This window comes from Kitasatospora sp. NPDC005856 (assembly GCF_040629945.1).
Taxonomy (GTDB): domain Bacteria; phylum Actinomycetota; class Actinomycetes; order Streptomycetales; family Streptomycetaceae; genus Kitasatospora.
Genome location: NZ_JBEXWT010000078.1, coordinates 1 through 42,736, shown reverse-complemented (window position 1 = coordinate 42,736; position 42,736 = coordinate 1). Strand labels below are relative to the sequence as shown.

Here is a 42,736-nt window from a genome sequence, read left to right as displayed (position 1 = left end):
GTCGGCGGGCCCGCCCGGGCCCTCACCGCCGACCGGCCCGGCCCCGGTGGGGGCGGCGGTGCGCTCCGTGACGCCCGGCTCGGATGCGGCCGCCGGCTCGGCCTCCCGGGCCTCACCGACGGGCGCTTCCGGCTCCTGCTCCGGTCGGGGCTCCGGGGCGGCGGGCTCGGCGGGTCCGGTGGCCGGGGCCCGGCCCTGGGCCGGATCGGGGCCGACCTCCTGTTCGACCGGCCGTTCCGGCTGGAGGTCGCGGCTGCCGCGGTCCTCGGCCTCCACGGCGGGGGCAGCCTGCGGCGCCGCGCCCTCGGGCTGGGCCGGCTCGGGTGGCGCGGCCGGCTCCTCGTCGGTCTCCGGCCGGCTCTCCCGCTCCTCCTGGACCTGCTCGGCCTTGGTCGCCGGCGGCTCGGGGAACGCCGGTGCCTCGGCGTTCGCGGGGGGCGCACCGTCCGCCGACAGCGGGATCCGGTCGACGGTCGGGACGGCGGACACGTCGAGGTCCGAGGAGGGCAGGAAGTCTCCGGGCCCCAGCTCCTGTTCGGCGGCGGCCGGCTGCGGCGGCCGCTCCTGGTCCGCGCCGGGAGCGTCCCGGACCTCGGACTCGGCGCCGGGCTCCATGCCCAACGGCCGTTCCTCGTCCCGGGTTTCGTCCTGCGGGTGGTCGCCCTCCAACAGCCCGTGCCGGGCGAGCGGGCTGTCCGGGGCCTGTGCTATCGCGTCCAGGCGCTCGGGTTGAACCGGTGCGGGCTGCGGCGGCGGTACGGCGGCCGGCTCCTGCGGCCTGGTACCGGCGGACGGCTGGGCGGCGGCCTCCGGCGGCCCGGCTTCGGGCGCGCCGGTGACGGCGACGGCCGTCGGGGGGACGGCCTCGTCCTCCGCGGCGGGCGCCTCGGGGGACGCCGCGCCCGCCTCCGCGACGGCGGCGGTGGGCTCGGGCTGCCCGGCAGGCTGCGCGACGTCCTGCGGAGCCTGGCCGGCCTCGCCCTCCGCGGGCGGTGCCTGCTCCTCCTGCTGTCGGCCGTCCTGCTGCTCTGGGCGTTCCTCCTCGCCCTCCTGCTCGTCCCGGCCCTTGCGGTGCTTGCGCCGCCGCTTCGGACCGTCCGGCCGGTCAGCCTCCTGATCAGGAGCCCGGTCCGGGTGCCGGGCCTGCTCGGAGCCCGGGGCGTCGGCCTGCTCCCGCTCGTCGTCGGCCTGCTCGGCGGCCCCGGTGACCGGCTCGGGCGTCAGCGGGCTGTCCAGGTCGGCCGGGCGGTGCTCGGCGTCCTCGACCAGCTCGAGCACCCGGGTGTAGTCCGAGGACGGCAGTCGGACCTCCAGCCGTTCCAGCACGGAGGCCTGCAACTCGGGGGCGAACCGCGCGAGTTGCTGGCGGACCCGGCCGGCGGAGTCGGTCGGGTCGCCGCGCAGCGAGCGCAGGATGCCGGCCGCCAGCCGGTCGACCAGGGTGGCCGGGTCGAGCCGTTCGGTGCGGAACCGGTCGGCGTCGACAGTCGCGTAGCGCAGCCACCCCGGCGTGGCACTCGGCGTCGCCGCCGTCGGCCGGTCGTCGCGCGCGCCGTGCTCCGCCTCCCGTTCGATCGCGTCCTGCGGCAGGCTGACCGCGCCAAGGTCGCGGCCGGCCCGCAGCGCGCCGAGCGGGTTCGGGGCCTGGACGGTGTGCAGCAGCTCGTGGGCGAGCAGCCGCCGGCCGTCCTCGGCGGCGGGCCGGTACTTGCCCTCGCCGAAGAAGAGGTCCGGGCCGACGGCGACGGCGTCCGCGCCGATCAGCTCGGTCAGCGCGGCGGAGTCCCGGTCGGTGTGCACCCGGACCCGGCTGAGGTCGTGCCCGAGCCGCGCCTCCAGTTCCCGCCGCACGCCCGGGTCGAGCGGCTGGCCGGCACCGGAGACGATCTCCTTCGGCTCGGGCGTACGGGCCTTCGGCGCCCGGGTCCTGCGTCGGGCCGCGTCCTGCTTGGTGTCCGGTGCGGAGTCCTTGGTCGCGACGGTGGGTCGAGTCATGTCCGCCCCCGTCCCGGCGGCCGGCCACCGCCGGACAGCCCGGCGTGCACGGCGCGGGCGAGCGCCTCGCCAAGCCGCTGCGGTGAGGTGCCGGCCGGTAGCGGCGGCAGCCCGGAGAGCACGTCCAGCGTGCGGTCGCCGCCGGTCGCGAGCGGCACGCCGCGCGCCTCGACCAGGCGGGTCAGTTCGCTCCGGAACGCCGCCGTCAGCCGGTCGTGGTCGATCCGCGCGAAGCCGTCGAGGACCAGCTCGCCGATCTCCACCTCGATCCGTCCACCACTCCCACGCCCGGGCTCGACCCTTCCGGCGCTCCCCGGCCCGGCGCTCCGCCGAGCCCCCTCGGTCAGATCCATCCGCCGACCTCCGAGGGCGTCAGCGAGCGCTCCAGCTTCAGGTACTCGGTGCGCGCGGCGGCCAGCAGGTGCCGCATCTGCATCGGGCAGTCCTCGTCGGCGGCCAGGAAGGCGGCGGACAGCGCGATGTTGCGGATGGATCCGCCGGCCACCGTGAGCTGGGCGAGCCGCTCCGGGTCGAGGCCCTGGCTGGGGGTCTCCTTGGGGATGACCCGGCGCCAGATCTCGGCGCGCTCCGGTATCCCGGGGAACGGGAAGTCGACCACGAACCTGATCCGCCGCATGAACGCCGGGTCCAGCGCCTTCTTCATGTTGGTGGTGAGCACGGCCAGGCCCCGGTAGGCCTCCATCCGCATCAACAGGTAGCTGACCTCCAGATTGGCGTAGCGGTCGTGGCTGTCCTTGATCTCGCTGCGTTTGCCGAACAGCGCGTCGGCCTCGTCGAACAGCAGCAGCGCGCCGCCGCGTTCGGCCGCGTCGAAGACCCGTCGGAGGTTCTTCTCGGTCTCGCCGATGTACTTGCTGACGACCTGGGAGAGGTCGATGACGAACAGGTCCACGCCGAGCTGCCCGGCGACGACCTCGGCGGCCAGGGTCTTCCCGGTGCCCGACCCTCCGGCGAAGAGCGCGGTGACGCCGAGGCCGCGGCGCAGCACCGACTCGAAGCCCCACTCCTGGTAGACCGTGCCGCGCCGGCGGACGTGGGCGACGATCTCGCGCAGGATCGCGCGCTGGCGCTCCTCCAGCACCAGGTCCTCCCAGCCGGCCCGCGGCTCGACCCGCCGGCCCAGCTCCTCCAGGGACATCCGGGCCTCCGCCAGTCCGGCGTGCCAGGCCAGCGGGCCGATGTCCCGGCCGTCCTCGGCCGACCGCCGGGCCGTCGCCGCGGCCGACCGGATCACATGGCCGGGCAGCGAGAACTGTGCGGCCAGCGCGCGGAGTTCGCCCTCGGTGAGCCCCGGCGCACCGTCCAGTTCCGCGGCCCAGATCGCCAGCTGCTCCTCGGGGCCGAGCGGGGGTACGGTCAGCCGGGCCCGGTCCGAGGCACCCGCCGCCGGGGGCTCGTCGCCGGAGACGACCAGCGGCACCGCCAGGCCCGCGAGGAAGGCCTCCGTGCCGTTCGGGGACTGCGGGCGCTCCCGGCCCGGCTCGCCGCCCTCCACCAGCAGCGCGGCGGGTATCAGGATCGCCTCCCGCTGCCACAGCCGGGCGAGCTGCTCGCGCTCGGCGGGCTCGGTGGGCAGGTCCTCGCGGTGCGCGGCGTAGAGGCCGAGCCCGGTGCGGTGGGCCGCCGCCGCCGCGATCTCCCAGCGGGTGCGGCGGTCGGCGCCGGTCAGTTCGGCGTGCGGCGGGCCGACCAGCCCGGCCGCCGTCCACTCCCGGGCCAGATCGGTCGCGCACCGCTCGTGGGGCTCGGGCAACTCGCCGGTCGGCCCGACCCGGGTGAGCAGGCCGTGCAGCCGCACGTCCAGGTACGGCACGCCGACCAGGAAGTGCAGCACCCGCTCGTCGATCCGCAGCCGGGAGGCGGTGAGCGCGGTCTCGTCGTCCAGCTCGACCAGGCGGAAGCGGCGCAGCGGGCCGACCGGGGTGAGGGCGCTCCAGTGCGGCTGGTCCAGGGCGGCGAGCGCGAGCGAGAAGGTCGGGTAGGCGCGCCCGGGGTCGCCGCCCGCCGCGGCGCAGCGGGCGGCGGCGGTGGGGTCGATCACGGGGGCGGCGGCCAGCACGAGGACGTCGCGCTCGAACGGGGTGAGCCCGAAGGAGGCGGTGAGCGCGTCCAGGGCGGTGCTGGGCTGCCGCCGCCCGCCCCGGCGGCCGGCGGGCTGGTCGGACGGCGTGGGTTCACCCCGGTCGCGGCCGGCCGCGTGCGCGTCGACCCGGTCGAGCACGGTGGCGACCGCGGCCGACAGCGCCTGCCGGTGCGGCTCGTCCGCCGGGCCGTCGCGGCCCTGCCGCCGACGCGTGCTCATCCTGGTCCCCCGTCCTGCGGTCAGTGCGTCAGGTCCACGACGGGACCGCTGAACGTCCCGTCGCTCGACACCGTCAACTCGCTGGGCACGCCGTCGACCTGGACCCTGGCCAGGTACGCCGTCGGGCGCACGCCGACCACCGGTGCCCGGACCTCGTACGGGTCGGTACGCGGCTGCGACGGTGCGGGCGCACGGAACTGGTGGCTCGCCCCGCGCCGCCCGGCGGGGGGGTGCAACTCGTCCAGCAGCAGCAGGACCTGCTGGTCGTCCCGGAGCGGCACGTCCAGCCGGAGGTCCAGCCGGGCCGAGACCCCGGACGGCCCGTCGCCGCGGTCCGTCGTGCCGATCGGCCCGACGATCCGCGGCTGCCGGGCGAAGGTCTGCGCGTTGGACTCCAGCGCGAGGTGGTCGGCGGCGGGCCGGCCGTCCAGCGCCAGTCCGTGCAGCACCTGCACCTGGTACACGCCGGGCGGCAGGTCCTCCGGGACGGCCACCACCAGGCGGTCGTCCCGGACGCCGCCCGGATCGACCGGCACCCGCCGCTCGCCCAGCCGGGCCACGACGAGGTCCGCGCGCAGGCCGGTGCCCTCCAGCACCAGCTCCCGGTCCTTGGTCACCGGTCCTTCCCCGGGAGCGCCGGAGGACCCGGCCGGCCGGGAGAGCACCCGCTCCACGACCGGCCCGCGGGACGGCACGGCCCGCACGGTCCGGCGCAGCACCGGCTTGCCGGCCACCGGGTCGACCCTGCCCTCCACGAAGACGGCGGCGGCCTGGTAGGTCACGGACAGCGCGTACGGCGTCTGGAGCAGAGTGCTCCAGAGCTTGGAGAGCTCCTCCAGGTCCATCGTGGTGGGCGTGAAGCGCACCCGCTGCGGCGAGGCGGCCAGGTCCGCCCCCACCAGGTAGGGCTGGGCGGCCGCCTCCTCGATCAACTGCCGGGACAGCACCGGCTGTTCGGTCAGCGCCCGGACCACGCAGCCGAGCAGCCGCTGGCCGACCAGCTGGGACTCCTCGCCGTAGCAGCTGATCAGGTAGTGCAGGTCCAGGGCGGCGGCCGGCCGGGTCAGCACGGTGCCGTCCGTCGCGCGGGTGGGCGCGTCGCGGTTGCGCAGCGATGCGTTGGGCGTGACCTGGTAGAGGAAGACGGTGATGGTCGGGTCCGCAGGCGGCTCGGTCGGCGGCTTGCGGGCGCCGACCTCGACCGCGAACGGGATGTCGGGCGAGAGCGCTCGGGTGATGAGCAGCCGCAACGCCTCGCTCACGGTGGCGATCGCGAGGTGGTTACTCACGGGTTCACCCCCTCGGTCGTGTGCCCCACCCGCCCACTCATGAGGTCTCCCGGTCGAGGTACTTGTCCAGGCCGAGGGCCGGGCCCGGGCGGGCGGCCGCCGGCTTGGTCGGTCCGGCCGGGGTGCGCTGGGCGGCCGTGACCTCGACCCGCCCGATCTGGACCCGCACCACCCGCTCGACCGGGCGCTGCCGGCCTCGGGTCCCGGTCCCGTGCGCCTGGCCCGGAGCAGCCGCCACGGCGGCCCGCCGTACGGACGCCGGCGCGGCGGCCGGCCGGACCGGTGCGGGCGGCGCCACCGTCGGCAGCTCGGGGGCGGCCGCCCGGTGCAGTGCGGCGACGGGCGGCGGTACGGCTGCGGGGCGGGCGTCCTTCCCCCGCACCGTCGGCTCGACGGCCGGAGCGGCACCGGCGGTGACCGGCGGCGCGATCAGCAGCGGCGTGCGCGGCAGCGGAAGGACGGGTGCGACAACCGGCCGGTCCTCACCGACCGCCGTCCGCAGTGCCCTCGCGACCGGCGCCGCGGGCGGTGCCGCCGGCGGCCGGGGGAGTGGCACGGGAACGGGGCTCCCGCCCGAGCGGCCCGGCCCGAACGACTCCTCGTCCGCGACCGGCGGCGCCGGAGCGAGGGCGTCGAGCCGTTCGAAGGGCCCCGGCAGGCGCGGGCGCACCCGTACCCCGGCCCGGTCCCCGCCCGGGTCGCCCTTCGCCACCAGGCGGTCGAAGTGGTCAGGCATCTGCACACAGCTCCAGGTAGTAGCGGCGCCGCAGCGGGCTGAGCGTCAGGATCTCCGCCTCGCTCCAGCCGTAGGCGGTGGCCAGGAGGTGGACGTGGAGCAGGGTCGCCCGGGCCCAGTCGTCCAGCTCCTCCCAGAGGTAGGAGGCGATGTCCAGCTCGGCGAGGGCCTGCCCGCCGCACTCGGGGCAGCTGAGGTGCAGCCGGACGTCCGCGCAGGGGTCGGCCGCGGCGGCGGCCTCGGCCACGCGCCGCTGGACCGGTTCGGGGAGCTGTCGGGTGGCGACCGGCTCCCCGCCGTGCTCGGCGGTCAGCACGCACCGCTCCAGCACCACGGCCCTGGCCCGGTCCGCGGGGGCCTGTTCGGCGGCGGCCAGATCACCGGGGGTGGGCAGTCGGAAGCCGACCTGCCAGCCGTCCAGCTCCACCCGCAGCGGGCCGTCCGCCGGCCGTGCGGAACCGACCACCTGCCCGGAGTCGAAGGCGAACTCCATCTCCTCCGCGCAGCTCGGGCAGCCGAGCCGCACGTCGAGCCGTTCGCCGAACAACTCGGCGCGCAGGCCGAACAGTTCGGCGTCCCGCCGGCCGAGCGGCACGGCCAGCAGCTCCTCCGTCCCGGCGCCCGGGCGGGCGACGGCGTGCAGCAGCAGGGCCCGCCCGGTGCGGCCGGCCGCCAGCCCGGCCTCCCAGGTGGCCAACAGGGCGGCCTCGCCGGCGAGTTCCATCGGTCGGCCGCTCAGGCCGGCTGCTGGAACGAGGGCTCTTCCGGCTCGGGCGTCTCCTCGTCCCGCTCCCAGCCCTCCACCTCCAGCTTGAGGCTCTGGATCGCCACCGCGTTGGCGTTGGCGTCCAGTTCGCCGAGCACCTGGTACTCACTCGGCCAGGCGCGGTACAGCTTGTGGGCGACCGCCACCTGACCGGCCTCGTTGAGCACCTGGATCACCAGGTCCTTGCGGAAGTCCCGCAACGAGACCTCCGCCCCGCGACCCGCGCCGACCATCCAGACCTTGTTGGCCCAGCGGTCGAACTCCGGGTCGTGGGTGACCCCGCGCTCCAGGGTGACCGCCTCGAAGTCGGTGCGCCCTGGCGACTTGCGCGGCGCGCTCGGATCGCCCCCGCTGCGGTGCTTCACCACCTCGGTGGTGCGCTTGAGCGGGCTGATCTTGCTGATTCCGGCGACGACCCGACCGTCCCAGACGACCAGGAACTTGAAATTCTTGTACGGATCGAACCGGTGCGGATTGACGGTGAACTCGACCATGGAGATCCTAAACCTCGAACTGTCCGGCGAGCTGCTCGATCTTGACGATCACGAATTCCGCGGGTTTGAGCGGCGCGAATCCGACCACGACGTTCACCACACCGCGATTGATGTCGTCCTGCGTGGTGGTGTCCTTGTCGCACTTGACGAAATAGGCCGAGCGCGCCGACGTGCCCTGGAACGCGCCCTGCTGGAACAGCGAGTGCAGGAACGCGCCCACGTTCAGCCGGATCTGCGCCCACAGCCGCTCGTCGTTGGGCTCGAATACGACCCACTTGGTACCGCGGTAGAGGCTCTCCTCCAGCATCAGCGCCAGGCGCCGCACCGGGACGTACTTCCACTGCGAGCTGAGCGCGTCGGCGCCCGCCATGGTCCGCGCGCCCCACGCCACCGGGCCCACCACCGGGAACGTCCGCAGGCAGTTCACCGCGAGCGGGTTCAGCAGGCCGTTCTCCCGGTCCGTCAGCGGGACGGTCAGTGCGCGCACCCCGGGCAGCCCGGCCTCGGTGCCCGCGGGTGCCTTCCACACGCCCCGCTGGCCGTCGGTGCGTGCCATCACGCCGGCGATGGTGCCCGACGGAGGGAAACTGCGCAGCCGGCCGGTGAGCGGGTCGACCAGCTCCAGGTGCGGGAAGTACAGCGCGGCGTGGTCGCTGCGCACCGAGTCGAAGGCGGACAGGCCCGCCCGGGCGGCGTCCAGCGTCGTCCACGCCTGCGGCGAGTCGACGATCAGGAACATCCGCTGCTCCACGCAGAGCGCCTGGGCGGCCGAGACGACCGTGACGGCGTCGTCCACGCTGGCGTAGCCGGCCAGTTCCGGCAGCACCAGCAGGTTGACGTCCGGCACGTCGCGCAGGGCCTGGATGCCGGTCTTGCCGGCCTCGCTGCCGATCAGGTCCGTCATGCCGGGGGCCGCGCCGTCCTGGCCGCCGGCGAGGGCGATGACCGGCGGGTTGACCGAGCCCTCCAGCCCGAGGTTGTTGGCGGCCTCACCGAGGAAGCGCACCACGTCGGCCGGGTCGGTGGAGCCGGCGACGACCTGGAGCTGCCGCCCGAACACGCTCACCCGGGTGCCCGCGAAGGCCCGCTTGCCCGGGGCGTCGGGCAGGGCCCGCAGCTTGCGCTCCAGCAGCAGGGCGAGTTCGGGGACGGTGTTCGGCGCGGTGCCGTCCGCAGCCGGGTCGTAGATCCTGACGGTCCGCGACACGTCGGCGATCTTCACCTGGATCTCGTGGGTGAGGTCCGGCAGCGTGGCCGCGAAGGGCTTGGATACGGTGCCCACCGGGTCCGGTCGGCTCTCCGTCAGGACCTTCACCCGGACGACGCCCGAGCCGCTGTTCACCACCGTCTCGGCGAACCGGGGGCTGGCGGCCTGGACCGACAGGTCCGCGAAGGACTCCCGGACGGCGCCGGAGGTGTCGAAGACCTGGAGGTTGAACGTCTCGGCCGGGGTCGGCGTCCGGTAGTCCACGGCGACCCGCAGTCCCCCGCCCCAGAGCCCCGGCTCGACGGCCGTGACCTCCAGGGCCGGGGTGGCGGTGGAGGACTGCGTCGAGTTGAGCGTGACGCCCGCGGCGGCGCCGGTGCCGGCCGCCGCGACCCGGACCACGATCCCGATCGAGCCCCCGTTGAGGAAGAACTGCTGGACGGCGTAGCTGACCGGGCTCTGACTCGCGAGTCCGCCGAAACGGCGTTCGAAGTCCGCGAAACTGGTGATGGTGACCGGCTGGTTGAGCGGTCCGCGCCGGGTGGCCCCGACGAAGGCGGTCACCGAGGTGCTCACCGCGGTGATGGTACGGACGCCGCTGGGAAGCTCTTCGATGTAGACGCCCGGGTAGGTCGGTGTCGTCGGCAATTCCCCCTCCGTTCACTTCGTGCATCAAGAGGCCGTTGGATGGGATCCGGATGCATTGGTGGCAGGCTCAGTCTCAGATTCAGGTGACAATTCGTCAAGGCCTGAACGTGAAAGGATAATTGTATTACTGGGCCTGTTTTCGGGGGGTTCGGAATATGATATTCCGCACCCCTTGTGCTGGTGTCCGTCAGCCGCCCTCGGGCAGGTTCCGGTAGTCGGGTCGGGCCGGCGTGGGGTCCGGCGGCGTCGCGGCGGGTGCGGGTGCGGGCTCAGGGGCCGGGGCCGGGGCCGGGGCCGGAGCGGGCGCAGGTGTGGGCGCGGGTGCGGACGGCGCAGGCGTGGGTGCGGGTAGGTCCGGCGTGGGTGTGGGCGCGGGGACCGGCGGGTGGTAGGACGGCGGTCGGGCAGCCCCCAGGAACCAGCCCCAGCTCGCGCCGAACCGGTGCTCCAGGAACCGGAACGCGGCGTAGTAGACCGTGCCGAAACCGGTGACCAGGGCGGAGGTGACGGAGGCGTTGTCCAGGTGGACGCCGAGCCGCGCGGCCTGCACCACGAGGAACGCGACGATGTAGGGCACGCATGTGCGCCACAGGGACAGGGCGAGTTGGTACATCTGTCCTCCTCGGCCGACGTCAGCCGACGACGGTGAAGCCGTGCGCCTGGCCGAGCCGGGTCAGCGAGTTGATGCCGGGTATGCCGTCCGCCTGCTGTCCGCTGTATCCGTACCGGCGTTGCAGCTCGGCGTAGGCGTCGACGGTCTTCGTGCCGAACGAGCCGTCGGCCCACTGCCGGTCGAGCAGCCCCTCGGCGACGAGCGCCTGCTCCACCGTGTACACGTCGTCCGGGTGCGTGGTGGCGCCTTGGGCCGCGTCCGGGTCCTGGCGGGCCGCCGCGACGACCCTCGACTTCGACACCTCGGCCAGCGGGACGGCCCCGCCGAGCAGCCGGCGCAGCGAGGCCTCGCCGGGCACGCCGTCCGCGTCCCCGCCGGAGTAGCCCAGACTGCGCTGGAAGTCGGCGTAGTTGAGGGTGTCGGCGTCGGTCCAGTCCGGGCCGGGGCCCTGGCTGTAGTGCGAGCCGAAGTCCGCCGCCACCAGCGCCTCGCCGACGAGGGTGACCTGCGGACCGTGCGCGCCGTAGCCGTACGGCAGGCCGCCGACGCTGTTCTGGTACCGGGACGGGGTCGGGTCCGGCTGCGGCGCGGGCTGCTGGGGCGGGGTGTTCGTCGTCCCGGACGGGCGCGGCGCACCCGCCGTCACCCAGGCGTACAGCTCGGGGCCGGGGCAGTCGGTCGAGTAGCCGTCCTGGTGCCCCTTGATCTCGGGGCCCGCCGGGCCCTGCTGCTCGCAGTACTCGATCGCGTCCCGCAGCCCGTTGAGCTGTTCCGGGGTGGGCACGGTCGAGCCGGAGGAGCCGACCAGCCCGCACACCGCGTAGTGCGCCTCGTTGAGCGGGACGTCGCCGTTGGCGCTGTTGCGCCGGTTCAGCCCACGGCCCTCGAACACGTGGCCGTGCTCGCAGACCACGAAGCTGTAGCCGATGTCCGACCAGCCGTCGTCGTCCATGTGCGAGGCCTGGAGGCGCCGTACGTAGGCCGGGCAGGTGTCATGGGTGGCGAAGGTGTAGGCCGTGCCGAGATAGTGCACCTTCACTCCGGCGCGCGGACCGGCGTACGGGATCGAACCGTGGGGCTCGCGCCAGGGCCGCGCGCCCCACTGGTCCCGGTTCACCAGTTGCAGCCCCGGCCAGTCGGGCGACTGGGGTCCCGGGGTCGGGGTCGGCGTGGGTGGCTCGGGGTCCGGGGCCTGGCCCACGCCGGCCCACGCCCGCAGTTCGTCCAGCGAGCCGTTGAACACGTCCGCGTCGAGCGGGTCGTCGCTGTACTGGTGGAAGCGCCAGGACGCCTGGATGCGCGGCGAACCCGCGGACACGTAGTCCGCTATCCACAGGAAGTCACCGGCGTTGTCGTCCGTCCGGAACCAGTAGTCCCGGTTGGTGTAGAGCCCGACCAGGCGGTCCGGGTAGCGCTGCTTGACCGCCGCCAGCCACCGGTTCTTCGCCTCGGTCGCGTCGCCGTCGGCGACCGACTGCCCGTACGGCTCGAAGTCCAGTACCAGCAGTTCGCCCGCGGGCACCTGCCCCACGACCCGGCAGAAGTGCTCCACCTCGCCGTCGACCGGGTTCTCCGCGTGCAGGAAGTGGTAGTGCCCGACCACCAGCCCGCGCCCACGGGCGTCCGCGAGCTTGTCGGAGTACCCCGACTGGCCGGTGTGGCCGCCTTCGGTGGCCTTGATGAAGACGAACTCCGCGTCCCCCGGAATGCCCGACTGGAAGTCGGAGACGTCATAACCCTTCGCGTATGCCATCAGGATGCTCCCCCTTTGCGCCGATGGCAGCCACGGCCGACCGGCCCCATCCCCCGGGGCGCCGACACCGGCCAGGGCGTCATGCTCACTCCACATGACAACTGATTGGACGTCAACTCCCTTTGTTTGAAGGTGTTCTGTGGGTTCTGCGAGCCTCCTGCGGCGGCCTCGCCCGGCAGGCCTGTGCCACTGGCACATTCGCCGACGACACGCCGTGGCGATGGTCTTCGGGGGCCCTGTCCGGTGTTCGGGGGGCCGTGCTCGGGCGGCGCGCCGAGGCGGGCCCCGGCTGAGCACCGCCGAGCGGATGTGCTCCAGTGCCCGGGCGTTGGTCGGCGCGGCCGGGGGCGCGGCGGGCGGCCTGCCGCAGGTCGAGGACGCGGCAGGGCGGGCCGAGGGCGGGAGCGGGTGCAGCGCGGTCGTGGCCGCCCTGTCCCGCCCATGGGCGACCCCTGCGCAGGTCGTGGCGGCCGCGGGGGCGGCCGGCACCCGTGAACGATGCGGCAGGGCTCGCGACGACCTGCAACCCTGTCGCGCTCCCGGCCGGGCTGTGTGCCGGGCCGGGAGCCGGTGGAGCGGGCGACGGGCGGCGTCGGAGAACGGTAAGGGCGTGCCGGTCGGCGTCAGGAGTCGGCGCAGGCCTTCCCGATGTCGCCGGCGGCGTCGGTGATCGGTTTGAAGTCGGGCTGCCGCCCCTTGGAGACCTGGTCGATGGCGGAGTTGACGGCCTTGGACAGCCGGTCGGCCGCCGGGTCGATCTTGTCCCCGCCGTCCTGGCGGATCTTCTTGGCGTCGTCGGCGACCTTCCGCAAGGCCTCGACGGTGTGGTTGCGGCGGTTCTCGTCGGCGAGCTGCCCCACGTTGATGGCCGAATCGGCGAGATCCTGGACGTCGCCGGTGAGACTGATCGCCCGCTTTCCGCAGTCCAGGGCCTTGTCGGCGTCGCATGCGGTGAACAGCGGTGCCGCCAGGAGCAGTGCGAGCGCGGTGGCGGCCAGACGGTACGGCTTCCTTGTCATGTCTCTATCCCTCCCGCCGTATCAACGCCACTGCGCCGTGCGGAGGTTCCGGAAGCTCGGGTGAACCGTTGGGAAAGTCTTTGCCCACTGGTGTCCGATGGCGTCCCGTCACGGATCTCGAAAGCTACGGGTGTTCACCCCGCGAACGCCGCCCGCAGGGTGAACACCCGCACTCCTGCTACCGGTTGGCGGACTCGGAGAGGTCGCGAACCAGTCGGGCGATGGTGGGGGCAGCCACCGCGTGAGCCTCGGCCGCCCGCAGCACGGCGCCGCCGATGGCGTCCAGCTCGGTCGGTCGGCCGGCCTCCACATCCCGCTGCATCGAGGACTTCATCGCCTCGGGCAGGCGGTCGAAGGAGGCGAGCAGCGTCTGGGCGTCAGCCGGCGCGCCGACCGCCCGGGTGACGGCGGCGATCTCGTCCAGCACCGCGAGGAGTTCGGCCCGGTACTCGGTGCGCACGGCGCCGATCCCGCTCGCGTGGCGGGTGGTGAGCAGGGCGAACGGGGCGAGGAAGGAGAGCTTGCTCCACAGCATCGCCGTCTCGTCCTCGCGTAGCGTGACGTCCAGCCCGGCGTGGCGCAGCAGTTCGGCGAACTCGGCCACGGGGGAGTCGGGTCCGGCGGTCGCGCCGAGCTCGACGGTGGCGAACGGGCTGGTGTGCTCGATCCTCCCGGGCGCCGTCCGGGTGGTCTCGACCCGGATCGTACCGGCCACCACCCGCCCGGCCGGGTAGCGTTCGCGCAGCAGCGCCATGTGGTCCAGGCCGTTGAGCAGCGGCACCACGATCCCGGTGCCGAGCGCCTCCGGGGGCATCCGGTCGAGCGCGGCGGCCAGCGCCGTCTCCTTGACCGTCACGAAAGCCGCGTCGACCGGCTCGCGCAGCTCGGTCGCGGCCTCGACGCGGGCGGTGAACTCGCCGAACCGGCCGCTGCGGACGTGCAGTCCGTCCCGCCCGATGGCGGCCGCGGTCTCCTCGCCGGCCAGGCAGACGACCCGGTGGCCGTCGCGGGCGAGCAGCGCGCCGATCAGTCCGCCGACTCCGCCCGGTCCGAGGACGGCGACGGTCAGGGGGTTGGTGGTCATGGTGACTCCCGAGGGTGGGTGGATGGGTGGAGGACGCGGCGGCGGGCGGGCCCGGTTACGGGGCCTCCCAGAAGAACCGGCCCTCCAGACCGTCCGGGCTGAGGAAGCCGAAGCCCTTGCCGTAACCGAAGTTGAGGAAGTACGGATCGCTGTCGTCCGGAGCGTCCGAGAGGCCGAAGAGGTACTGCCAGGGTGCCGGGACCCGGGCCCGGCCGTTCGGGTAGGACGGCTCTCCGCCGAGGTGGTCCCGCACGTGGTCGTCGTCCGACAGCGGCACCACGTCCAGGTGGTACTCGACCGGGGTCCGTTCGCCGTCGGGTTCGCAGCGCCAGAGCGTACGGCCCCGCGTGCCGGGCGGGCCGATCACGGCGAACGGAGGGATGCGCCCTCCCGGCTGGACGAGCAGCAGGCCGTCGCCGCGCTCCGGATCGAGGCCGCCCATGATCTCGCCCTCCTCGTCCAGGAAGAGGTACGCCAGCCGGCCCGGCTCGCCAGGGACGGGGAACTGTCCGATGAACACCAGCGGCTCACCGGTGCTGGGATCGAGCGGCCAGGTGGGCTCGGCCAGCCAGCACGGCTCGCCGCCGAGCTTGGGGACCGGTGCGGTGATCGGCCGCTCGGCCGGGCGCGGGGACAGCCCGCGGCGGGGCAGGAAGGCGGCGTCGTGCGGACCGGTGGCGGCGCCGGTCGGGAGGGGGATCATGCGGTGGCCTCGATGGATGCGTCGTGGTCGACGGGGACGGGGGCGGGGAGAGGGCCGAAGCCGGAGGGGAACGGCCCCTGGTGGCGCGGCTCCTGGTGGCGCGGCTCCCGGTGGCGCGGCGCGCGGCCCGGGGCGGGCGGCCGGACGCCGCGGCCGGGCAGCGGGTGGATGGTCACCGGATCATGATTCCCCGTCGGGAGGAGCCGACGGGAGGCGGGGTGGGGACGGGTGAACGGGGGAGAGCACGCCGGGTCGTGACGGGCCCGAGGGACGTAGCACCACCTGCGGGGTTCGGTTTTCCGAACCCCGGATTCGGGTGCCAGCACAATCGATCTCCCGGCCCCGGACGCCCACGATGGAGGACATGAACGCGATGACGACGGCCGCCACCACGGCGGCGGACGACGAGGTGACGGGCGCGGCCCTGAGCGCGGTCGGGCTGCACCGGGAGTACGGGCGCGGCACGGCGGCGGTGCGGGCGCTGCGCGGGGTGTCGGTGGACTTCGCCCCGGGGACGTTCACGGCGGTGATGGGGCCGTCGGGATCCGGCAAGACCACCCTGCTGCACTGCCTGGCCGGGATGGACCGCCCGACCAGGGGCACCGTGCGGTGGGGCGGCACCGAGGTGTCCGGGCTGCCCGAACGGAGGCTGGCGGAGCTGCGCCGCACCCGGGTGGGGTTCGTGTTCCAGGCCTTCAACCTGATGCCCGCGATGACGGTCGTACAGAACGTCGAGCTGCCCGGGCGGCTGGCCGGGCGGCCGCCGGAGCGCGGCCGGGTGCGGGAGGCGCTGGCCCGGGTCGGGCTGGCCGGGCGGGAGCGGCACCGGCCCGGGCAGCTGTCGGGCGGTCAGCAGCAGCGGGTGGCGATAGCCCGGGCCCTGGTCTCCCGGCCGGAGGTGCTGTTCGCCGACGAGCCGACGGGAGCGCTGGACCGCGCCACCGGGCAGGAGATCCTCGGACTGCTGCGCGAGGGTGTCGACGCCGACGGGCAGACGTGCGTGATGGTCACCCACGACCCGGTCGCCGCCGGGTACGCGGACCGGGTGCTGCTGCTCGCCGACGGCCTCCTGGTGGACGAGCTGATCAGGCCGACGACCGCGCAGGTCGGCGAGCGGCTGAGCCGGTTGGGCGGGTGAGCGAGATGAGCGGTCCCGTGGTGAGTTCTCCCGTGTTGAGCAGTCCCGTGCTGAGCCTCTCGGTGGGGCAGATCCGCCGCCGTCCGGCCTCCTTCGCCGGGCTGGGAACGGCACTGTTCCTGGCGGTGGCGGCGGTGACGCTGTTCGGCTCACTGGTCGCCGCGCAGGTCACAGCACCGGCCGCGGTGTCGCGGACGACGGTGTCCGGGCCGGGTCTGGTGCTGATCGCCGGCGCGTTCGGCGAGATCGCCGTCCTGGTCGCGCTGTTCGTCGTGGTCAACGCGCTCGGTTTCACCCTGCGCCAGCAGCACCGGGACTTGGCGCTGCTGCGCACCGTCGCGGCGACGCCCCGTCAGGTACGGAGGGTGGTGCGCGCGCAGGTGGTGGCGACGGCGCTGCTGGTGGCCGTGCCGGGCGGCCTGGTGGGCTTCCTCGCCGCCCGGGCCTTCCTCGCCGCACTCCAGCGTCGCGGCATGGCCGCACCCGGGCTTCGCATACCCGGCGCGCCGGTGCCGGCGCTGGTCGGGCTGGGGGTGGCGCTGCTGGTCGGCCTGGTGGCCACCGCCGTCGCGGCCCGCCGGATCACCCGGCCCGCCCCGGCCGTCGCACTCACCGAGGGTGCGGGCGGTCCACGGCGGACGGGCGTGCCGCGGCTGCTCGCCGGGGTGGCGGTGCTCGCCGGCGGTGGGCTGCTGCTGCGACTGGCGGCGAGCCGGCCGGCCGGAGAGCTGGACAAGGCGGGGCAGGCCTCGCTGCTCGGCTCGCTGGTGCTGCTGGTCGCGCTCGGGCTGCTGGGGCCGGTGGCGGCACGGGGCCTGGCAGTCGTGCTCGGCGCCCCGGCGCGGGCGCTCGTGCCCCGGGCCGGCTGGCTGGCGGACGCCAACCTCCGTGGCTACGCGGCCCGCGTCTCCTCTGCGGTGGTGCCGGTCGCGCTGCTGGTCGGGCTCTCCGGCACCATGCTGACCCTGACCAGCACCGCCGAGCACGTGGCCCGGGCGACGGGCGCCGCGACCAGCGTCACCAAGGAGAGCGACATCTGGCTGCGCGAGATGGAGATCGGGCTGCTGGTCTGCTTCGCGGCGGTCTCCACGGTCAACACCCTGGTGGCGCTGACCGCCGACCGGCGCCGAGAGTTCGCGCTGCTGCGCCTGGTCGGGGCGACGCGGCGGCAGCTGCTGCGGATGCTCACCGTGGAGGCCGTCCTGACCACGGCGATCGGTGTGCTGCTGGGAGCGGCGGTGGCGGCGGCGGCCTCGGGGGCGTTCAGCCTGGCGATGACGGGCTCGGTGGTTCCGGTGGTGTCGGGCGCGGCGTGCGCCTGGGTGGTGCTGGGGGCTGCGGTGCTCACCGTGCCGGGGATCGTGGGCACGGGGCTGTGGGCGGTCGGTGGCTCGGCGGTGCCGTCGACGGGCGGGGAGCGGGGGTGAAGCGAGGAAGCGGAGACAGAGGTCGACGGCCGGCGGGCCGGCGGGTCGGTGTGGTGGCGGTCCGATGGGCGGTCCGGACGGAAGGGCAGGTGGGTGCGGTGGTTCCAGGAGGGCCTGGTGGATGCTGGAGGTCGGTTGGCGGGTGAGTCGGCAGGTGAGTCGGCGGGTCAGTGGTGAGGTGGACGGTGGCTGAGGGGCGGCGGTATCGATCGGTGCGCGGCGGTGAACTGGCCTTCGCGGTGCTCGGGTTGCCGCTCGGCGTGCTCGGTGGGGTGTACGCCGTCGCGGTGCTCTATGCGGGGGTGCTGCTCTCGCTCACGGTGCTGGGCCTGCCGTTCGTGGTCGCCGCGCTGCTCGGGGCGAGGAGCCTCGGCGGGCTGCACCGGCGGCTGGTCGGGCGGCTGCTCCGGGAAGAGGTGCCCGCGCCGCCGCCGTTGCCGCGCCCGTCCGGGGTGTTCGCCCGGGGCCGACCGGTGCTGACCGATCCGGTGGCCTGGCGGACACTGCTCTACCTCCTCCTGCGGCTGCCGCTGGGAGTGCTCGGGTTCCTGGCCGTGGTCGGGCTGCCACTCGGCAGCGTCTGGCTGGTGGGCTTCCCGCTCTGGGTGCGGATGATGGAGCCGGGCCCGAGGCCGATCGGCCTGCTGGACCTGGGAGCGGTCCTGATCGGCCTCGCCGTGCTGGCTGTCGTCCCGGCCGCGGTGCGGGTGCTCGGAGCAGCGGACCGCACGCTCGCCCGTGCCCTGCTCGGGCCGGTGCGCTCGCAGCAGAGGGTGCGTCAGCTGGAGGTCGCCCGGGCCACCCTGCTGGCCGAGAACACCGACCGGCTGCGGCGCCTGGAACGGGACCTGCACGACGGGACCCAGGCGCAGCTGGTCGCCCTCGCCATCACCCTGTCGCTCGCCGACGACGTGCTGGCGCAGGGCGCTCCCGCTGGGGGCGTTCCCGGCGATGGCTTCCCCGCAGGGGGCGGGCCGGCCGGCTCGGGCGGGCTCGACCTGGGTCGGCTGCGCGCCCTGGTCGACCGGGCCCGTGGGCAGACCGACGACACCATCGCCGGTCTGCGCCGACTGACCCGGGGCATCCACCCGGTGGCGCTGGACGGCGGGTTGGACGAGGCGCTGCCGGGGCTGACCGCCACCTCTCCGGTGCCGGTCGACGTGCGGCTGGACCTGCGGGAACGTCCGGAGGAGGTGATCGAGCGGGCCGTCTACTTCTGCGCGGCCGAGCTGTTGACCAACGTGGCCAAGCACAGCGGCGCGCGGTCGGCGGAGCTCACCGTGACCGCGGCCGACGGGAGGGTCCGGCTGACCGTCCGCGACGACGGGCGCGGCGGCGCCGCGATCGGCGCGGGCACCGGGCTGGCCGGCCTGGCCGAGCGGCTCGCGGCGGTGGACGGGACACTGCGGGTGGACAGCCCGCCGGGTGGGCCGACGGCGGTCGGCGCCGAGCTGCCCGTCCGGCTCTGACGGGCCGTCACGACCGTGGCCTTCGGGACCGTGGCCACGGGGCCATGGCCTTCGTCGCCACCGCCCTGGGCCCGTCGTCCTCGGAACTGCTCTCGCCGGAACGCCGCTGCTCTCGCCGGAACGCCCTCCCCGGAGCCCTCGCCTCAGGAGGAGGTGCCGCTCTCGGCGAGGTAGGTGAGCACGGCCTTGACCCGCCGGTTGTCGGCGTCGGTCGCGGGCAGGCCGAACTTGCCGAACACGGAGGCCACGTGCTTCTCCACCGCCCGCTCCGAGACCGCCAGAAGTGTGGCGATGGAGCGGTTGGAGTGCCCCTGCGCCATCAGCTCCAGTACCTCCCGCTCGCGCGGGGTGAGCGCATCCACCCGGCTGCGCCGGCCGCCGTGCATCAGGCCGTTGACGATCTCCGGGTCGAGGGCCGTGCCGCCCGCGGCGACCCGGTGCAGGGCGTCCACGAATTCGGAGGTGCGGGCCACCCGTTCCTTGAGCAGGTAGCCGATGCCCGCCGCGCCGTCCGCCAGCAGTCGTGCCGCCCAGGCGGTCTCGACGTGCTGGGAGAACACCAGGATGCCGACCTCGGGCAGGACGGCCCGGATCTCCACCGCGGCCCGGATGCCCTCGTCGGTGTGGGTGGGCGGCATCCGGATGTCCACCACGGCCACGTCGGGTCGGTGCTCGGTGACGGCGGCCACCAGCTCGGGCGCCGTACCGGCGGTGGCGACCACCGAGCACCCGCGGGCGGTGAGGAGTTCGACCATGCCGTCCCGGAGGATCACCGAATCCTCGGCGAGGACGACGCGGAGCTGCTTGTCGATCATGCCGTCATTATCCGGCCCGTCGTTCCCGGGCATTCCTCTCGGAAATCCTTCAGTCCAGACTGGACAGTCCAGACTGATGAAATTACCGTGGAAGCATGACCGAGAACCGAACCGCCCGCACCCGAGCCACTGCCGAGGCCGCAGGGTCCGCTGCCGAGGCAGCAGGGTCCGCGAGGGTTGTGGGATCCGAGGCATCCGAGGAGTACGCCGCGGCCGTGGTGCCCGACACCGCGGCGCTGGCCGCCCGTGAGCTGCGCGCCGTCTTCAGCCGGCTGCGCCGCACCCTGCGGGAGGCCAGCGGGACCAGCGACCTGACGCCTTCCCAGACCGCCGTGCTCAGTCGTCTGATCAACGACGGTCCGGCCTCCGCGAGTGCGCTGGCCGCCGCCGAGCGCGTCCGTCCGCAGTCGATGGCCGCCACGCTCGCCGCCCTCGAACAGCACGGACTGGTCGGGCGCCGCCCCGATCCCGAGGACGGCCGCCGCCAGGTGGTCAGCCTCACCGAGGCCGGCCTGGCCCACGTCGCGAACAGTCGCCAGGCCCGACAGGAGTGGTTGACCCGGGCCATGGCGGAGCACTACACCGAGTCCGAGCGCGCCACCGTGCTGGAGGCACTGGCCCTGCTGGACCGGCTGAACCGGTGATGGCCGGACCGTCCGCCCTGCTGGCCCGGTTCCGGTCCCGCCGTCAGCCGTCCGCTCCGGACGGCGGGTTCAATCGCCGACTGATCGCACCGATGGTGCTCGGCTCGGTGCTCAATCCGATCAACTCCTCGATGATCGCGGTGGCGCTGGTGCCCGTGGGCGCCGCCTTCGGCGCGCCGCCCGCGGAGACGGCCTGGCTGGTCACCGCGCTCTACCTGGCCACCGCCGTCGGCCAGCCGGTGATCGGGAGACTGGTGGACACCCACGGGCCGCGCCGGCTCTACCTCGCCGGGACGGCGCTGGTCGGCCTCGCCGGACTGCTCGGCGCGCTCGCCCCGTCGCTCGGACAGCTGATCGCCGCCCGGGTGCTGCTGGGGCTCGGCACCTCCGCGGCCTACCCCGCGGCGATGCACCTGACCCGCAGCGAGGCCGAGCGGACCGGGCAGTCGAGTCCCACCGGGATGCTGGCGGTGCTGGCCGTCGCCAACCAGACCGTCGCGGTGATCGGCCCCACCCTCGGAGGTCTGCTGATCGGCGCGGGCGGCTGGCGGACGGTCTTCGCCGTCAACGTCCCGCTGTCCCTGGCCTGTCTGGTGCTCGGCGCGGCCCGGCTGCCCGTCGCCGAGCGCCGCTCCGGCGGCCCCGGCCGCGGCGACGGCCTTTCCGACCGCCCTTCCGACCGTCCTTCCGGTCACCTCGACCGCCCCGACCGCCCCGACCGCCCCGACCGCCCCGACCGCCTCGACCACGCCGGGATCGCGCTGTTCGCAGTCCTGCTGCTCGCCCTGATGCTGTTCCTGATGAGGCCCGACCCGTCGCGCTGGTACCTCCCCGTGCTCGCCGCCCTGGCGGCCGTCGCCTTCGCCGTCCGCGAGCGGCGCGCCCGCACCCCCTTCATCGACCTGCGCTCGCTCGCCGGCAACCGCCCGCTTCTCGCCACCTATCTGCGCCAGGTCCTCGGCTACACCGCCATCTACGCCTTCCTCTACGGCTACACCCAGTGGCTGGAGGAGGGGCGCGGCCTGTCGGCAGCCACCGCCGGACTGGTGCTGCTGCCGCTCTCGCTGACCGCCCTCGCGGCCGCCGGAGTCACCGGCCGCAGCCCGCGCGTGCGCGGCAAGCTTCTGGTCGGCTCCGCCTGCCAGATCGCGGCCTGCGCCGCCCTGCTGCTGGTGCACGCGAGCAGCCCGGGTGTCCTGCTGATCGCGGTCGGCGTGCTGGCCGGCGTCCCCCAGGGGCTGATCGGAATCGGCACCCAGACCGCCCTCTACCACCAGGCGGATCCGGCCGCCATCGCCTCGGCGGCCGGGCTGCTGCGCACCTTCATGTACCTCGGCGCGATGGCGGCCTCGACCGCGAACGCCGCCTTCTTCCCGCACGGTGCCACCACGGGCGGGCTGCACCGCCTCGCGCTGTTCATGCTCGGCGGCGCGGCCCTGCTCCTCCTCCTCACCGTGCCCGACCGTTCACTCGGCCGACTGGGAAGTCCGTCGCAACACGAGGGATGACGGCCGGTCATCTCTCCTCCTTCGCAGGGGTGCCGGCCAGCCCGGAGACGGGACGTTCCGGCCGAGGTCGTCGGCGGCCCCCGCCACACGCCCCGGGGAGTGCCGAAGGCCGTACCGGCCCCACGCCGGACGGAACTTGAGACGGACGGCCGGACCGGGCAGGTTGATCCCATGACTATTAGCGAGATCGCGGTCGAAGGCCTCCAGTCCACGAGCGGCCCGGAGCAGCGCACCCGGATCCACACCTGGACACCCGGCCGGCCGGTCACCGAATACACCCACCTGACCGGAGGGGAGATCCTGTCGGAGTGGATCGCCGGACGGATCCCGGAGCCCTCGATCTGCAGCACCATGGACTTCCACCTGACCGAGGCGAAGCCGGGGACGGCGGTGTTCGAGGGCGAACCCGGAGACCACGTCTACAACCCGATGAACACCGTGCACGGCGGCTACCTCGCCGCCCTGCTCGACTCGGCACTCGGCTGCGCGGTGATGAGCCGGATGCCGGCCGGGGTGGCCTACACCACCACCCAGCTCAACGTCCACATGCTGCGCCCGCTGTTCGCCGACTCGGGGAGGCTGCGCTGCGAGGGCGTGGTGTTGCACCTGGGCCGGACGATGGCGACGGCCGAGGCCAAGGTGGTGGGCGTGGAGAACGGCAAGCTCTACGCCCATGCCACCACCACCTGCGCGATCCTGGCCCCCCGCCCGTCCGTCTGACCGGGCGACTGCGTTACCAGTGTCGACTGCTCGATGAGTCGAGCAGTCGACACGGCCCGTCCGGCTGCACCAAGCCGCCCCTGGCCGGGCCGGGGGAGCGCATCCCGTGCACGTCCCGTGGCGGGCCCCGACCCGGGCGGACCAAAGAGATGACACCTGGGACAACGGTCCTGGTGACCTGTCACAATGGGTCAACTTCCCGGCCAGGCAGCTGAATCAACGCGAGGAAGAGTGGCAACTGATCCCCCGCCGGGCGCTTCCCGGCAGCCCGTCCCAGGCGCACGTTCACACGCCATTGCGCTCGAACGGGAGCGGTTGCGTAACCAGCGGGCGCTTCGGGGGACGGAAGGACCCGGTGCGGCAGTCGACGGTTTCACGGTGCGCAAGTGGCGGAGGGCGGGCGTTTTCGGCGTCCAGGCCGTCGGGCGGGCCCGGGAGTTGCTGCAACAACTGACCGCGCAGGCCGGCCCGGACGCGGCGGGCTGGGCCCTGGAAGCGTTCCGAAGCGCACTGGACGGTGAGCCGAGCCCACAGCTGCTGCCTGCGGTTCGAGCGGTCCTGGCCGACGTCGGGTCGGAAACGGTGAGCGCGGCTCTGGCTACGGTCCACGGCGGCGGCTTCACCTGGCTGACCGAAGGCGGCGCGCAGCGGTTGGCAGTGCTCTCGGACAGCACCTCCAGCCCACTGCCCTCCACCGACGCGGCCCTCCCGGCAGAGGAAGACCCTTCCGGGGCCTACGCTCTCTTCCTGACCCTCTCCAGCCATCGTCTCGCGGAGCTCCCCACCCGGACCCTGCCGCGACTGCTGCCCTGGATACCCCTGGGCGTCGTGGACGACCTGATCGACGCGCAGGTACTGCGAGCGGACCACGAGCCATGGCAGTTCCGGTCGGACGGGAGGGAGTGCTCCTATCTGACGGCCAGACTGGCGCCACAGCAGGTCACGGACGAACAGGCGGCGGGAATCCAGTGGCGGGAGCGGCTCCAACGGGACGCCTTCCTCGCCGGCGCGGACCCGCAGTCGTCGCCCGGTGAACTCTACGACCTGCTCGACAGGGTCGCCGACGGACAGGCCTCGGCCCTCAAGGACCTCGAACAGCTCCTGCCGCGCGATCTCGTCCTGCTGCTCCGCCGGATTCAGGGCGGCGCACTGACCGGCACCTGGGACGGTGACATCGTGGGCGACCGAGGACTCTGGCGGTTGATCTTCAGCCTGTGGGAGCCCAAAGCCGCGGTCAACCCCACGCGGAGCCCGCTGCACGCTCTCATGGCCCTTCGACAGGCGTACGACCTGATCTGTGCCGGTGACATCCAGCGCGCCACCTCCCAGACGGCGAAGTTGGCGGCATTCGACGCCGCGGACCCGGGGTACCTGGCCGAGGCGCTCAACTTCCAGGCCTACCTGCTGCTCCTGGAAGAGAACTTGGACGCCGCGGTTGTCGCGCTCAGCCGGATCCGCGAGGTCCATCCGCAGGCCGCGGCGAACCTGGCGGTCATCGAACGGCGGCGGACCGTTCCTCGCAACGACCGCCGCCCCGCCTCCAACCCTTATCTGGACCTGGGGCTGCCACACGCCTCGTCGGGTTGGGAGACGCGCTACCGCGACCTGCGCCGGGAGTTCGCCAAGGACGTGGACACGAGCGCGCGACTGAACCGGGCGATGAAGAGCATCCGGGAGGCGGAACAGCAGGAGGACTGGTCCGACTTCTTCGTCCTGCCGCTCTCCGGCGAGCGCTTCGACCTTCCGGACGAGGTCCCGGTCTCACTGGTTCCCCCCCTCGCTCCGTTGGAGCGTCGCACTGCCGCGGGTTCGTCCGCGGACCTGGAGCTGGTCCGCCGGCGTGCCGTCGCGGATCTCCTGCCGTCCCTGCTCAGCGCGCCAAGGCGCCCGGACCACCATCACAGGACCCTCGCATGAACCGTCAGCCCCGAAGTCCGCAGAAGAGCCGAACCCCTGCCGCCCCCGCGAAGCCCGTGAAGGGCAACAACGGACTCAAGCGCCGTAGGGAGAAGCGGCGCAACGAGTCCCAGGCCGAGGCGCCGGCGCTTCGGACCTACCGCCCGGAGGAACTGCTCAGCCCGGCCGGACTTCTCACGAGGTTCACCGAACGGGCCCGGGAACTCGTCATCGAGCTGAGCGAGGACGAGCGGCCGACTCAGGCGGCCATGACCGTGGCCCTGCGCCAGGCCGTACTGGAGGCGTTCCGGACCAGGGAGGAGTACGTGGCCCGCATGGTGGAGACCGATCTGGTCGCCGGCGCGCCCAAGCAGAGCGTGGGCGGGCTGCGCAGGAGCATCCGGGGTGCCCTGCTCGACCAGGGGGTGCGCTGCGTGGACTCCCCGGAGGAGCAGGAGTACTTCGTCGTGGTGGAGGGCGAGGGAGAAGAGTTCGAGGTGCTGCGTCCCGCCTACCTGGACCAGGCCACCGGCAGACTGGTCCTGTCCGGCCAGCTTCGCCGCGTTCCGGCTCCGGTCGGCATCGACCGACCCGGCGCGGACCCGGCCGGGCAGGCCGAGGTCAGGGCGGCGGAGCAGGAGGACGGCGAGTGACGGCCACCGGCATCGACTTCGGGACCACCAACTCCGTCGTGGCCCAGTGGCTGGGCGACGAGGCCGAGGTGCTCGCACTGGATGCCCATCACATCGACGCCGACTGGCGGCGCCCCGGTTTCGACTTCCTGTTCCCGTCCGTGGTCGGGATGAGCTCGTTGCGTCGGGGGCCGCTGTTCGGCTGGGAAGCCAAGCTGCGTTCAGAGGAGGCGGCGGAAGCCTGCAAACGTCTGCTGAAGAGCGACGAGTACGTCACCATCCGGGGCCGCCGGTACGCCGCGACCACGGTCGCGGCCGGAGTGTTCCAGGCCATGCGGGACGGTGCGCAGCACAATCTCAGCACCATCGACCGGGCCGTGATCACGGTTCCCGCGAACGCCACCGGAGCGGCGCGCTACCGAACTCGGGCAGCGGCCCGGTTCGCTGGGATCGAGGTCCAGGCGTTGCTGAACGAGCCCACTGCGGCCGCGATCTCGTACGTGCACGATCTGCGGGAGGACGTCCAGATCCTGGTGTTCGACTGGGGTGGCGGCACGATCGACGTCACCATGCTCGACTACCAGGACGGCTTCTTCGAGGAGCGTGCTTCGAGGGGGGTGACCGAGCTCGGCGGACTGGAGATCGACCGTCGCCTGCGGGCGCTCGTCCTCGAGCGGGCTCCCGCACGCACCGCCTGGACCCCCGCCCAGCAGCGGCAGTTCGCCCTCGACATCGAACGAAGCAAGATCCTCCTGTCGTCGCGGGAGTCCGTCACCGTGATGACGCCGGACGGCGCGGCGGTACAGGTCTGGCAGGGAGAGCTGGAAGAGGCGATCACCGATCTGGTGGACCGGGCGCTCGTCCCGGTGGAACGGTGCCTCAACGACCTGCACATGGCGCCGCGCGACGTGGACGCGGTTCTGATGATCGGTGGCACCAGTCAGATCCCGAGCGTTCGCGCGGCGGTGACGGAGGTCATGCAGAGCGAGCCGGTCCCGGTCGTCCTGTGCGACCCCATGACGGCGGTCGCCCGTGGTGCGTCGATCGCCGCGGCCGTGCTGGAAGGCGAGGTCGACGGGGTGATCCAGGTGGCGACGGGTCACGCGCTCGGCACGGTGGTCAAGGACAGGAACGGCAGGAAGAAGTTCAGCCAGATCATCCCGCGCAATTCGCCGCTCCCGTGGAAGGAGCACAAGAGCTACACGCCCCTGCACGACCACACCCGTAGCCTCTCGGTGGAGATCTGGGAGGGAGACCCCGACCGCTCCCTCGAACACCCGGACAACGTCCAGCTCACCGAGCTGACGTTGGTCTACCCGCATCCGGGCGTGCGGGACGAGTCGCGCTTCCTGTTGGAGTACACCTACGACACCAACGGACTGCTGCACGTCAAGGCGACCTTGGAGCACACCGGGGAGGAGGTGCTCAACGAGGAGGTCAAGAGCTTCGGGTCCGGCGGGCCCGCCCCCGAAGTCCTCAAGGAACTCGATGCACTGTCGAACGGTGCCACGGACGTCGACCTGTCCGCGCACTCACTCATCCGGAACCCGGCCCGTCCGGTGCCGGCCCCGGCGAGACTCACTCCGTCGAGCCTCAGGGCCGCCCTGCCGGGTGAGGCCGGATCTCCGCGCGTACTGGTGGTGGACGGCTCGAACCTCGCGTGGATCGGTCGGTCGCCCCGGCGGGCGGGGGTGTACGGGAACGAGGACAGGCCGGGGTACGCCCAGCTGGAGGCGGCCCGGGCCACGTTGTCCGCCCGCTACCCCGGGGCCGAGATCCACGTCGTCGTGGATGCGACGTTCCGTCACAAGGTGGCGGAGGAGGAGCGTGCCGCCGTCGAGGCGGCGTTGAGCAAGGGGGAGATCATCCAGCCGCCGGCCGGCACCGAAGGCAAGGGCGACGCGCTCGTTGCGGCCATCGCGGACGACACCGACGCGGTGATCGTGACCAACGACAACTACGTCGAACTTCAGAGCCGCTATCCGTGGCTGCGCCGCAAGGGGAGGGTGTTGGGGGCGACTCATTCCCGGGGTGTCTGGGTGTTCACGCCGCGGACCTGTGTGGCCCCTCGCCACCGCGTGGTGAGCGCCGCTCCCGACGTGCCGGTCCGGGCTTTGATCCCGCCGAGCAACCATCCCCTTGCCGACATCGCGAGCCGGATCCACGAGGAGTAGCCGGTACCCGGCCCCGGTCCCGGCCATGGGGCCGGGGCCGGGCTGGTCAGCGGGCTGCGAGGAGTCCGCTGAGGGCGATGAGGCCGCAGATCCCGAAGTTGATGATCTTGTGGGACAGGAAGATCGCGGCGAACTCGCGGATGGTGGCGCTCGGCCAGTAGTAGCGGGCGGTGGGGGAGCCGAAGACGTGGCCGTTGACGCCGGTCTGCCGGGCGAGCAGGGCGGCCCGGAAGGCGTGGAAGTCGTTGGTGACCACGACGCAGTGGTAGTCGGGCTTGGCCTGCTCCATGATGGCCTTGCTGAACAGCAGGTTCTCCTCGGTGGTGCGCGAGCGGTCCTCCCGCTGGATGTGCTCCTCCGGGAAGCCGCGTTCGACCAGGTAGTCGGCCATCGCGTGGGACTCCGGCAGCTTCTCGTCCGGCCCCTGGCCGCCCGAGGTGACCAGCACCGGCGGGTTGCCGCGGGCGGCCTGCTTCTCGTACACCTCGCGGCCCCGGTTCAGCCGGCTGGCGAGCAGCGGCGGGACGCGCTCGCCGCCGATCAGCCCGGAGCCGAGCACGATCACGAAGTCCACGTCCCGGCGGGGCTGGTGGCGGCCGTAGAGGAAGGCGTAGCCGATGAAGCAGGTGAAGAGGAAGGAGACGTAGCCGATCACCAGGAGCAGGGTGCCGACCACGATCCCCAGCCGGGTCGAGCGGGTGGCGATCGCCACGAACAGCATGACGATGACGGCGAGGATGCCCAGTCCGGCGAGCAGGGAGAGGAGGTTGGCGGGCCGCCTGCCCTCCTTGCGGATCATGGTGAGGCCGTTGGCGATGAGGAACCAGATCAGGGCCGCCGTGCCGAGGGTGGGCAGGAGGAAGATCGCCACCATCGCGATCTCCACCACCAACGTGGGCGCCTTGCGGAGTTCGGCGAGCACGGCGAGGGAGAGCAGCGAGACGGCGATGCCGAGCAGGATGGCGTTGCTGAACTGGCGACGGTCGCGTAGTACCCCGATTCCGAACAACAGGAAGAACAGGGCGGCTGGGGCATAAGCGATCATGGTCGTATTGTAGGTTTCTCCGGTCGGGTCATTGATGGTGAATGCCTGACGGCCACGCAGCCCGCGGGGCCTCAGGCGAAGCGGTCGATCGCGGCCAGGACCGCATCCCTCATCCGCGGACTCCCGGTGTGCCCGGACTCGTCGATGACCGTCAGCCTGGCGTCCGGCCAGGCCTTGGCCAGCTGCCAGGCGGTGACCAGCGGGCCGCCGAGGTCCAGTCGGCCGTGGATCAGTTCGCCGGGGATTCCGGCCAGCCGTCCGGCGTCGCGCAGCAGTTGGCCGTCCGGCAGGAAGGCCCGGTGCGAGAAGTAGTGCGCGGTGATCCGGGTGAAGGCCATCAGCGCGTCGGAGGGGCGGTCGGTGTACGCGTTCGGCTTGCCCAGCGTCTCGTGCGAGATGACCGCGTCCTCCCAGGTGGCCCAGGCGTTGGCGGCGGCCCGCCGGACCGACTCGTCGGCGCTGTCGAGCAGCCGGCTGTAGGCGGCGAGCAGGTCGAAGGTGTCCCCGTCCCGGTCGGCGGGCGGAAGGAAGTCCCGGAACTCCTCCCAGGCGCCCGGCACGAAGCGCCCCACGCCGCGGTAGAGCCAGTCGGTCTCCTCGGGGCGGGTCATGGTGACCCCGCAGATCACGATCGCGGAGACCCGTTCCGGGTGGGCCTGCGCGTAGGCGAGGATCAGCGTGGATCCCCACGAGCCGCCGTACAGCAGCCACTTGTCGATGCCGAGGTGCTCGCGAAGCCGCTCCATGTCGGCGATCAGGTGTGCGGTGGTGTTGTGCTCCAGGCTGGTCGACGGGTCCGCGGCGTGCGGCCGACTGAGCCCGCAGCCGCGCTGGTCGAACTGGACGAGGTGGTAGCGCTCCGGGTCGAAGTACCGCCGGGAGCCCGGACTGTGGCCGGAGCCCGGCCCGCCGTGCACCACCACGGCCGGCCTGCCCGCCGGGTCGCCGGAGGCGTTCCAGTGGATCAGCTGCCCGTCGCCGACGTCCAACCGGCCTTGCGCGTACGGCTCGTAGAGGGGGTACAGCTCGGGCATCGGTGACTCCTCCGTGGTCGGACGGGCGGTCCTGGTGAGCCTACCCCGGTGCCGGATGGCAGGGTTCGGGCTGCCGCCGGGGGGAGACGGGCCGAGGAGGGCGACTGCGGAGGCCCGCGGAGGGGGGCGGTTCAGCGTCGCTCCGGCGGCAGCAGGGCGGCCAGGCCGTCGAGGATCCGCTGGACGCCGAACTCGAAGCGGGCGTCCATGTCCGGCTCGGTGAGGTCGTCGGCGAGGTCGACCAGGTTGGGGAAGGTCTCGGCGGGCAGGGCGCGGAAGAGGTCCCCGGCGGCGTCGGCGATGTCCCGGCGGCTGGTGCCGAGGACCTCGGAGGCCGAGATCGGCGACCGCTCCTGGAGCACGAAGCCCTGGACGAAGGCGCCCAGCAGGTAGCTGGCCATGGCGGCGTCGGCGTCGGAGAGGCCGGCCGCGCGCAGCCGGTCCAGTTGGTCCTCCATCAGCCCGAGCAGGTTGGGCCCGGGGGCGAGCCGGCCGGCGACGACCTTGGCCGCGTCCCGGGTGTCGAGCAGCAGACGGCGGTAGCGCCAGCAGTACGCGTGGAACTGTTCGCGCCAGCCGCCCTCGCGCGGCGGCGGCTCGGCGGAACCCATCACCGCGTCGGTGAGCAGGTCGAGCAGTTCCTGCTTGTTGCGGACGTGCCAGTACAGCGAGGCCGCCTTGACGCCGACCTCGGCGGCGACCTTGCGCATGGACAGCCCGGCCAGGCCGTCCCGTTCCAGGACCCGCAGGGCGGCCTGGGCGAGGGCCTCCCTGGTCAGGGCGGGGGTCGCTTCGTCGGGTCCGGGCGCTCCGGTGTGATTCTGCGGCATGGGTGTGCGGACGCCTCCGGCCGTGTCGTGGATTCCCGCTTGCAATCTAACACCGTTAGGTGCGATCGTGGCCGCCGTGCCACCACCTAACAGTGTTAGGGACTCACGACCTGGAGGGAACCCATGGAGGAGTCGAGCGCCCGTCGTCCACGGCTCGCGCTGCTCACGCTCTGCGTCACCATGTTCATGTCCATGCTGGACAACGTCATCGTCAACAACGCCCTGCCCCGCATCGGCCGGGACCTGGACGCCGGAATCGGCGGTCTGCAGTGGGTCGCCGAGGGCTACAGCCTGGTCTACGCGGCCTTCGTGCTGACCGGTGGCGCGCTCGGCGACCGTTACGGCCGCACCCGGGTGTTCCGCCTCGGCCTCGCCCTCTTCACGCTCGGTTCGGCCCTGGCCGCGCTCGCCGGGACGATCGGCGTGCTGGTCGGCGCCCGGATGCTCCAGGGCGTCGGAGCCGCGCTGCTCACCCCTGGCAGCCTCACCCTGATCCGGCACGTCTTCACCGACGAGAAGGAGCGGGCCAAGGCCATCGCCACCTGGTCCGGAGTCTCCGCGCTCGGCCTCTCGGTCGGCCCGGTGGTCGGCGGCCCGATGGTCGAACACCTCGGCTGGGCCAGCGTGTTCTGGATCAACGTGCCGATCGGCGTCGCCGGCCTGCTGCTCGCCGTCCGGGTGCTCCCGGACATCCCGCCGCGCGCCCGCCGGATCGACCTCGGCGGCCTCGCCCTGTCCGCCCCCGGACTGGGCCTGCTGGTCTACGCCCTGATCGAGGGCCCCTCCCGGGGCTGGACCGACGCCCGGGTGCTCGGTTGCGGTGCCGCGGCCGCCGTGCTGCTGCTCGCCTTCCTGCTGCTCGAACTGCGTCTCGCCGAACCGATGCTGGAACTGCGGCTGTTCCGCGACGGGGTGCTGGGCGGCGCGCTGCTGAGCGGGTTCATGGTCAGCTTCGGGATGTTCGGTGCGTCGTTCTTCCTGCCGCTGATGATGCAGGGCATCCTCGGCTGGTCCCCGGCCGCGGCGGGCTACGCCGGGCTGCCGATGACCGCGATGCTGGTGGTCGCCGCTCCGCTCTCCGGCCGGCTGACCGCCCGCTACGGGCCCCGGCTCCCGCTGGTGCTCGGCCTCCTCCTGTGCGCGGCCGGCCTCGGCGGCCTGTCGCTGTACGGCGATCACGCCCGCTACCCGGAGTACCTGTGGACGCTGTTCGCGATGGGCCTCGGGATGGGGCTGACCTTCACCCCGGTGTCGATCGGAGTGCTGCAGCGGGTCGCCCCGGCGCAGGCCGGGATGGCGTCGGCGGCCATCAACACCCTGCGCGAACTCGGCGGCGTGCTCGGGATCGCCGTGCTGGGCGCCGTCCTGACCAACCGGCTGACCGACTCCCTGACGGTGGCCCTGCACCGGCTCGGCGTCCCAGTGGACGCCGTCGGGCCGATCGCGGACGCGCCCACCGGCGCGGTGCACGGCGGTGGCGGAGCGGCGGAGGCACTGCCCGGTCCGCTCCGGGCGGCGGTGGACGGCGCCTTCATCGACGGCATCCACCTCGCCGTGCTCTGCGGTGCGGTCGCACTCGCGGTCACCGCCGGCCTGGTCGCCGTCCTGTTCGGCCGGGCCCGTCCGACCGTCGTGCCGGAGGCCGCCCTTGCGCGACCGGCGGAGCCGGCCGAGACCCGCTCCGCCTGATCGGCGGCCCGGTCAGCCGTACGGCACGCCCCGGCCGTGCCCGTCGCACGGGCTGCCGCACCGGCCGCCATGTGGACTGCCGCACCGGCTGCCATCCGGACGGCCACCCGGACTGCCGCACGGGCCGTCGCACCGGCGGCCCGTCAGTGGATACCCTCGATGGCGGCCTGCGCCCTGCGGGCCAGCTCGCGCCGGGCACCCGCCCGGGCGGGCTGGGGGCCGGGAGGCGGAATCGTCGGCAGGAAGGTCACGTCGGCGACCAGCCCGCGGGCCGCGACCACCCGGGCGAGCGAGGTGAGCAGCCCGTCGTCCCCGATGAAGGCGGGCACGCTGGTCGGCCGCCCGTCCGCCAGCCGGTACCGGATCGTCACCGGCTGGACGTCGGCCCCCGCCTCCACCGCCGCCTGGAACAGGGCGGGCCGGAACCGGCCGCTCTCCCGCCCGCACCAGGTCGACCCCTCCGGGAAGACGATCACCGGTTGCCCGGAGCGCAGCACCTCGGCCACCGTCGCGACGGTGTCCGGCAGCGTCCGCAGCCGGTCGCGGTCCAGGAAGACGGTGCCGCACCAGGCGATCAGCGGGCCGAGCACCGGCCACTGCCGGACCTCGGTCTTGGCCAGTGACCGGCCCGGCCGCCCGGCGGCGAGCAGCGGTATGTCCAGCCAGGACACGTGGTTGGCCACCACCAGCACCCCGCCGTCCGCGCCGGGGCCGGCGCCGGCGGCTCCGGCGGCTCCGGAGGCTCCCGCGAGGTGGACGGTCACCCCGAGGGCGCGCAGCACCGCCCGCGCCCAGAGCCGGACCAGCCGGATCCGGACGCGGTACGGCAACAGCCGGACCGGCGGGCTGAGCAGGATCCCCGCCAGCACGGCGGCCAGACAGGCCGTCAGCCGCAGCGCCCGCCGGGGGTGGGAGACCTCCGGCGAGGCGTCGGCCAGGCAGGTCTCGGGCCGGCAGGTCGCCGTGGGCAGCCAGACGCTCATGACGAGGCGCCCGAGGCGGGTACGCCGGACAGGAAGTGCCGCAGGTAGCGCGGGTCGGTGCGCTCCAGCGACAGCAGCACGTACAGGTCGGCGCAGTCGAAGTCCGGGTCGTACGCGGGCTCGCCGCAGACCCAGGCGCCCAGCCGCAGGTAGCCGCGGAGGAGGGCCGGCAGCGCGCCCCGCTCGGCGCGTGCCACCCCGGTGGCGTCCCAGCGGCGGTGCGGGGTGACCCGGTACTCCTCGGGCGCCAGGTGCTTGGCGCTGACGGCGTCCCAGACCCGGGCCGCGGTGGCGCCGCCGTCCGCCAGCTCGATCGAGCAGCAGCCGCCGACCCAGGTGTTGCCGGTGTCGGCCAGGTAGCGCGCGATGCCGCCCCACATCAGGTTGATGACGGCGCCGTTGCCCCGGTGCTCCGGGCTGATGCAGGAGCGGCCGAGCTCGACCAGGCCGGGACGGACGGGCGCGAGCGCGGAGAGGTCGAACTCGCCGTCGGAGTACAGCCGGCCGGCCCGGCGGGCGGCCTCCGGGCGCAGCAGCCGGTAGGTGCCGACGACGGCGCCCCGCTCGCCCTCGCGGACCAGCAGGTGGTCGCAGAACTCGTCGAACGGGTCGACGTCCAGGCCCTCGACCGGGCTGTGCAGCACCGCGCCCAGTTCGGCGCCGAAGACCTGGTGGCGCAGCCGCTGGGCGGCGCGCACGTCGTCCTCGTCGCGGGCGAGGGAGACGGTGTACGTGACCGGGGCGGCGGGCCGGGAGCGGGGAGCGGGGACCGCCGGGGCATCGTGGGTGGGGGCGACTGCGGACGGAGCGTACGTGGGGACGGTGGTCATGGCGGACCCTCCAGGGCAGCACGATCGGCGGTGCCGTGGATCACCAGGGCACCGTTCCGGTCCGCAGGCGGTTGGGCATGGACGCGAACCGGTCCCCGTATGTCTCTCCGAACCGGTTGGCATTTATGTTGCGGCCCGGGGGAGCGCAGATGTGCACCTGTTGAATGGGAACACCCGTGGCCCGGTGGTCACTTGCCCGGCACCCGGTGCTCGTCCGCCCGGGGTGGACAACACGTGCCGCAGGGGCGTACGGCCGTACCGCACGCCCCTGTCGTCACTGCTGCATTGCCGCGTCGGCGACGTCACCTCCGCGGTTCACGCCCCCGACGTGACGTCGTCGGTGTCACCGCCGCTGCGTGCGGCTCAGAACGCCCGCCACCCCTGCGGGTCGACGCCGCCCGGGACGGCGCCGCCCGGGCCGTACGGCTCGCGGGTGTGGACGAAGGAGCCGACGTCGAGGTGGCTGACGGTGCCGTCGGGGTGGCGGACCACCCGCAGGGTCTCGCCCGCGTAGTAGTTCTCCACGCCGGTCCAGGTGCCGTCCGGCTCGGGCCGGAAGCGCGAGCCCCGGCCGGCCCCGGTGAGCGGCGTGAGCTCCAGCACCCGCCCGGGCCGCAGCCGCAGGGCGCTCGGCGCGGCGCCCCAGTACCAGGGGCCGGTGAGCTCCAGCAGCTCTGCGTCCGACTCGGCCAGCGGGCGCCACGGTTCGGGCAGCCGGGGCTCGAGTTCGGCGGTGACCGCGATCAGCTGGGCGGCCAGCGCCGCGGCGCTGGCGCCGCTGGTGGCGTTGGAGAGGGCGTAGGCGGCCAGGCCGTCGGCCTCGCTGATCCACAGCCCCGCGGTGAAGCCGGGCATCGAGCCGGTGTGCCCGTACAGCAACCGGCCCTCGTGGCGGCGCAGTTGCAGGCCGAGGCCGTAGCCGATGGCCCACTCGGCTTCGTCCGGGGCGACGGCCGGGCGGCGCATCTCGGCGAGGGTGTCGGCGGACAGCACCTTGTCGTCGCCGGCCGTCAGGAAGGCCGCCCAACGGGCCAGGTCGCCGACGGTGGACCAGAGTTGACCGGCCGGGCCCATCAGGCCGGTGTCGGTGAGCGGCTCGGGCAGCATGACGTCGGCCCAGGGGTGGACGGCGAAGCCCCCGGCGTGCGGATGCTCGGGCAGCAGCGTGGTGCGGTCCATGCCGAGCGGGGCCAGCACCTCGCGGCGCAGCACCTCGCCCCAGGGCTCGCCGCGCAGCTTCTCCACCAGCGCGCCGAGCAGCGCGTAGCCGGGGTTGGAGTAGTGGTACACCCGCCCGGCCGGATGCTTCAGCGGCCGCTCGGCCTCCAGGATGTCGCCGAGGCCGGGCCGGAGCGTGCCCTCGGTCCGCTCCCACCAGGGGCCGGGGCTCTCGGCGGTCAGACCGGAGGAGTGCGAGAGCAGCTGGGCGACGGTCGCCGCGTCGGCGGGGGTGCCGGGCAGGTGGCGGGAGAGCGGGTCGGCGAGGTCGAGCAGGCCCTCGTCGCGCAGCCGCAGCACCAGCACGGCGACGAAGGTCTTGGTGAGCGAGCCGATCCGGTACTGGACGTCCGCGGTCGGCGCGTGTCCGTCGACCATGCTGCGGGCACCGCTCCACACCGGCTTCCCGTCGCGCAGCACCCCGGCGACCATCGAGGGCGTGCGCCCCTCGGCCTGGGCGACGGCGAGCCGGTGCAGCAGCGCGCGGCGGGTGGTGGGAAGCAACTCGTGGGGCAGGTCGGTCATGTGGGCTTCTGGACTCATCGACATGTGCACGGACAGTAGCCCAGCCCGGCCCCGCGGCCGACCGATTATCCCGGCCCCGGGGCGGCCGACCGACCGACCCGGCCCCGGCACGACCGGTCGTGCCCGGTCGGGCCCGGTCGAACGGAGCGGCCCAGGACCGGTCACGGCGCTCAGTCCGGCAGGGGCGGCAGCTCCGGCCGCTCCAGCCACGCCTCGAAGAGCGGGCCGAGGGGGGCGGCGGTGTACCGGGCGGCGTGGGCCCGCAGATCGGCGGTGGCGACCACGCCGTGCCGGTTGATGCTCGTCCAGTCCCGCAGCATCGCGAAGAACGCGTCCTCGCCCAGTGCCCGCCGCAGCGCGTGCACCACCAGCCCGCCGCGCTGGTACAGCCGGTCGTCGAACATCAGCTTCCGGCTCGGGTCGCCGAGCCGCAGGTCCTGCGGCAGCCCGGCCAGCAGCCGGTGCGCGGCGGCGGCGTGCACGGCCGCGCCCGGGCCGCCGGCGTGCTCGGACCAGAGCCACTCCGCGTACTTGGCGAAGCCCTCGTTGAGCCAGATGTGCCGCCAGTCGGCGATCGTGACGCTGTTGCCGAACCACTGGTGGGCCAGCTCGTGCGCGATCAACCGCTCGCGCTCCCAGCCGCCGCCGAGGTGGTTGGTGCCGAAGGTGGCGACGCCCTGCGCCTCCACCGGGACGTCCAGCTCCTCGTCCGCGATCACCACCGCGTACTCGCCGAACGGGTACGGGCCGAAGACCTCGCCGAAGTACGCCGCCATCTCCGGCTGCCGGGCGAAGTCCCGGGCGAACGCGGCGGCCAGCGGCTCCGGAACGTAGCCGGTCTGCGGCACCGCCGGGCGCACCGCCAGCGGCACCGGCCGGTAGTGCCCGATCGACACCGTCACCAGGTACGTCGGGGTGGGCGCGCTCTGCTCGTACACCCAGGTGGTGCTGGACGCCCTGGTGGTGCGGGTCAGCAGCCGGCCGCTCGCCACCACCGTGAACGGGGACGGCGTGGTGACGGCCAGCTGGTACGTCGCCTTGTCGGCGGGGCGGTCGTTGCACGGGAACCAGGACGGGGCGCCGACCGGCTGGCTCGCCACCAGCGCGCCTTCGGTCAGCTCCTCCCAGCCCAGGCCGCCCCACGGGCTGCGCACCGGGCGCGGGTTGCCGGTGTAGTGCACCTCGACGGTGAACGCCGCGCCCGGCGCGAGCGCCTTGGCCGGGCGGATCCGCAGCTTGCCGCCGCGGTGGGTGTAGCGGGCGGCCCGGCCGTCGACCAGCACCCGTCCGATCCGGAACTCGGCGAGGTCGAGCGCGAACTCCGCCAGCGCCGCGTCCGCCACCGCGCTCAGCCGGGCCGAGCCGGCCAGCCGGTTGGGGCCGGGCCGGTAGTCCAGCGCCAGCTCGTAGCGGTGCACCCGGTAGCGGTGGTCGCCGCTGTTCGGGAAGTACGGGTCCGGGGCGCCGGCGGCCGCGGGGACGTGCTTGGGCTTCACGGGGGCGTGCACTTCCTGCGGGCCGGGACGGGGGGACGGGGAGGTGGTCACGACGTGGTCTGCCACGCCTCGATCGGGTTGCCCAGCCACCGCGTGTCGGCGGGGACGGACTCGGCGCGCATCACCAGCGAGGCCGGGCCCAGCGTGCTGCGCGCGCCCACCGTGCTGCCGGGCAGCACGATGCCGCCCGGGCCCAGGGTGGCGCCCTCGCGGAGGACCACAGTATCCATCCGCATGATCCGGTCGTGGAAGAGGTGGGTCTGCACCACGCAGCCCCGGTTGACGGTGACCCCGTCGCCGAGGGTGACGAGGTCCGCCTCCGGCAGCCAGTAGCTCTCGCACCAGACCCCGTGGCCGACGTGCGCGCCGAGCGAGCGAAGCCACAGGTTCAGCACCGGGGTGCCCGGCACCGCGCCGACCAGCCACGGCACCGCCAGCATCTCCACGAAGGTGTCCGCCAGCTCGTTGCGCCACACGAAGCCGCTCCACAGCGGGTGCTCCACCGCGCGGAACCGCCCGACCAGCAGCCACTTGGCGGCCACCGCGACCACGCAGGCCACCGCGCCGGCCGCCAGCAGCACCAGGCCCGACAGCAGCGCGGCGGTCAGCGGCGAGCCGGCCGCCAGCCAGGACAGCGCCGCCACGGTGAGCAGACCCAGTGCCCCCGAGGCCAGCACCGGGACCAGCCGGCCCACCTCGACCAGCCCGCGCGCCCACAGCAGCCGGGCCGGCGGCTCGTAGGTCAGGCTCTGGTCGGCCTGGTCCGCCGAGCGCGGCAGCCGCATCGGCGGCATGCCCAGGTACGACCCGCCCTTCTTCGCCTTCGCCGGGGTCGCCGACAGCACGCCCACCAGGCCGCGCTTGGGCACCGTGCGGCCCGGCGCGGTCATCCCCGAGTTCCCGAGGAACGCCCGCTCACCGACCTTCGCCTCGCCGAGCCGCACCCAGCCGCCGCCCAGCTCGTACGGGGCCATCAGGGTGTCGTCGGCCAGGAACGCGCCGTCGCCGACCGTGGTCAGACTGGGCAGCGCCAGCACCGTGGACACCTCCGCGCCCCGGCCGACCCGCATCCCGAGGGCGCGCAGCCACAGCGGCGTGACCAGCCCGGCGTAGAGCGGGAACAGCACCTCTCGGGCCCGGTCCATCAGCTGGGTGACGGTCCACGCCTGCCAGCCCACCCGGCCGTGCAGCGGGTGCGTCCCGGGCAGCAGGCCGATGCTCAGCACCCGCACCAGCACCACCAGCTGCGCCGCGTACACCGCGCCGAACGCCAGCGTGGCGGGCAACAGCCCCAGCAGCGCGCCGCCGAGCGCCGGGCCGAGGGCCGTTCCCTGGTCGACGAAGCGGGAGAACACGGCCAGCGCGGCGAGCGCGGGCAGCGCCGGGAGCAGGCCGAGCACGGCGCCGCTGGCGCCGTACAGCGCGGCCCAGCGCGCCTGGCGGGCCGGGCGCTCCTTGGGCCAGGTGCGCTCGGCGCGGCCCAGCTTGACGGCGGGCGCGCCGCCCCAGCGCTGGCCGGTCGGCACCTGTCCGGTGACGCTGGAGCCGGCCGCCACCTGGGCGCGCTTGCCGACCCGGGCGCCGGGCAGCAGGGTCGAGCGGGTGCCGACCACGGCACCGGAACCGATCTTGACCTGGCCGATCAGCAGCCGGTCGCCGTCCAGCCAGTAGCCGCACAGGTCCACCTCGGCCTCGACCGCGCAGCCGCGGCCCAGCTTCAGCATCCCGGTGACCGGCGGCAGCGAGTGCAGGTCCACCTCGGGCGCGACCTTGGCGCCCAGCGCCCGGGCGTAGCGCACCAGCCAGGCGCCGGACAGCGAGTCCGCGCCGCTCAGCTCGGCGAGCCGCTCGGCGGTCCACAGCCGCAGGTGGACGGAGCCGCCGCGCGGGTGGCTGCCCGGGCGCACGCCGCGCAGCAGCAGCCGGGCGCCGCCCGCCGCGAGGGCCAGCCGGCCCGGCGGGGTGTACAGCGCGAGCGCACCCGCGCCGACCCACCACCAGGAGGCGGTGGGCGCCCACGGATAGTCGCCGAGGTGGGTGAGCAGGTTCCCGGCCGCCAGCAGGGCGACCGTCCAGCGCAGGCCGACCACGGTGAACAGCGGGACCAGCAGGAGCAGCTGGAGCAGCTTGGCCCTGGTCGGCACCAGGGTGACGGTGCGGGCCTCGGTGCTCTCGCAGGCGGTCCGTTCCAGGTGACGGGCGAGCTTGCGCAGCGTCGGGTGCTGGTAGATGTCCAGCACGGCCACGCTCGGGTAGCGGGTGCGCAGCAGGGTGGTCAGCCGGGCGGCGGCCAGGCTGCCGCCGCCGATCGCGAAGAAGTCGTCGCGCGGGCCGCCGACCCGCACGCCGAGGATCTCCGACCACTGCTCGGCCAGCCAGGCCTCGGTGCCGTACAGCTCCTCGCTCGGGCCGGCGCTCTCCAGCTCGGGCAGCGGCCAGGGCAGGGCGGCCCGGTCGACCTTCCCGGAGGTCCGGGTGGGCAGGGTCTCGACGGTCGCCAGCAGCGGCACGAGGGCGGCGGGCAGCTCGGCGCGCAGCCGCTCGACGGCCTGCTCGCGGTCGAAGCCGTCCTGGACCACCAGATAGCCGACCAGCAGCTGGTTGCCGCCGCGGGCCGTCCGTACGGCGGCCGCCGCGCCGGCGACGCCGGGCAGGGCCTGCAGGGCCGCGTCGACCTCGCCGAGCTCGATCCGGCGCCCGCCCAGCTTGATCTGCTCGTCGGTGCGGCCGAGGAACAGCAGACCGGCCGGGTCGGCCTGGACCAGGTCGCCGCTGCGGTAGGCGCGCTCCCAGCCCAGCGAGGGCAGCGGTGCGTACTTCTCGGCGTCCTTCTCCGGGTCGAGGTAGCGGGCCAGGCCCACACCGCCGATCACCAGCTGCCCGGTGCCGCCGGGGGCGACCGGCACACCGGCCTCGTCCACCACGGCGAGGTCCCAGCCGTCCAGCGGCAGGCCGATCCGCACCGGACCCTCGCCGGTCAGCAGCGCGGCGCAGGCGACCACGGTGGCCTCGGTGGGGCCGTAGGTGTTCCACACCTCGCGGCCCTCGGTGACCAGGCGCTGCACCAGCTCGGGCGGGCAGGCCTCGCCGCCGAAGATCAGCAGCCGCACCTCGTTGAGCGCCTCGGCCGGCCACAGCGCGGCCAGGGTCGGGACGGTGGAGACCACGGTGATCTCCTGCTCGGCCAGCCAGGGCCCGAGGTCGGCGCCGCTGCGCACCTGGGAGCGGGGGACCGGCACCAGGCAGGCGCCGTGCCGCCAGGCCAGCCACATCTCCTCGCAGGAGGCGTCGAAGGCCACCGAGAGGCCGGCCATCACCCGGTCGCCGGGGCCGATCGGCTCCTCCTGGAGGAAGAGCGCGGCCTCGGCGTCCACGAAGGCGGCGGCGTTGCGGTGGGTGACGGCCACGCCCTTGGGCTTGCCGGTCGACCCGGAGGTGAAGATGATCCAGGCGTCGTCGGCCGGGGTGGGGCGGCGCTCCAGGGCGGGAGCGCGCTCGCCGGTGGTCGCGAGGTCGCGCCCGGCGCCGAGCACGGCGGCCACGGCGGCCTCGCCGAAGACCAGCTCGGCGCGCTCGTCCGGGTCCTCGGCGTCCACCGGGACGTAGGCGGCACCGGCGGCGAGCACCGCGAGGATCGAGACGTACAGGCCGTTGGTGCCGGAGGGCACGCGCACGCCCACCCGGTCGCCCGGGCCGATCCCGGCGGCGGCCAGCCGGCGGCGCAGCTGCTCCACCTCGGCGGCCAGGGCGCGGTAGCTGAGCACGGTGTGCCCGTCGTCCAGGGCGGGCTCGTCGGGGTGGGCGCGCACGGTGGCGTCCAGCACGTCGACCAGGGTGCGCGGGGCGGCGGCCGGGCGGCCGGGGAACAGGGCCAGTGGCTGCTCGGGCGTCTGCCCGGGGGCCTGGTCGGGCTGTGCCGGCGCGGGCGGCGCGGGGGGCGCGGGGGGCGCGGCCTGGGTGGGCTGCGCCGCCGGGGTGGGCTCCTGCGGTGGCGTGGCGTGCTGCTCCGGGTGGCTCGGTTCAGCTGTCATGGCAGCCGTGCGCTCCTCGTCCTCGCCCCGTTCCGACCGATGCCCGGCCCCTGGGGCGGTGGGAGCACCGTCCGATCAGGTGCTCCCACTCCGGGCCGGAGCGGACAACCCGACTGATGCTAGTCCCGGGACGGCGATCGGTCAGGAGCGGACACTCGGCCCAACTGGCGCCGGAATGGCGGAATCTGACAAAGCGTCAGTCAACAACTGAGGCTTCTCGATATCGATGTGATGGGGTGTCAGGAGAATTGACGGATCGTCAGGTCGATTTCTCGACCGTGATCCATGCCACAGTGATTCCTGCTCCCTTCGGGTGGCGGGAGGTGGCGGGCCGGGATTTCCGGGCCGATTTCCCCGATTTCCGGCTCGGGTTTCGGCCCGGGCTCCGGATCGGCTGTCCGGTGCGGGCCCGGCCCGCCGTCCTGTCCGGTGGTCAGCGGAACCGGTGCAGGTTCTCGCCGAGGAACGCCTCCAGGGTACGCGGAGCACGTCCGGTGAGGCGGAGGAAGGAGCCGTCCGGGGTCTCCTTGCGAACCACCGCGAGCTGCTGGATCTCCACCACGTGGGTGGCCAGCCAGGGCGGCATCCCGGCCCGGCCGACCAGGTGGGCGTGCAGTTCTGACGGGCTCAGGTCGAGGTAGCGGACCGGCCGGCCGAGCAGCTCGCCCAGCAGTGCGGTGAGCTCCGGGTAGCTGTAGGTCCTGCCGCCGGTGAGCGGGTGGGTGCCGCCGGCCAGCTCGGGGCGGGTGAGCACCTCGGCCGCGGCGTCCCCGATGTCCCGGACGTCCACGTAGTTGCACTGTGCCTGGCCCATCGCGCCGTGCACCACGCCGGCGGCGGCGATTCCGGGCGCCAGGAGCAGCAGCTTCTGCATGAACGCGTACGGTCGCAGGACGGTGGTGGTGACGCCGGAGGACCGCAGTCGCTCCTCGATCAGGTGGTGGCCGCGGGAGACGGCGACGGGGGAGTCCGGCTCGGCGGCGGGCGCGGAGACCTTGACGATGTGCTCCACTCCGCAGTCGAGCGCCGCATCGATCGCGTTCAGCTCGTGCCGGACCTGCTGCGGGCCGTTGGCCATGGTGAGGAAGAGCTGGTGCGCGCCGCGGAAGGCCGCGCGCAGGGAGGCCGGGTCGGCGGCGTCGGCCGGGAGGGTGGTGGTCCGGGCGAGCGTGCGCTCGTCGAGGGTGGCGGCCAGTCGGGCGGGGTCGCGACTGAGGGCGTGGCTCGGTGCGCCGAGGGCGGCGAGGCTGCGCAGCGTGGCGCCGCCGGTGGCGCCACCGGCGCCCATGATGACGATCATGACGTTTGCCTTTCGGGGTGGAGTGCGGCTTCGGGCCGAGGGGCGGTGGGCTGGGGTGTGGCGGGGAGTCGGTGCTGCGCCGTGCGTGCCGGGCGGCTGCCGCGCCAGTGCCAGGTGGTGATGGTGGCGGCGATCGCCGAGGAGACCGGCAGGTCGATCGGCAGCCGCCGCGGCCACGGGCTGTGGGCGAGGGCCGGGATCTGCGGCAGCCAGTGGGCGGCAACGAGGCCGAGCGCCAGGCCGAGCGCGGCGGCGACCAGACCGAGCGTGGCGGCCACGAGCCACCGCGGGGTCCGGGCCGGTCGGCTGCGGACGGGGCGGCGGCGTAGTGCGGCTCCGAGTGTCGCCGCCACCAGGGCGGAGGTGCCGCCGATGGTGGTGAGTGCGGCGGCCACCAGTTGTGGCTGCCCGGTGACGGCTCCGCCGGTCCCGGCCATGGCGGCGGGCATGGCGTAGGCGACCAGGACCTCGCGCCACAGGACGAAGGGCGGAGGAGCGCCGGGGGCCTTCTTGCTCATGGGTCGGGTCTCCTTTCGTTTGTGATTAGGTACCTAAGTATTTGTGCTTAGGTACCTAACTATTGGGGCTGGAGGGAGGCGGGCCGCCGGATGGCGGCCCCCCCCGGGTGGTTAAATCCACCGTTTGTTGGGCCAAACCCGCCACCACCCCGGCCCACAACACCAAGAAACTTCCGCCCAACAC

The 42,736-nt window shown here is 74.0% G+C and carries 35 protein-coding genes; 10 read left to right on the top strand and 25 right to left on the bottom strand.

Features of this window, described 5'->3' with window-relative positions; all coding sequences use genetic code 11:
• From ABZ449_RS32715 to ABZ449_RS32650, 14 genes are all read right to left on the bottom strand, one after another.
• Positions 1-1,995 (bottom strand): DUF4157 domain-containing protein (locus ABZ449_RS32715; protein WP_360353413.1); only part of this gene is annotated, 1,995 nt, incomplete at its 3' end.
• On the bottom strand, positions 1,992-2,258 hold the full coding sequence (locus ABZ449_RS32710) for a hypothetical protein (RefSeq protein WP_360353411.1): 267 nt from the start codon (positions 2,256-2,258) through the stop codon (positions 1,992-1,994). The genes ABZ449_RS32715 and ABZ449_RS32710, both read right to left, overlap by 4 nt.
• Positions 2,259-2,338: 80 nt before the next feature.
• Complete coding sequence (locus tag ABZ449_RS32705) at positions 2,339-4,318, bottom strand: ATP-binding protein (RefSeq protein ID WP_360353409.1); 1,980 nt, start codon at positions 4,316-4,318, stop codon at positions 2,339-2,341.
• Between the two features lie 20 nt (positions 4,319-4,338).
• A complete protein-coding gene (locus ABZ449_RS32700) occupies positions 4,339-5,607 on the bottom strand; it encodes a DUF4255 domain-containing protein (protein ID WP_360353407.1) in 1,269 nt (422 codons plus the stop codon).
• 37 nt (positions 5,608-5,644) lie between these two features.
• On the bottom strand, positions 5,645-6,343 hold the full coding sequence (locus ABZ449_RS32695) for a hypothetical protein (protein WP_360353405.1): 699 nt from the start codon (positions 6,341-6,343) through the stop codon (positions 5,645-5,647).
• Positions 6,336-7,067 (bottom strand): hypothetical protein, encoded by a 732-nt coding sequence (locus ABZ449_RS32690; protein ID WP_360353403.1) that lies wholly within the window; start codon positions 7,065-7,067, stop codon positions 6,336-6,338. Before ABZ449_RS32690 ends, ABZ449_RS32695 begins: the two co-directional genes overlap by 8 nt.
• Before the next feature lie 11 nt (positions 7,068-7,078).
• Entirely contained in the window at positions 7,079-7,603 is a 525-nt protein-coding gene (locus tag ABZ449_RS32685) for a phage tail protein (protein ID WP_049649365.1), read from the bottom strand.
• Positions 7,604-7,610: 7 nt separating this feature from the next.
• On the bottom strand, positions 7,611-9,458 hold the full coding sequence (locus ABZ449_RS32680; protein ID WP_360353401.1) for a phage tail sheath C-terminal domain-containing protein: 1,848 nt from the start codon (positions 9,456-9,458) through the stop codon (positions 7,611-7,613).
• Positions 9,459-9,645: 187 nt separating this feature from the next.
• Complete coding sequence (locus tag ABZ449_RS32675) at positions 9,646-10,071, bottom strand: hypothetical protein (protein ID WP_360353399.1); 426 nt, start codon at positions 10,069-10,071, stop codon at positions 9,646-9,648.
• 19 nt (positions 10,072-10,090) lie between these two features.
• The gene (locus tag ABZ449_RS32670) at positions 10,091-11,824 is read right to left on the bottom strand and encodes a peptidoglycan-binding protein (protein WP_360353397.1); all 1,734 of its coding nucleotides are present in this window, start codon (positions 11,822-11,824) and stop codon (positions 10,091-10,093) included.
• Between the two features lie 623 nt (positions 11,825-12,447).
• Positions 12,448-12,843 (bottom strand): hypothetical protein, encoded by a 396-nt coding sequence (locus ABZ449_RS32665; RefSeq protein WP_360353395.1) that lies wholly within the window; start codon positions 12,841-12,843, stop codon positions 12,448-12,450.
• A 178-nt stretch (positions 12,844-13,021) separates the two neighbouring features.
• Positions 13,022-13,927 carry a 2-dehydropantoate 2-reductase gene (locus tag ABZ449_RS32660; RefSeq protein ID WP_360353393.1) on the bottom strand — a complete coding sequence of 302 codons (906 nt, stop codon included), beginning with the start codon at positions 13,925-13,927 and terminating at the stop codon, positions 13,022-13,024.
• A gap of 55 nt (positions 13,928-13,982) precedes the next feature.
• Entirely contained in the window at positions 13,983-14,630 is a 648-nt protein-coding gene (locus ABZ449_RS32655; RefSeq protein WP_360353391.1) for a hypothetical protein, read from the bottom strand.
• On the bottom strand, positions 14,627-14,806 hold the full coding sequence (locus ABZ449_RS32650) for a hypothetical protein (RefSeq protein ID WP_360353389.1): 180 nt from the start codon (positions 14,804-14,806) through the stop codon (positions 14,627-14,629). The genes ABZ449_RS32655 and ABZ449_RS32650 overlap by 4 nt, the downstream gene beginning before the upstream one ends.
• 188 nt (positions 14,807-14,994) lie before the next feature.
• Between ABZ449_RS32650 and ABZ449_RS32645 the strand changes: the two genes are divergently transcribed.
• From ABZ449_RS32645 to ABZ449_RS32635, 3 genes are all read left to right on the top strand, one after another.
• Positions 14,995-15,768 (top strand): ABC transporter ATP-binding protein, encoded by a 774-nt coding sequence (locus tag ABZ449_RS32645; RefSeq protein ID WP_360353387.1) that lies wholly within the window; start codon positions 14,995-14,997, stop codon positions 15,766-15,768.
• 32 nt (positions 15,769-15,800) lie between these two features.
• Positions 15,801-17,195 (top strand): FtsX-like permease family protein, encoded by a 1,395-nt coding sequence (locus ABZ449_RS32640; protein ID WP_360353385.1) that lies wholly within the window; start codon positions 15,801-15,803, stop codon positions 17,193-17,195.
• 185 nt (positions 17,196-17,380) lie between these two features.
• Positions 17,381-18,664, top strand: a complete 1,284-nt coding sequence (locus ABZ449_RS32635) for a sensor domain-containing protein (RefSeq protein ID WP_360353383.1) — start codon at positions 17,381-17,383, stop codon at positions 18,662-18,664.
• A 143-nt stretch (positions 18,665-18,807) separates the two neighbouring features.
• Here ABZ449_RS32635 and ABZ449_RS32630 read toward each other — a convergent pair whose 3' ends face one another.
• Positions 18,808-19,479, bottom strand: coding sequence for a response regulator transcription factor (locus tag ABZ449_RS32630; protein ID WP_360353381.1), 672 nt, complete (start codon positions 19,477-19,479; stop codon positions 18,808-18,810).
• A 95-nt stretch (positions 19,480-19,574) separates the two neighbouring features.
• On the opposite strand from ABZ449_RS32630, the gene ABZ449_RS32625 reads away from it, so the two are divergent.
• From ABZ449_RS32625 to ABZ449_RS32600, 6 genes are all read left to right on the top strand, one after another.
• Positions 19,575-20,123: a MarR family transcriptional regulator gene (locus ABZ449_RS32625; RefSeq protein WP_360353380.1), complete on the top strand. Its 549-nt coding sequence runs from the start codon at positions 19,575-19,577 to the stop codon at positions 20,121-20,123.
• Positions 20,123-21,631: an MFS transporter gene (locus tag ABZ449_RS32620; RefSeq protein WP_360353378.1), complete on the top strand. Its 1,509-nt coding sequence runs from the start codon at positions 20,123-20,125 to the stop codon at positions 21,629-21,631. Before ABZ449_RS32625 ends, ABZ449_RS32620 begins: the two co-directional genes overlap by 1 nt.
• Positions 21,632-21,802: 171 nt before the next feature.
• Positions 21,803-22,351, top strand: coding sequence for a PaaI family thioesterase (locus tag ABZ449_RS32615; protein WP_360353376.1), 549 nt, complete (start codon positions 21,803-21,805; stop codon positions 22,349-22,351).
• Between the two features lie 378 nt (positions 22,352-22,729).
• On the top strand, positions 22,730-24,268 hold the full coding sequence (locus ABZ449_RS32610) for a hypothetical protein (protein WP_360353374.1): 1,539 nt from the start codon (positions 22,730-22,732) through the stop codon (positions 24,266-24,268).
• On the top strand, positions 24,265-24,900 hold the full coding sequence (locus ABZ449_RS32605; protein WP_360353372.1) for a hypothetical protein: 636 nt from the start codon (positions 24,265-24,267) through the stop codon (positions 24,898-24,900). The genes ABZ449_RS32610 and ABZ449_RS32605 overlap by 4 nt, the downstream gene beginning before the upstream one ends.
• Positions 24,897-27,053: an Hsp70 family protein gene (locus ABZ449_RS32600; RefSeq protein ID WP_360353370.1), complete on the top strand. Its 2,157-nt coding sequence runs from the start codon at positions 24,897-24,899 to the stop codon at positions 27,051-27,053. Before ABZ449_RS32605 ends, ABZ449_RS32600 begins: the two co-directional genes overlap by 4 nt.
• A gap of 46 nt (positions 27,054-27,099) precedes the next feature.
• Here the strand turns inward: ABZ449_RS32600 and ABZ449_RS32595 are convergent, their stop codons facing one another.
• The 3 genes from ABZ449_RS32595 to ABZ449_RS32585 all read right to left on the bottom strand — a co-directional run bounded on the left by ABZ449_RS32595 (position 27,100) and on the right by ABZ449_RS32585 (position 29,962).
• Positions 27,100-28,098 (bottom strand): YdcF family protein, encoded by a 999-nt coding sequence (locus tag ABZ449_RS32595; RefSeq protein ID WP_360353368.1) that lies wholly within the window; start codon positions 28,096-28,098, stop codon positions 27,100-27,102.
• A 71-nt stretch (positions 28,099-28,169) separates the two neighbouring features.
• Positions 28,170-29,132, bottom strand: a complete 963-nt coding sequence (gene pip / locus ABZ449_RS32590) for a prolyl aminopeptidase (protein WP_360353366.1) — start codon at positions 29,130-29,132, stop codon at positions 28,170-28,172.
• A 131-nt stretch (positions 29,133-29,263) separates the two neighbouring features.
• On the bottom strand, positions 29,264-29,962 hold the full coding sequence (locus tag ABZ449_RS32585) for a TetR/AcrR family transcriptional regulator (RefSeq protein WP_360353364.1): 699 nt from the start codon (positions 29,960-29,962) through the stop codon (positions 29,264-29,266).
• A 123-nt stretch (positions 29,963-30,085) separates the two neighbouring features.
• On the opposite strand from ABZ449_RS32585, the gene ABZ449_RS32580 reads away from it, so the two are divergent.
• Positions 30,086-31,651: an MFS transporter gene (locus ABZ449_RS32580; protein WP_360353362.1), complete on the top strand. Its 1,566-nt coding sequence runs from the start codon at positions 30,086-30,088 to the stop codon at positions 31,649-31,651.
• Between the two features lie 143 nt (positions 31,652-31,794).
• Here ABZ449_RS32580 and ABZ449_RS32575 read toward each other — a convergent pair whose 3' ends face one another.
• From ABZ449_RS32575 to ABZ449_RS32545, 7 genes are all read right to left on the bottom strand, one after another.
• A complete protein-coding gene (locus tag ABZ449_RS32575) occupies positions 31,795-32,634 on the bottom strand; it encodes a lysophospholipid acyltransferase family protein (RefSeq protein ID WP_360353360.1) in 840 nt (279 codons plus the stop codon).
• A complete protein-coding gene (locus ABZ449_RS32570; protein ID WP_360353358.1) occupies positions 32,631-33,464 on the bottom strand; it encodes a GNAT family N-acyltransferase in 834 nt (277 codons plus the stop codon). Before ABZ449_RS32570 ends, ABZ449_RS32575 begins: the two co-directional genes overlap by 4 nt.
• Before the next feature lie 363 nt (positions 33,465-33,827).
• Positions 33,828-35,207 carry a serine hydrolase domain-containing protein gene (locus ABZ449_RS32565; protein WP_360353356.1) on the bottom strand — a complete coding sequence of 460 codons (1,380 nt, stop codon included), beginning with the start codon at positions 35,205-35,207 and terminating at the stop codon, positions 33,828-33,830.
• A 170-nt stretch (positions 35,208-35,377) separates the two neighbouring features.
• Positions 35,378-36,703, bottom strand: coding sequence for a M1 family metallopeptidase (locus tag ABZ449_RS32560; RefSeq protein ID WP_360353354.1), 1,326 nt, complete (start codon positions 36,701-36,703; stop codon positions 35,378-35,380).
• A gap of 47 nt (positions 36,704-36,750) precedes the next feature.
• Positions 36,751-40,734 (bottom strand): Pls/PosA family non-ribosomal peptide synthetase, encoded by a 3,984-nt coding sequence (locus tag ABZ449_RS32555; protein ID WP_360353352.1) that lies wholly within the window; start codon positions 40,732-40,734, stop codon positions 36,751-36,753.
• Positions 40,735-41,167: 433 nt separating this feature from the next.
• On the bottom strand, positions 41,168-42,034 hold the full coding sequence (locus tag ABZ449_RS32550) for an NmrA family NAD(P)-binding protein (protein ID WP_360353350.1): 867 nt from the start codon (positions 42,032-42,034) through the stop codon (positions 41,168-41,170).
• Positions 42,031-42,552 carry a hypothetical protein gene (locus tag ABZ449_RS32545; protein WP_360353348.1) on the bottom strand — a complete coding sequence of 174 codons (522 nt, stop codon included), beginning with the start codon at positions 42,550-42,552 and terminating at the stop codon, positions 42,031-42,033. The genes ABZ449_RS32550 and ABZ449_RS32545 overlap by 4 nt, the downstream gene beginning before the upstream one ends.
• Positions 42,553-42,736: the final 184 nt, after the last annotated feature.

What these genes read in the sequence shown, in the direction of transcription:
- ABZ449_RS32675 (WP_360353399.1), bottom strand. Translation starts at nt 10,071, where the DNA reads ATGTACCAACTCGCCCTGTCCCTGTGGCGCACATGCGTGCCCTACATC.
- ABZ449_RS32665 (WP_360353395.1), bottom strand. Translation starts at nt 12,843, where the DNA reads ATGACAAGGAAGCCGTACCGTCTGGCCGCCACCGCGCTCGCACTGCTC.
- ABZ449_RS32670 (WP_360353397.1), bottom strand. Translation starts at nt 11,824, where the DNA reads ATGGCATACGCGAAGGGTTATGACGTCTCCGACTTCCAGTCGGGCATT.
- ABZ449_RS32545 (WP_360353348.1), bottom strand. Translation starts at nt 42,552, where the DNA reads ATGAGCAAGAAGGCCCCCGGCGCTCCTCCGCCCTTCGTCCTGTGGCGC.
- ABZ449_RS32555 (WP_360353352.1), bottom strand. Translation starts at nt 40,734, where the DNA reads ATGACAGCTGAACCGAGCCACCCGGAGCAGCACGCCACGCCACCGCAG.
- ABZ449_RS32620 (WP_360353378.1), top strand. Translation starts at nt 20,123, where the DNA reads ATGGCCGGACCGTCCGCCCTGCTGGCCCGGTTCCGGTCCCGCCGTCAG.
- pip (WP_360353366.1), bottom strand. Translation starts at nt 29,132, where the DNA reads ATGCCCGAGCTGTACCCCCTCTACGAGCCGTACGCGCAAGGCCGGTTG.
- ABZ449_RS32575 (WP_360353360.1), bottom strand. Translation starts at nt 32,634, where the DNA reads ATGAGCGTCTGGCTGCCCACGGCGACCTGCCGGCCCGAGACCTGCCTG.
- ABZ449_RS32645 (WP_360353387.1), top strand. Translation starts at nt 14,995, where the DNA reads ATGAACGCGATGACGACGGCCGCCACCACGGCGGCGGACGACGAGGTG.
- ABZ449_RS32655 (WP_360353391.1), bottom strand. Translation starts at nt 14,630, where the DNA reads ATGATCCCCCTCCCGACCGGCGCCGCCACCGGTCCGCACGACGCCGCC.
- ABZ449_RS32695 (WP_360353405.1), bottom strand. Translation starts at nt 6,343, where the DNA reads ATGCCTGACCACTTCGACCGCCTGGTGGCGAAGGGCGACCCGGGCGGG.
- ABZ449_RS32705 (WP_360353409.1), bottom strand. Translation starts at nt 4,318, where the DNA reads ATGAGCACGCGTCGGCGGCAGGGCCGCGACGGCCCGGCGGACGAGCCG.
- ABZ449_RS32580 (WP_360353362.1), top strand. Translation starts at nt 30,086, where the DNA reads ATGGAGGAGTCGAGCGCCCGTCGTCCACGGCTCGCGCTGCTCACGCTC.
- ABZ449_RS32595 (WP_360353368.1), bottom strand. Translation starts at nt 28,098, where the DNA reads ATGATCGCTTATGCCCCAGCCGCCCTGTTCTTCCTGTTGTTCGGAATC.
- ABZ449_RS32565 (WP_360353356.1), bottom strand. Translation starts at nt 35,207, where the DNA reads ATGACCGACCTGCCCCACGAGTTGCTTCCCACCACCCGCCGCGCGCTG.
- ABZ449_RS32660 (WP_360353393.1), bottom strand. Translation starts at nt 13,927, where the DNA reads ATGACCACCAACCCCCTGACCGTCGCCGTCCTCGGACCGGGCGGAGTC.
- ABZ449_RS32585 (WP_360353364.1), bottom strand. Translation starts at nt 29,962, where the DNA reads ATGCCGCAGAATCACACCGGAGCGCCCGGACCCGACGAAGCGACCCCC.
- ABZ449_RS32630 (WP_360353381.1), bottom strand. Translation starts at nt 19,479, where the DNA reads ATGATCGACAAGCAGCTCCGCGTCGTCCTCGCCGAGGATTCGGTGATC.
- ABZ449_RS32685 (WP_049649365.1), bottom strand. Translation starts at nt 7,603, where the DNA reads ATGGTCGAGTTCACCGTCAATCCGCACCGGTTCGATCCGTACAAGAAT.
- ABZ449_RS32615 (WP_360353376.1), top strand. Translation starts at nt 21,803, where the DNA reads ATGACTATTAGCGAGATCGCGGTCGAAGGCCTCCAGTCCACGAGCGGC.
- ABZ449_RS32550 (WP_360353350.1), bottom strand. Translation starts at nt 42,034, where the DNA reads ATGATCGTCATCATGGGCGCCGGTGGCGCCACCGGCGGCGCCACGCTG.
- ABZ449_RS32605 (WP_360353372.1), top strand. Translation starts at nt 24,265, where the DNA reads ATGAACCGTCAGCCCCGAAGTCCGCAGAAGAGCCGAACCCCTGCCGCC.
- ABZ449_RS32570 (WP_360353358.1), bottom strand. Translation starts at nt 33,464, where the DNA reads ATGACCACCGTCCCCACGTACGCTCCGTCCGCAGTCGCCCCCACCCAC.
- ABZ449_RS32625 (WP_360353380.1), top strand. Translation starts at nt 19,575, where the DNA reads ATGACCGAGAACCGAACCGCCCGCACCCGAGCCACTGCCGAGGCCGCA.
- ABZ449_RS32690 (WP_360353403.1), bottom strand. Translation starts at nt 7,067, where the DNA reads ATGGAACTCGCCGGCGAGGCCGCCCTGTTGGCCACCTGGGAGGCCGGG.